Origin of the sequence: Falsiroseomonas oryzae (assembly GCF_027856955.1) — a bacterium.
GTDB lineage: Bacteria > Pseudomonadota > Alphaproteobacteria > Acetobacterales > Acetobacteraceae > Falsiroseomonas > Falsiroseomonas oryzae.
Genome location: NZ_JAPSMD010000007.1, coordinates 1 through 51,635, shown reverse-complemented (window position 1 = coordinate 51,635; position 51,635 = coordinate 1). Strand labels below are relative to the sequence as shown.

Sequence of the window (51,635 nt, the reverse complement as noted above, 5' to 3'; positions counted from 1 at the left end):
GTTCGACCCGGACGGCACCGGCGCCGCGCCCCGCGTGCTGGTCGCCTTCCTCACCGGCGTGCCGGCGGTGCTGGAGAGCGACATCTGGGTCCTGTCGTGATGGGGCGAGGCTGACGCGGCCGGGGGCTCAGCGCCCCCGGGCGCGAGTGCCAGCGCGGCGGCCTCGACCTGCTGGTTGGCGGCGGCGGGGCAGACAGGGTTGACGGCGGAAGCGGCGGCTGAAACTGGGCCGAGCGCCGGGTTGGTGGAGGTCGAGCATGACTTTGATCGTTGCAGGCGGAAACCTGTCGGGCTTAGCCGCCGGTGGTTCGGGCGCCGAGACGCTGCTGGGCGCTGCCGGCGCCGACACCAATCCGGGCGCGAACAACATCGCCGACGCCGACTCGCTGAGCGGGGGCGGCGGCAACGACGTGATCTTCGGCGGCACCGGCCGCGACAGTCTTTTCGGCAATGCGGGCGACGATACGGTCTCCGGCGGCAACGAGGACGACGCGATTTCCCGCGGCACCGGCGGCGACAGTCTGGTCGGCGGAGACGGAATCGACCTGCTAACCTACCGTTCCGACGGCACCGGCGTCTCGGTCAACCTCGGGCTCGGCACCGCATCGGGCGGCCACGCGCAGGGCGACAGCATCTCGGGCTTCGAGGCGCTGTTCGGCGGCTCTGGCAACGACACCCTGATCGGCGACGGCGGAGCCAACGCCCTCGAACAGCTGTCAATCGGCACGCAAACGGGACCCTGGATCGGCGTGCGGAAGGCCCCCTCGGTTTCTACTGCACGGCCGCGGGCGCGGTCGGCGCGAACGTCAGTTGGCGCTTGAGAGCCACGCCGCTCGGGCACCGCGGACCAGAGACTGTTCGATCCCAGTAGCACCCCATCCAGCTTCAAGTCTTGTAAGCCGGATCCTCGCGGTCGAGCTTGCGCAATACGGCTTGGAAGCCGACATCCCCGAAGCTGCGGTCGCCCACGCCCTGCGCCGTGGCGACCGTGGTGTCGATGACGGCCTGTGTCGGCATCGCAAGCGCAGCGCCACCGGATTGCGCCGCGACTTGGATCTCGCAGGTCCGCTCCAGGTAGTGCATCAAGGTGAACGCTTCGGCGATGCTGCGGCCTTGTGTCAGCGTACCGTGATTGCGTAGGAACATCATCGGCCGGCCGCCGAGGTCGGCGATGAACTGCTTCTGCTCCTCCGGCCGCAGGCCGGGGCCATCATAGTCGTGATAGCCGATCTTGCCGCTGTAGGTGACGGCGAACTGGTTGATCGGCAGAAGGCCGGCGGCCTGCGCCGATACCGCCGTGCCGCAAATGGTGTGCAGGTGCATCACCGATTGCGCCGAAGGAACGGCTTCATACACGACGCGGTGCACGATCCAACCGGCCGGGTTCACCGCGCGTCCGCTGTTCGCGACGTCACGACCTTCGATATCCACCTCCATCAGGTTCGACGCCGTGACCTCTTCGAACAGCATCCCGAACGGGATGAACAGGAAACGGCCCTCGCGGCCCGGGATGCGGGCGGAGAGATGGGTGTAGATCAGGTCGTCCATGTTGCGCCGCCCGAAGATCCGGTAGCAGGCCGCCAGCTGGCGACGTGCTTCCAGCTCAGCTGGATCGGCGCAAGTGAAGACGGCATCGGTCTGCGTGCTGGCGACATCCATGGTCATCACCCTGGCGATTGCGGTTCGAACCTTGCCACGCCGGCCGCCCTGACCGGCTGGTCAAGAGAAAGAATGGTCGGCATAGCGTCACACTGCGAGCCGGCGGCGCGCAAGCCGCGACGCCGCGGCGTTGCGCGGCCACCACCTCATCCCTGGGCGGACAGGTCCAACCCGGCGGGCCATGGCGGCGTCCGTCCGGCTTCGAGGCAGGCGGCAAGGTCCAGCAGGGCGTCCTCGCCATGCCAGGGGCCGATGAGCTGCAGCCCGACCGGCAACCGACTGGCTGTGAAGCCGGCTGGGACCGAGATGGCGGGATGCCCCGTCAGGTTGAACGGATAGAGGCAGGCGGCCCATTCGGCATACATCTCGCTGGCCACCGAGCCCCCGGCATCGACCAAGGGCGGGGGAGCCGTCATGGTCGGGGTCGCAAGGACGTCGAACCGGGCGAACAGTCGCTGCACGGCACGAAACAGCGCCGTCCGCCGGTCGGCGGCACGCTGCCAGTCCACCGCGGACCAGCGCGCGGCGCGGGCGATGCTGGTACGGAGCGAGTCGGTGATCTCGGCGGGGAAGCGCTCCGCCAGGGCGCCGATGCGCGTAGCATGGGCGGTGCTCGCGATGACTGCGTAGGTGTCGTAGACGTCGTCGAAGCACGGATCCTGCAGCGGCTCGACGATCGCTCCCCGCTCCGCCAGCAGGCCGACCGCTGCAGTGGTGATGCGGGCGACCTCGGGGTCGGTGCGGTAACGCCCGAAATGCTCGATCCAGCCGATCCGCACACCCCTGGCTGTCGGGTCTGGCGCCCGCACGGCGGGCTTCGGGAGCGCCAGCGACCAGGGATCCACCTGAAGCGGCCCGGCCAGGACTGAGAGCAGCAGCGCGGTGTCCGCCGCATTGCGCGCCATCGGCCCGGTGAACGAGTAGTTCGAGAAGCCGTCGGGCGTTGAATCGTTCGGCACCCGGCCGAGCGTTGCCTTGAGGCCCACGATACCGGTGCAGGAGGCCGGGCAGCGGATGGAGCCGCCGCCATCGGTCCCGATTGCGAGCGGCGCGACGCCGGCCGCGAGCGCCGCGCTCGCTCCGCCGCTCGACCCGCCCGGCGTGTGCGCGGGTCTCCACGGATTGCGGGTGACCCCGTGCAGCGGCGAATCGGTCAGCACCTTGTGCGCGAATTCTGGCAGTGTCGTCTTGCCGATGACGATTGCGCCGGCCGCCTTCGCGCGCGCAACGGTAACGGCGTCGGCCCCCGCCACCACCCCCTCCGTCATCAGCGAGCCCTGCCGGAGCGGCTTGCCGCCAAGTGCCAAATTGTCCTTGACCGTTATGGGCACGCCGTGCAGCGGTCCGAGCGCCGCGCCCTGCATGACTGCCGCCTCCGCCGCCTTGGCGTCGCGCCGCGCATCCTCCTCGGTCAGCAACTGGAACATGTTGAGCCGCGGCTGCAGCCGCCAGGCGCGGTCGAGCACGGCCTCGGTCAGCTCCACGGGCGAGAGCCTGCGGCTTGCGATCAGCCGCGCCGCTTCGGTCGCGGACAGGTGGCAGAGCTCGTCGTTGGACATGGCGCTTCGATCCCTGTGTGGAGGCTTCAGGACGGCAAAGCGCCGGACCCGGTGGCGGACCGCCGCGGGGCCGCCGCAGTCCGCCCCCGCTGACCCGTTCCTGTCACGCCTATTCCTTCCGGACGTTCCAGAAGTAGGCGACCGACCCGTCCAGTACGCCCCTCACCTGATCGCGGAAGGCGGTGCGCACGAAGAACTGCCCGAGCGGTATCGTCGGGACCTGGTCCAGTGCCCGACGATGGACGGCGTCGAACAACGCCTGCTGCTGCGCGGGCGCCTCCGCGAAGAGCCATTCCGCGGTGAGCCGCTCGGTCTCGGCATCGGTGAAGAAGCCGGGCCAGGCGCCGTCACCGCGGATCGCCGTGTTCAGCGCGGGGTTGGCGATTGCTACGCCCGGCAGGTTGGTGTGATAGAAGCTCCAGCCGTTGCGCTCGACCGGCTCGCGCGAGATCCGGCGCTGCAGCACGCTGCCCCAATCCATCTCCTGCAGATCCACGTTGAGGCCCAGCGAGCGGAAGAGCTGGGCGGTCACGTGCCCGTGCGGCCCGATCACCGGAAGGTCCGTGGGGTTGATGATCACGACTCTCTCGCCGGCGTAGCCGGAGGCCCGCACCGCCTCGCGCGCCCTGTTCAGGTCGCGCGGCCCGCGCATGATCGGGGCCGCTTCCTCATTCACTCCCGGCATGCCGCACGTGAACATCGCGAAGCAGCGCCGCCAGGCGTCGGGAGCCTCAGGCCCCACGGTCGCCTGCATGTAGTCCTCCTGCCTGATGGCGGAGAGGACGGCGCGGCGTAGCTGCACGTTGTTGAACGGCGGGTGAAGGACGTTGAAGCGGCCTAGGCCGACGAAGCCGTACTGGTCCTTAGGCTGCACGCGGACGCCACCCCGGCGCAGCAGGACCGGGATCAGATCCGGCATCGCCTGTTCCCACCAGTCGATCTCGCCGCGCTGCAGGGCCGCCGCCGCAGTCGCCGGGTCCGGCATCACCCGCCATTCCACCCGGTCCACATGCGCACGCTTGCCGCCGGAGGTCCACTCGGCCGGCTCCTCGCGCGGCACGTAGCCCTCGAACCGCTCGTACACCATGCGAGAGCCGGAGACGTACTCCGATGCCCTGAACCGGAAGGGGCCGGAGCCGATCATCTCCGTCACCTGCCGCATCGGATCGGTGCGCGCCAGGTGTTCCGGCATGATGAAGGCCGGCGAGGAATGAGGTTTGCCGATCGCGTCGAGAAAGCGCGGGAAGGGACGCTTCAGCGTCACGCGCACGGTGCGGTCGTCGGCGGCGCCGAAGCTGTCCACCACCGCGCCGAGCGTCTGCCCGAACGTGTCGCGCTTACTCCAGCGGTCCAGGCTAGCGGCGCAGTCCTGTGCTCGCACCGGCTCGCCGTTGTGGAAGCGCAGGTCGTCCCGCAACGTGACCAGCCAGGTGCGACCATCGTCCGACACGGTCGCGCCCGCTGCCATCTGCGGCCGCGGCCGGAGCTGCGCATCCACGCCGTACAGCGTGTCGAAAACGCAGTAGCCATGGGCGATGGTGACGGCGGCAGTGTTCCAGACCGGGTCGAACACCGAGAGGTTAGCCTGCGGGACGAAGCGGAGGATGCGCGCCTCGTTGGCCCGGCCGATGGACGGCGCGGCGAAGGGGAGCAGCGCGGTCCCGGAGGTTTTCAGCAGGGTGCGACGCGATACCGCCATGCTCATCCGCTCCGTTCCTGCTCGCCTGTCGAGTGGGCGCTGTTCGTGAGAGAAATCAAGCTCTGCCACTAGTCCCAACCGCGGAGAAATGCGCATCCCGACGGCTGCGGTGCACGGCCATGACGATCCAACTTGGCGTTGGATCTTCAGCGGACACTGAAACGCTATGCTAACCAGCAACCAGCATCAAGCGACAAAGGACGGCGATCGACACGTGCGGCCACGACACCTCGCCGCGGAACGGCTGCACCGGCCACGCAATGCTACGGCCTAGAATCTGGCCGCGCGTCCCCGACGGATCCTCACTGCGTGGACGAATCCGTGATGCAGGACTGTCAGGCGGAACGCGCCGCGGCGCCGCTCAGTCGACCTTGCCGATCTTCCTCACGGTCGCGATGAGGCGAGCGTTGTCGGCTTCCAGGAAGCGGCTGAACTCCGGCGTGTCGAGATAGGCGGGAAGGCTGCCCGCCCGCTGGAACACCTGCAGGACCTCGGGGCTGGTCATGGCTGTCCGCATCGCCTCGCGCAGGCGCGACAGGACCGGCGCGGGTACGCCGCGCGGCGCGAAGAGGCCGGCCCAGCCGAGGAACTCCACGTCGCTCCAGCCTAGCTCCTTCAGTGTCGGCACGTCAGGATGCTCGGCCAGGCGCTCAGCGCCCCAACTCGCCAGCGCGCGAACGCGGCCGGCCTCCATATGCTGCCTGACGATGCCGGGCGAGGTGGCGAGGGCGGCAACGGTCCCCGACAGTAGCGCGGTCATGGCCGGCGCTCCGCCCCGGAAAGGCACGTGCAGCAGCTGGACGCCCGCGGCGGCGGTCAGCATCTCCATCGCCACGTGCACGACGCCGTAGGAGCCAGACGAGCCGTAGCTAATGGCCCCAGGACGCCGGCGCGCATCCTCAATGAAGTCGTGCGCGCTGCGCCAGGGCGAGCCCGCCGCCACGGCGAGGAAGAAGGGATCGCCGATGATCCGTGCGATCGGCTCCAGCTGCGTGACCTCGTAGCTCGGCTGCCGCTCGAACAGCCGGTCCGCCTCGGGCAGGACCGCGAGCGAGGCCAGCGTCACGAGCAGCGTGTAGCCGTCGGGCGCGGCCCGGGCCGCCGCGGCATTGCCGACCGAACCGCCGCCGGCGCCGCCGCGGTTGTCGATGACCACCGGACGGCCAAGGGTCTGCTCTAGCGAGGCCGAGATGCCGCGCGCCGCGATGTCGGCCTGGCCGCCTGGCGGGAAGGGCACGATCAGCGTGATCGGACGGGTGGGCCATTGGCTCTGCGCGAGCGTGGGCCGGGCGAGAGGCGGCAGGCCTGCAAGGGTCGCGATGCCGCTTACGAGGTGTCGACGACGCATCGGGCTGCTCCGGCGCAGGTTGCGCGACGGATCGGCCGTGCCGGACCTGCCGTGCCGTGTCCATCGCGCCGATGATGACCAGGAACGCCATTCGGCGCAACGAAACGATCGCCCGCCGCGCCGCCTTGCGGGTGCTGATCACTCTCCACTACGGTTCGTCGGCATGGCGCGTCGGCCGGATCGCGCGGCGCGCCGGACGACGCGTGGAGAGGCGGATGGACCGGTTTGCCGTTGGACGCGCAGTGCCGCGCGTCGAGGACCCGCGGCTACTGCGCGGCGGCGGCCGATACCTCGACGACATCCTGCTTCCCGGCATGGCCTTCGCGCATGTCCTGCGCTCGCCGCACGCCCATGCGCGCGTCGTCTCCGTGGATGCGCGCCGCGCGCGTGCGATGCCTGGCGTGCTGCTGGTGCTGACGGACACGGATTGGGCGGCCTCGGGCTGGGGCGACCTGCCGGTCCCGCGGGACCAGAAGCTGCGGGATGGCCGGCCCGGCCATGTCGCGCCTTATCCCTCGCTGCCCTCGGATCGTGTCCGCTGGGTGGGCGATTACGTCGCGATGGTCGTCGCGGAGAGCGCAGCCCTGGCCGCCGACGCCGCCGAAGCGATCGAGGTCGGCTACGAGCCGGTGCCGGCCGTCACCTCGGCCCGGCTGGCGCTGCAGCCCGGCGCGCCGCGCGTCTGGGACGATTGCGAGGACAATATCTGCTTCGTCCGCGCGGCGGGCGACGCGGCGGCGGTGGAGGCGGCCTTCGCGCGGGCCGCGCATGTCGTCTGTGGCGCCTTCGCGATCAACCGCGTCACGGCAGCGCCGATGGAGACGCGGGCCTGCATAGGGCAGTTCGACCCCGGCTCGGGCCGCTACACAATCCATGCGCAGACGCAGGGAGTGCACGTCTTCAGGGCCGAGCTGGCGCAGGTCATGCGCGTACCGGAGCACCGCGTGCACGTGATTACCGGCGACCAAGGCGGCAGCTTCGGCCAGAAGACGGCCGTCTTCAACGAGAGCCCGCTCGTCCTGCTCGCAGCGAAGCTGACGGGGCGGCCCGTGAAGTGGGTCGAGACGCGATCCGAGGCGTTCCTCGGCGATCCCGACGCGCGCGACAACGTCACCGAAGCCGAGCTGGCGCTGGACGCGGACGGCATCTTCCTCGGGATGCGGGTACGCACCATCGCCAATATCGGCGCGCACCTGCAGCAGGGCGGGGCGAACTTCCTGAACAATCTCGGCACGCTGGCCGGCGTCTACCGCACGCCTGCCATCCATGCGGAGGTGACCGCTGTCTACACGCACACGAATCCGGTGCGCGCATACCGCGGGAACGGCCGGCCGGAAGCGGCCTATGTGATCGAGCGCCTGGTGGACCTCGCCGCGCGGCGGACCGGCATCGACGGCGTGGAGCTGCGCCGACGGAACATGATCCCGCCGGAGGCGATGCCGTTCCGGACCGGCCTGACCTTCACCTACGACAGCGGCGACTTTCCGGCCGTCCTGCAGGCCTGCCTCGACTTGGCTCGCGTGGATGGCTTTGCAAGCCGGCGGGAGGAGTCGGAACGACGGGGCAGGCTGCGCGGCATGGGAGTTTCCTATTCGATCGAACGGGCCGGCACGCTCGGCTTCGAGGGCGCCGAGGTGCGCTTCGACCGCTCCGGCGCGGCGACGCTGCTCTCGGGCAGCATCTCGCATGGCCAGGGGCACGAGACTGTCTTCAAGCAGCTGGCCTGCAGCCGGCTCGGCCTGGAGCCGGAGGACGTGGACTACGTGCAGGGCGACAGCGACAAGGTCTTCTTCGGGCAGGGGACCGGCGGGTCGCGCTCCGCCACGCTCTCGGGCTCCGCCTTCAACGGCGCGCTTGAGAAGGTGATCGCGAAGGCCCGGCTGCTCGCGGCGCACCAGTTCGGCGTCCCGGCGGAGGAGGTGAGCTTCACCGACGGCGTCTTCGCTGCGCCCGGCACGAACCGCACGCTGACGATCAAGGACGTCGCACGCGACAGCATGAACCCGGGGAAAGTTCCGCGCGAGATGGAGGGCGGCCTGGCCGCCACCTCGGTCTATCGCGCCGAGGTGGAGAACTATCCGAATGGCTGCCATGTCTGCGAAGTGGAGATCGACCCGGAGACCGGTGAGACGCGCGTGGTCCGCTACACGGTCGTAGACGATGTCGGGACCGTGCTCAACCCGCTGCTGTTGCACGGGCAGATCCATGGTGGCGTCGCCCAGGGGATCGGCCAGGTCCTGCTCGAGGACATCCGGTTCGACGAGGCGACCGGTCAGCGGCTGACCGGATCCTTCATGGACTACGCCATGCCGCGGGCCGACCAGATCTGCGATATCGAGGTCGATGCCCATCCGGTGCCGACGCCGACGAACCCGCTCGGCGTGAAGGGAGCGGGGGAAGCCGGCTGTGTCGGCGCGCTGCCCGCGGTGGCGAATGCGATCGCCGATGCACTGGCGCCATTCGGAGCAACGAGTATTCCCATGCCGGCCAAGCCTGAATGGATCTGGAGGGCAATCCAGACCGGCCGTGCCGCCGCGAGCGGAAGCCACTGACCACTGCGCACCGGCAGACGCTTAGAACGTGCGGCCGAACGTCAATCGAACCGATGGCGGCTGTTGCCCCGGATAGCCGCCATGACGAAGGGGGCAGTGTCCCTGCCGTGGATGCACCCTCTGGCAAGAGACTTTCGTTTCCCGGTTTCCTTTCCTGCAGGGGCGGGGCGGGAATTCGAACCTTCAGCCCCAACCCTCCAAATTGGCTTAATCGCCGAGGTCAGATGGCCACCGTGATGTATTGGCATCGTTGGTTGCGCGTCCCCGCATCTCCAAATTTCCGAACAAAAGAACACATCAAGCCCGCTGGCCGGCGCCAGCGGGCTTGCTGCGTTGTTGCGGCCGCCGACACCGGCCGCCCGCAGCATCGACGCCAAGTGCCCGATCAGCTCGATCCGGTGACCCTCGCCGGGCGCCGACGGGAGATGCACCTCGACGCGCTCCATCAGGGCCCGCATGGTCTCGAGGGCTTCAATCGTCGTTGCTTTCGTCCGGTCAGCAAGTTGGGCGCGCAGGTCGCCAACTCGCTCCCGATACACCACCGTGGATCTGAGGTTGCTCCGGTTCCGTGGACGGTTAGCGGGTAGGGACCATACCCAGCGGACTATGGATTGACGTGTCGGGCCTAATCGGAATCGGTCAGGAACGGATGCGGCCAATCTCGGCGGTGAGGTTGTTGCAGGCGGCGCAGCAGGCATCGACGATGGCGCGCGTGCCGGCGAACAGCCGCCCCGACAGGTAGCGGTCGTGCAGATACAGCCAGACCTTCTCGATGGCGTTCAACTCGGGCGAATCGGGCGGCAGATGGACGAGGGTGATGTTCGGCGGGACGCACAGGTCGTTCGCCGTGTGCCAGCCGGCGTTGTCGATCAGCATGGCGGCATGCGTGCCGGGCGGCAGTTGCGACGAGACCTCCTCGAGAAGCAGGTTCATCGCCACGACCGAGACGTGGGTCAATACCAGGGCGGTGCGGGTGTCGCGGGCGGGACAGACGGCACCTAAGATGTAGACCGATCGGTAGCTCTGGTCCTTGAGCATCCTCGGCCGCATGCCGCGCTGGAATCAGCGGCGGACAATGCGCCCCTTCTGGCCTACGCGGGCCTCGTCCTGGAACCAGACCTCGATCCGCTCGGCCTCCGGATGGTCGGCCGTGATCTGCGCGAGGGCAGCGGCGAAGCCCCTTTTTGAACCGCTCCTGGGCAGCGAGGTCCGTCTCGGCGTGCCGTGGCCGCGGCGTCTGGCAGGACAAGTCGAGCCGATGCAGCAGCTTGCCCAACCCGCTCTCGTCACAACCGACCCCAAAGCGCTCGCGCACGATCCGGCAGAGATCGGTCAGCCGCCAGGTAGAGACCCCATCAACCTCGGGATTCGGGCCCGGTCAGCACGATCGCCTTCAACGTCGCCTGCTGGCCCTCCGTCAGCCGGCACGGCCGGCCGTCGCCCCGGTGATCGGACAGCGCGGCAGGCCCACCGCGGTTGTAGCGGATCACCCGGTCACGCAGCGTCTGCCGGTCCATCCCAGCAATCTGTGCCGCCGCCTCCCGGCTCATCTCCTCCAGTGCCGCTGCGATCGCCAACAGCCGCCGCGACACCCGCGAATCGTCCCCGGCTCGCGCCAGCCGCCGCAGTTCAGCAGGTGGCACATCCTCCCGGATGATCAGCGCCGGCATGCTCCGCTCCCCGAAGCCATGCACGCTGATGAATCACGACCGACGGCATCGCCTCAAGCCAAAAAGTCAGCCCTTCGGCCGCCGGGTATCGAGCCTCGGGGTGTCCACGAAACCGGTTCAACCCCAACTTCCAACTTCAACTTCAGTCAGGAGGCCACGCACATGCTGATCCTGCTCGCGAACCCGAACACCTCGGCGGGCATCACCGACGGGATGGCGAAGGCCGCGTGCGCCGCCGCGTCACCGGGAACCGAGATCAAGCCCGTGACCGCGGGCTTCGGGGCGAAGGTCATCGGCAGCCGGATGGAGATGGTCATCGGCGACTACGCGAGCCTGGACCTGGTAGCGCGGGAGGGGGCGGGTTGTGATGCGGTGATCGTCGCGGCCGCGATCGACAGCGGCCTGCGCGCCGTGAAGCAGATGATGTCCTGCCCGGTGCTCGGCCTCACGGAGGCCGCGTTGCACGCTGCCTGCCTTGTTGGCGGAAGCTTCGGGCTGGTCGTGTCATCCGGTCGCACGGGCATTGTCATGCGTGAAATGGTGGCGGGCTACGGGCTCTCCAGCCGCCTCGCAGGCGTGCGCTCGGTCGGGATCGACCCGGCCGCGCTCTACGCAGAGCCGGAGGCTGCGTTGGACAGGCTGGCGACGACAGCGCTGGCGCTCGTCGAGCACGACGGTGCGGATGCCGTGGTGCTGATCGGTGCCGTGATGGCCGGCCTGCCGCCGCTCCTGCAGACACGCGTCCCGGTGCCGGTGCTGGAGGGGGTTGCCTGCGCCGTCCCGCTGGCGGAGGCGATGGTCAGGATCGCCCCGGCCAAGGCGACGGCGGGAAGTTTCGCCCGTCCGCATGGCCGCGAGGTGTCGGGCGTCGGCGATGCCCTTGCGGCGCGCTTCTGACAGGCGATGGCCGTCGGCGGCGTGGCAGGCCGCCTGTGCCGTCAACGGATCCTGGCTGCCACCGGTGCCCAGCGCGCCACCTCTGCCCGCAGATGGGCCAGCGCCGCCTCGGGCGACGTGTCCGGCCAGGTTTCCACGCCGATGCGGCGCAGCCGGTCCACCGTGACCGGATCCGCCAGCGCGGTTCGGGCCGCCGCCCGCAGGGTCGCCAACGCTTCCGCGGGAATGTCCGGACGGGCGAGGAGGACCTGCCAGGCAGTGACCTCGTAACCCGGCACGCCGGCCTCCTGCAGGGTCGGCAGGTCGGGCCAATCCGGCGACCGCACGGCGGCGCTGACGGCCAGCGCGCGAACGCGGCCCGCCTCGACCAGCGGCCGGAGCATGGTGGGAGTCTCGATCGTCATCTGCAGGCGACCCGCCGCGAGATCCTGCACGGCCGCCGCGGAAGCGCGATACGGCACGATCGTGAAGTCCAGGCCCATGGCGATCTTGAGCAGCTCGCCGGCCATGGCGTTCGTCGTCCCGGGCGTTCCCGCGCCATAGTTCACCGAGCTGCCCTGCCGGCGCAGCCAGGCCAGCAGCTCGGGCACGTCCCGTGCCGGCACGTCGGTGTGGACGGCGAGCAGGAAGGACTGCCGCGCGGCGAGCGCGATGGGTGCGAAGGCCGTCACCGGGTCGTGCGGGAAGTTGGGATACAGCTCGTGCATGACCGGATGGTTGTTGGTCGCGACCATGAGCGTGTAGCCGTCCGCCGGCGCGCGCAGCAGCGCGAGGGCGCCGATCGTGCTGCCGGCTCCGACGACGTTCTCCGGCACGACAACGCGGCCCAGCGTGCCTCCGAGCTGTTCTGCGAGGATGCGGCCCACCGCGTCCGTCAGGCCGCCCACGCTGACCGGAAGGATCATCCGCAGCGGGCGCGACGGAAACCGTTCCTGGCCCGTTGCCGTCTGGGCGAGGCCGGCCGCGGCAGTCGAGAGCAGCAGGCGCCGTGACAGCATGGCTGAGCGCTCCTTCGGCGTGTTGTCGGTTCCGGCGGAACGAGCCTGTCCGCGTGGAGAAGCCTATTGTGCGGTGCGCAACGCCGCAACGGCAGTCTTGCTCGGCGCCTCGATGTCCCGCGACAGCAGTGATCGCGGCACTGCCCTGACAGGCACCTTCCTGCGTGGCTCGGGCCGGCAGCACCGGGCTGACCGGATCCCGCACCGGATGTCACGAGAGAAAGCTCACCGCGCTTTCCCCTCCATTCCCAGCGCACCGCTGCTGGCGGCGGCGGTCGGGCCAGGCTTCGGGATGGTGGTGCTGGTGCTGGCTCTGATCCTGTGGCCGCGCTTCGCCCCGCTGGTGCGCGCTCGGGCGATGGCAGCCTGCTGGCGCGACTTTGTGACGGCTTCGCGCATCCTACGTGGCGTCTGAGTTCGGTCAGTAGATTGCGAGCTCTCGCGGGGCGTGTGTGAGCAACTCCGTGCCCGTCTCCGTCACCAGCACCATGTCGCCGAGCGCGGCGCCACCGAATTCGGGGTCGAACATGATCGGGTGCAACTCCAGCACCATGCCGGGACGCGCCTCGATACGCGGGCGCGCGCCGGGGGGCGGGACCTGCTCGGTATAGGAGACCGGGAAGGCAGTCGTCGCGACGGGGTCGTAGTAGGAAAGGCCGAGGCCGTGCCCGGCGCGGGAGAATGTCATGCCCCGCGCGCGCCAGTCGGGCCAGGCGCGCTCGAGCGTCGCGACCGCGGCGTCGTGCACCTCCCACAGGTCGCAGCCGGGCTGCAGCGCGGCGAGGCTTGCGGCGTGGATCTCCCGCGCCAGGTCGTGGAAGGCGCGCTGCGCTGCCGGGGGCTCGCCGAGATGGCCGCTGCGCACGGCATGGGCCCAGTGGCCGTGCAGCGTGACCGCGACGCCCGCCAGAAGCTGGTCGCCCTCCCGCGGGACATGGCCGCATTCGGCGGCGAAGTAGCGGCAGTAGTCGGCACGCCGCCCGCCCGATATCCAGGTGTTGACGAAGTCGCAGCCGGCCTCCCGCGCCACCTGCTCCATGCGCGCCTTCAGCACGAACATTGGCACGCCGGCGCGGGCGTGGCGGGCCAGCTCGGCGAACATCGCGTCGCAGATCGCCGCCCCGGCGCGATGGATGGCGAGCTGCTCGGCATCCTTCGCGACGCGGAACCCGTCGAGCAGGCCCTCGACATCCACCCAACCGGCGCCGGGCAGCCCTTCGGCGAGCGGCATCCAGACGCCGAGCGGCATCTCGGCGCGGCCGACGATGCCGATGCGCTTCGCCCCGCGCCCGGCGAGCCAGCCGGCGGCCAGCGCGCCGTAGCGCGCGGGGCCCACGGCGCGAATGTCGGCGATGTCCGTCATCTGCTGCGCCTTGCGCATCAGCGTGTGGTAGGCGACGAGCAGCACTGGCGCGGCGTTCGGCGCGGCCAGCAGCAGCGAGGGCGTCGGCCCGCCATCCCAGTCGCAGAGATAGCGCGCATAGCCGAGCGCCGTCGTGTCGGCGCCGAGACCGAGGCCGTGGCTGGCGACCACGAGCGCGTCGATCCCGTGACTGCGTAGATGGGCGAGTGCCGCTGCGCGGCGGGCGGCGAAGGTTGCCGGGGGGAGGGGCGGATGGCCGAGCGCCAAGGCGGGGCGTGCTGCGGGATGCGGCGTCACTGCAGGTCGGGATGCGTGACGCGCTGGCCGAAGGGATCGTAGCCCGAGGGAAAGCGGCCGGCCGGCCGCAGCCAGTCATACGCCGCGCGGGGCAGCCACTGCCCTTGCCCTTCGCGGCCGAGATAGCGGCCCTTGTGGTGCACGACCTCGCCACGCAGCAGCGTCGTCTCCGCCCAGCCGGTCAGCACCATGCCCTCATAGGGGGTGTAGTCCACGGCGTGGTGCAGCGCTGCATTGGTCACGCGATCGGTGCGTCCCGGATCCCAGACGACGAGGTCGGCATCCGAGCCGATCGCGATGGTGCCCTTGCGCGGATAGAGCCCGAAGGTGCGCGCGGCGTTGGTGGAGGAGAGCGCCACGAACTCGCATGGCGTGATGCGCCCCGGCGCGACGCCCTCCGACCACAGGATCGACAGCCGCGTCTCGACGCCCGGGATGCCGTTCGGGATCTGGTCCAGGGGCGCATCCTCGCCCCAGCGCTTCTTGCCGTCGGCCGCGTCAAAGTTGACGGGCGCATGGTCGGAGGTGACGACGTCCAGCACGCCGCGCTTCAGGTAGTCCCACAGCGCGTGGCGATCCGCGCTGCCGCGCGGGGCGGGGCCGAAGACCCATTTCGCCGCCTCGAAGCCCGGCCGGTTCAGGTCGGCGGCGGACAGCGCGAGATACTGCACGCAGGTCTCGCCGTGCACCCGCGCGCCACGGCGCTGCGCGGCCTCGATCTCCGCCGCCGCCTCGGGCGCGCTGACGTGGAAGACCTGGATGGGCGTGTCGAGCAGCTCGGCAAAGGACGCGATGCGGTGCACTGCCTCGCGCTCGCCGATCGCGGGCTTCAGCACGGCATGGAACTTCGGGTGGCGGAAGCCGCCGGCGGCAAGGCGCTCCGCCATGAACTGGTGGATGCCCCAGTTCTCGGCATGCACCGTCACCAGCGCGCCATGCTCGCGTGCGACCGCGAGGACCCGCAGCAGCGCCAGGTCGTCGAGCCAGTTCGCCTTGCCCGTCATGAACACCTTGACGGAGCGATGACCTGCCGCGATCAGGGCCGGCAGCTCCTCGGCCAGCACCTGCTCGCTCGGGTTCCGCAGCCACAGGTGGAAGGCGTAGTCCACCGCGCAGCGCGTCGCGCGCTGCGCGTATTCCGGCACGATGTCGGCGAAGCGCCCCTCCCGCGGCTGCAGCGCGAAGCAGATGACGGTGGTGGTGCCGCCGCAGGCCGCGGAGCGCGTAGCGGTGAAGAGGTCGTCGGCGTTTACAACGCCCCCGCTCATCCGCTGCTCGGCATGGCAATGGCTGTCCACGCCACCGGGAATGACGAGCCTCCCGCGGGCCTCGATCTCGGTCCGGCCCGACAGGCGTGGGGCGAGCGCGGTGACGATCCCGCCATCCACGCCGATGTCGGCGGCAAAGATGTCGGCGGCCGTCACCACCGTGCCGTTGCGGATCACCAGGTCGTGCATGGCGCGGCTCAGCCCTTCGGGACCAGGCGGGTGACGCGGTTGTCGCGGATCTCGGCCAGGTAGATGCGCCCCGCCGCGTCGCGTGCCAGGCCGTGGCCCGCATTCAGCACCGCGCGGCAGCGCCCGACCAGGCGGCCATCCGGCGCGATGCGCGAGAGGCGCGGGATCTGGTCGCTGACCAGGATGCAGCCATCCGGCTCCACCACGATGCCCATGGGATGGAACAGGTCGGCGACCTGCCACAGAAAGCGGCCTTCGGTGTCGAAGGCCTGGATGCGGTTGTTCTCGCGGTCACAGACGATGACCTCGCCCGACAGACCAAAGGCGAGGTCGTGCGGCGTGGTGAACTCGCCCGGACTGGCGCCGGGCGTGCCCCAGCTGCGCAGATGCGTGCCATCCGCGGCGAAACGATGGACCTGGGAATGTCCGTAGCCGTCGGTGACGAAGATGTCGCCGGAGGGGTGGATCGCCGCATTGGTCGGGTGGCTGAACGGGCGGCCCGGCCGGTTGCGCTCGCCCAGCACCAGCCGCGTGCGTCCTTCCGCATCCAGCACGCGGATCTCGTGGCGGTCGCGGTCGGCCAGCAGGATCTCGCCGCGGGGACCGATGGTCACGCCGTGCCCATCGCTCACCTCCGGCACGACCAGGCTGCGTAGCACCTCGCCCGCCGGCGACAGCACCACCAACACCGGCAGGCCCGGCGGATCGACGTAGCGGTCGTAGCGCACCAGCACATGCACGCGATCGGCGTCGTCCACCGCGACGTCGGTCACGCGGCCGCCGCGGAAGGCGGCGCCGTCCACCCCCCAAGGACGCTCCACCTCGTAGAGCGCCGCGCCCAGCGCGACGACCAGCTTGTCCTGGAGCATGTCTTCCCCCGCCCTAACCGCCGCCGAGCCGGCGCAGGATGCCGGCGCGCGTGTTCTCCAGATGCGCGGCCATTGCCGCGCGCGCCGCGCCGGCCTGGTCCGCACCGAGCGCATCCAGGATCGCCAGGTGCTCGGCGCATACCGGTTCCAGCCGCTCCGGCAGGCGGCGCGTGGCGAACAGAACGCTGCGCCGGCGCAGCTCCGCGATGGCGGCGGCGAGCACGCGGTTGCCGCACGCCTCGCCGATGGCGCGGTGCAGCGCCTGGTCGATCGCGGCGCGTTCCGGGCTTAGCGGATCGCCCGAAGCGAGCAGCCGCTTCACGCGATCGCACAGCGCATCCAGCACCGTCGCCGGCACGCGGCCGGCGGCGGCGGCCGCCGCCTCCGGCTCCAGCAGGCGGCGCACCTGCAGCACCTCCAGCATCTCCTCGACGTCCAGGCGCCGCACCGCGAGCGTGCCGTCGCTGCGGCGGCCGAGCCAGCCTTCGCCCTCCAGCCGGCGCAGCGCCTCGCGCAGCGGCGTGCGCGAGACGCCGAGTTCGAGCGCGAGCCGCCGCTCCGCGATCGTGGCGTCGGCGGGCAGCCGCCGGCTCTCCAGCATCTCGAGGAGCTGGGCGTGGACCGTCTCGGCCAAGCCCTTCGGGCCGGATGCGGTGTCGTCGAGGGCGGGCGTGGTGGGCGGGATCGGCCTGGGCCCCTGGTCGGGAGATTGGATGGACAGAGTCGGCGTGCCGGTGGTATGCCACAGACATGCCGCCGCGGCACTGGAATTCCGCAGACCCGCCCTAGCGGGACGCGGGGCCGGTGCTGTCCCACCCGCCGGCAGAGCGGATGCGGCAGGGAACGCTCGGCAGCACGGCCGGACACCAGGGACGAGGAACGCCTTCATGCGACGATCCTGCCTCGCGGCGCTGGCCGCCATCGCTTCCCTCGTGCTGCTTCCCGCGGCGACGGCCCGTGCGGCCTGGCCCGAACGCCCCGTGCAGATCGTGGTGCCCTTCGCCGCGGGTGGCGGCACCGATGTCACCGCGCGCCTGCTCGGCCGTTTTCTCGAGCGCCACACCAGTGGTCGCCCTGTCGTGGTGCAGAACCGCGCCGGCGCGGGCGGCGAGATCGGCATGGCCGCGGTGGCGGAAGCCCCGCCGGACGGCCATACGCTGGTCATCCTGAACACGCCGAACGTGCTGACCATCCCGATCGAGCGCCAGGCGCGCTTCCGCCTCGACAGCTTCGCGCTGATCGCGAACCTGGTGGACGATCCCGGCACGCTCTCGGTCCACGCCTCCAACCCCATCCGCAGCATCGCGGAGCTGACGGAGGCGATGCGCCGCCAGCCCGGCCGCGTCACCTACGGCACCGCCGGCGTCGGCTCGGCAGGCCACATCGCCATGCTGCTCGTCGGCCGCAGCGCCGGCGTCGAGGGCACGCATGTGCCCTTCGGCGGCTCGGCGCAGGTGGCGAACGCGCTGCTCGGCCGGCAGATCGAGGTGGCAACGGCGAATTTCGGCGAGGCGATCGGCTTCGCCCAGGGCGGCGGGCAATGGCGCATCCTCGGCGTGATGGCGCCCGCCCGGCTCGAGGCGGCGCCTGAGCTGCCGACCTTCGCGGAAGCTGGCATTCCCGTGCAGACCGGATCGCTGCGCGGTCTCGGCGCGCCGCGAGGCACGCCGCCGGAGACGATCGCGGAGATCACCCGCGCGCTCGACGCGGTGATGGCCGATCCCGAGTATCGCGCCGCCATGGCGCAGGCGACGCAGGCTATCCGCTACGTCAAGGGCGCCGAATACGAGGCGCTGCTGCGCGGCATGGAGGCGGAGCTCCGTGCGCTCTGGGCCGCCACGCCGTGGAACCGCTGAGGATGACCGGACCGATGACCGCCACCCGTCGCGCCCTTCTCGGCGCCGCCCTCGCGACGCTTGCCGCGCCCCGCCTCGCCCGCGCCGCCTGGCCGGAACGGCCCGTCACGCTGATCGTGCCCTTCGCCGCCGGCGGCGGGACCGACATCTCCGCCCGCGTCATGGCGCAGTATCTGGAACGCGAGCTGGGCCAGCCCTTCGTCGTGCAGAACCGCGCTGGCGCTGGCGGCGCGATCGGCCTTGCCGCCGTCGCCGGCAGCGCGCCGGACGGCTACACACTCGGCATCATCAACACGCCCGGCATCGTCACCATCCCGATTGAGCGCAACCCGGGCTGGACGATGGACAGCTTCACCTTCATCGCCGGCGTGGTGGAGGATCCTGGCACCTTCTCGGTCCACCCCGACAGCCCGATCCGGTCCATCGCCGACCTGGTCGCGGCGGCGCGGCGCGAGCCGGGGCGCGTCACCGTCGGCACACAGGGCGTCGGCTCCGCCGGCCACATCTCCATGCTGCTGCTTGAGGAGGCGGCGGGCGTGCGCTTCGAGCCGGTGGTCTATGCCGGCGCCGCGCCCTCGGCCGTCGCGCTGCTGCGCCGCGAGATCGCGGTGAGCACGGCCAATCTCGGCGAGGCGCTGACCTTCGCGCGGCAACAGCCCTGGCGCACGCTCGGCGTGATGTCGGCGGAGCGCCACCCGATGGCGCCCGATGTCCCGACGCTGAAGGAGGCCGGCTACGACCTGCGCGGCGGCAGCCTGCGCGGCGTCGGCGGGCCGCGCAACCTGCCGGCCGAGGTCGTCGCGCGGCTGTCCGCCGCGGTGGAGCGCGTGGTCGCCAACCCCGAGTTCCGCACCACCAGCGAACGCGCCTTCCAGCCGCTGCGCTACCTCAACTCCGCCGACTACGTTGCCTTCCTGCGCGAGGCGGATGCGACCCACCGGGCGCTCTGGCGCGTCCGGCCCTGGAACCAGTGAGACACAGACCATGCGTATCGACCAAGTCCCCTATGCCGACGTCGCCGCCTATCTGAAGGAGAAGGACACCATCCTGGTGCCGGTCGGCGCGCAGGAATGCTACGGGCCGCACCTCGCCATGGGCACGGAGCTGCGCATGTGCGAGCAGTACGCGACCGAGCTCGGCAAGCGCGCGGGCTTCGCCGTGACGCCGATCATCCCGTTCAACTACTCGCACATGTTCCTCGACTATCCCGGCACCTGCTCGGCCGAGATGGCGACCATCGAGGACTACATCGCGCAGGTCTGCGACGGACTGGCCGGGCAGGGCTTCAGGCACTTCTTCTTCGTCAACATCCATGCCGGCAGCCTCGGGCCGCTCGAGAGCGTCTGCCGCTTCCTGCGCACCGAGCACGGCGCGGCCGGCGCGGTCATCGACATCTTCTCCGTCATGCGCGACGTCGGCGGCGTGGAGTGGACCGCGAAGCAGGCGCCGACCGGCCATGGCGGGGAGATGGTGACCTCCGTCGCGCTGCACATCTCGCCGGAACTGGTCTTCATGGACCGCGCGAAGGCACCCGGCCCGCTGAAGGACTTCACCGAGGGGATGCGCACCATGTCCTCAGGCAAGGTCGGCATCGGCAAGTCGTCGATCATGCTGTTCTCGGACATCTCCGACTACTCGCCCTCCGGCATCCAGGGCGACCCGACGGCGGCAACGGCCGACAAGGGCCGGGTGGTGTGGGAGAACGCGCTGGCCTTCGGCGTGGACGCGGCGACACGCTTCGCCCGCGTGCAGCTCGGCGGCTGAGCCGATGCGCCCCAATCCGCTGAAGGCGCTCTGGGCCGAGGGCAAGCCCGCCTTCGGCACGTGGTGCACGCTGGTCAACCACCCGCGCTTCATGAAGCTGCTGGCCGCCTGCGGCCTCGATTTCGTGATCCTTGAGATGGAGCACACCGACTTCACCATCCGCGACGTCTCGACACTGGCGCTGATGGCGCGGGAGGCCGGGATCGCGCCGATCGTGCGCCCGCCCGGCGTGCTTTCGCCGCACGATCTCACCCGCGCGCTGGATGCCGGCGCGCAGGGGCTGCTGCTGCCGAACGTGACGGGGCCGGAGGTGCTGGAGCGGGTGATCGTCGCCACCAAGTACCATCCGCGCGGCGAGCGCATCCTCAATCTGCGCGGCCCGCACACCGACTACCTCCGGCTGCCCGACCCGGCGGAGCAGATCGCGCGGATCAACGCGGGCAGCGTCACCGTGGCGATGATCGAGACCCAGCGCGGCCTGGACGCGCTGCCGGAGATCTGCGCGGTGGACGGGCTGGACGCGGTGATGATCGGGCCGGACGACCTCAGCCAGGACCTCGGCGTGCCGGGGCTGCTGGCCGACCCGAAGATGCAGGCGGCGACCGAGCGGGTGATCGCCGTCTGCACCGAGAAGGGGATCCCCTGGGGGTTCTCCTGCCAGGACATGCAGTCGGCGGAGAAGTGGCTGGCGCGCGGCATCCGCTGGATGCCCTTCGCCAACGACGCCGCCGTGCTGTTCAACACCTTCAGCGGCGCGGCGTCCGGGCTGAAGAAGCTCGCGCAGCGCGCCTGAACCCAGAGAGGAGACGCAAGCGATGAAAGCCGTCGCCGACTACCGCCCCTATGGCTGGCGGGCGAAGATCGGGCTGATCGTGCCCTCCACCAACACGATCAACGAGCCGGAATTCTGGCGCCTGGCGCCGAAGGGCGTGACCATCCACACCGGCCGCGCCACGCTGCTCGGCAAGGCGACCGAGGAGAGCTACTTCAGGATGGCGGAGGCGGTGAAGGTCGCCGCCGACGACCTGGCGACGGCCGAGGTGGACGTCGTCGCCTATGGCTGCACCTCCGGCTCCATCGTCTGCTCGCTGCAGGACATCGTGCAGGACCTGCAGCAGCGCACCAAGGTGCCGGCGGTCGCCACGGCCGGCGCGGTCGTGGCCGCGCTGCGCGCGCTGGGCAGCAAATGCGTGGCGGTCGCGACGCCCTATGTGGACTTCGTGAACGAGAGCGAGCGGCGCTTCCTGCAGGACTACGGCTTCCAGGTCGCGTCCCTGCACGGGCTGCGGCTGGGCGAGACGCAGGAGGAGCGGCGTGGCATCGGCCGTGTGCCGCCCGAGCACATCTACCGCATGGCCATGGCCTGCAACCGGCCGGAGGCGGACACGATCTTCGTCTCCTGCACCAACCTCGCGACCATCGACGTCATCGCGCAGATCGAGGCGGACACGGGCAAGCCGGTGGTCACCAGCAACCAGGCCTGCTTCTGGGCCTGCCTGCGGCTGCTCGGCCTGCCCGACCGGATCGAAGGGCATGGCCGACTGCTGAGCGAGTGCCTGTCGCCCATTACCATGGACAGCTTCGCGCTGCCGGCCACGGCGAAGGCGGCCTGAGGCTGAACCCCGCCTCTCCTTCCCCCGCCTGCGGGGGAGGGTCGGGGTGGAGGCCGGGCGGGTCGGACTGCCGACGGCGCGGCTACAGCGCCCGCAACCGCTTCGCCCGCTCCGTCGCCGCCGCCTGCAGCAGCGTCGCGTCATGCGCCGCCGAGATCCACCGCATGCCGAGCGCCCTGGCACGCGCGAAATGGGCGTCCTCCACGATGCCGCCCATGCCGGGCACCTTGCCGGCCGCGCGGCAGGCTGCGGCGACGGCCGCTGCAGCGTCCCACAGCGCCGGGTCGTCCTTGGCGCCCGGCCGGCCGAGATCGGCGCTGAGGTCGGACGCGCCGAGGAACAGCACGTCCACGCCCTCCACCGCGGCGATCGCGGCGGCGTTCGCGACGGCCTGCCGCGTCTCGATGATGACGACGACCAGCGTCTCTGCCGCCAGCGAAGCGACGGCCTCGGCCTGCGCGGTCGGGACGCGGCGGAAATGCGGGAAGACCGGCGGCAGGGGGCGGCGGCCCCGGGGCGCGAAGGCGGCGGCACGCGCCACGGCCTCGGCAAGGTCCGCCGTCTCCACGCGCGGAATCACCACGCCGAGCGCGCCGGCCGAGAGCGCCTGGCCGATGGGACCAGGTGCGGCATCCGGCAGCCGCACCAGCGGCGCAATCCCGGCATCCAGCGCGGCGAGCAGGATCTCGCCCATCGCATCCGGTCCGATGAGGTTGTGCTCGGCATCGAGCACCAGCGCGTCGTACCCCGCCCGCGCGAAGACCCGGGCGGAGTCGCCGCTGCGGGCCAGTTGCAAGGTCGCGACCAGCGCCGTATCGCCGGCCGCGAGGCGTGACTTCAGACCGTTCACCTGCATGGGACCCGCACACTGATGCCCGAATGCTTCATCGTCCAGCCCATCCATCCCGCCGGCCTCGACAGGCTGCGCGAGGGCGGCGTGACCCCGCGCATCGCAAGCGCGCACGACATGGCGACCGTGGCGCGGGAGATGCCGGGCTGCGTCGCGGTCATCACCCGCAATGCCGGGCTGGACGCGGCGGCGATGGATGCGACGCCGTCGCTGCAGGTCATCGCGAACCACGGCGTGGGCACCAACAAGATCGACCTGAAGCACGCCGCCGCGCTGGGCATCCCGACCGTCTTCACCCCCACCGCCAATGCGCGCAGCGTGGCGGAGCACGCCATCGCCCTGACGCTCGCCCTGGCCCGCAAGGTGATCCCGGCCGACGCCGCGGTGCGCGGCTGCGACTGGTCGCTGCGCTACGACGCGCGGATGACGGAGCTGCACGGCAAGGTCATGGGCCTGGCGGGCTTCGGCACCATCGGCCGGATGACGGGGGCGATCGCGCGGCACGGCTTCGGCATGCGCCTTCTGGTCTTCTCGCCCGGCACGCCGGATGCCGCGCTGGCCGAGGCGGGGGCCGAACGTGCGCAGACGCTGGATGCGCTGTTGGCGGAGGCGGACGTCGTCTCCCTGCATCGGCCGCTGCGGCCGGATACGCGGAACATGATCGACGGCACGGCGCTGTCGCGTATGAAGCCGACGGCCTTCCTGGTGAACACGGCGCGCGGCGAGCTGGTGGACACCGAGGCGCTGGCCGAGGCGCTGCACCGGGGCACCATCGCCGGCGCCGCGCAGGACGTGTTCAAGGTGGAGCCCGCGCCGGCCAATGAGCCACTGATCAACGCCCCCAACTCCGTCCTGGCCCCGCATATCGGCGGCGTGACGGAGGAGGCGATGCGCGAGACGGCGCTGCAATGCGCGGAGCAGATCCTGGATGTGCTGGCAGGACGCCGGCCGCCACATCTGGTTCAGCCCGATGTCTGGGAGAATCGTCGCGGCGTCCGGCCGCCTGCTGACGCCTGACCCGGTGGCTCGGCGGCGGCCCGGCCGAAGCGTCGAGTTCGCGCGCCACCGGCAGTGTGCAAGCAGCAGCAGTATGAGCGCGAGCATCGCTGGCGGCAACGCAAGCGGTGCTGTCTCTCTCGACGATAGCGACGTTCGCGCAGCAGATTGCTCGGCGAAGGCTGGTTCACCACCTGCACGCTGCCAATGTCGCGGCGATACAGGATCATCCCTGGCTCGGACATCTCGACCGCACGGCGCCGGGCGGCGGGCCAGCCGCGCCGCACGCGCCGGGAGAAGTCCCGCAGGTGGCAGGGACGGTGTCTGCGGTGGGAGTGCAGCACGTCGAGGCCGAGCCGACCCTCGGCGCCGCAGGCCGGACTCTCGGCCCAGCGCCGCCAAGCATCGGCATGGCGCTGGCCCGGCCAGCGCTTCGTGAAGCCGGCGCCCACCGCGTTGCCGGTCAAGAGATCGACGATGCGGCTGGCGTTAGAATCGGTCCGAACCGCGTCGCGGGCGCGGCGCGCGACTGTCGCCGCCGCCATGCCGACCTCGGCCTCCGCACTGCCGCCGGACGGCGCCCGTGCGGAGGCACCGCCGTCCTGCGCCGCGTCATAGTCGCGCAGCACCTGCCAGGCATCGCGAAGGCGTCGGGTCACCCGCTTCTCTCCCGCGAGAAGCTGGCCAGCGTGACGGACTGACGGCGCGCGCGGCCGCAGTCTCCGCACCGCGTAGCACGGCCAGCGCACGGCCCAGCTCATGCAGGCCGCGGTATGCCACGGTGCGCCCGTCGAAGGTCACGCGCGTGACGCCGCCGGTATAGGCCGCAGCAAGCGCAGCGGCGCGGCTGCCACTGGGCTGCGCAAGTGCCCAGGCGAGGATGGTCGGCTCCATGCACCTCGCCCATTCGGGACAGATCGTCGCCCGGCGCCGGCAAGGGCTGACCATCGCCTCGTGGGCACGCCGTTGGCGGCGGGCAGCCGCGTCGCTGGACAGTTCAAGGGCGGCGGGGGACAGCAACATTGCGCACCGCGAAGCCCGGCCATTGAGGGAGGACGACGAGCATGCCGGACGCCCGACCGACGCGACGGATCCAGGGCAGCTGCCCCTGCGGAAATCTCTGCTTCACAGTCGACTGGCCGGGCTCACCCGGGGCCATCCCGGTCCGCGCCTGCGGCTGCACCATGTGCAGGAAGCACGGTGCAATCTGGACCTCTCACCCAGAAGGCCCGGTGGCGATCGAGGTCGCGGACGAAGTCCGCCTGCTGCGCTACCGCTTCGGCACAAGGACCGCCGACTTCCACGTCTGCCTCGGCTGCGTCGCCATGCCGGCGGTCATCTGCAGCATCGACGGCAGCCGCTACGCGGTGGTCAACGCGAGCACGTTCGACGGCGTCGAGCGGTCTGATCTGATCGAGGCGGCGACCGACTTCGAGGGAGAGACTACCGAGGCGCGCCTCGAAAGACGGCAGCGAAACTGGTCGCCGTCGGTCAGCGGCAGCGACGAAGCATAGTGCGAGCGCGGCGGTGCCGCGTCGCACGAGTTGGCGTGTCCGGGGACGCCCTCATCGCAGCCAGCTGCTGCGTCGTGTGCGCAATAGGAGCGCCGATCACCCGGGCATAAAGGATTCCATCGAGGGGGAGCTTGCGCATGGCGCGCGCCATAGGCGACGAGCCGGTGTTGAACACCAGGGCCACGCCAAGCAGCTCAGCCACCAGCAGCGCGACTGCCTGCGGCGGGCTCGCTGCGCCGATCCCGGTCGACCCGCTCTGCTTGCAGGTCGTCGAGGGTGAGCGAGAATAGCGGCCGTGGTCCTGCGGATGCGGGCTCCACCCATCGCCCGCCCTGAAGGCTGCGCGCATCATTGGTCCCCATCGACTGCGTTCCTCTCGCTGTCGGTTGGATCGCGCTGTCCGCTGGACTCCTGGACCTCCATCACCTCTAGCCGACCGGTCGTTCGTTGTCCGCACGACGCTATCGCACCCGTTGGACCACACCACTCCAGCACGCCCTTCATCCCGCTCCCCAAGGGAACATGGGGTCAGTGCCGGAGGTGGCCTGTGCCCTCGACGAACTCCTACAACGCAGTTCGCGCAGCCTAGATCGGGCCGAGGCCGATTGTGACGTGGATCACTCCCAGCATGATCGCGAGTGCCAAGAGGCATAGAGCCATGACCAGGCGGAAGCGATTCCCCGACACAAAGTCGTTGAAGTGCGTCAGATATGGACGTCTTGTGTGGATCTGCATTGTCATCTCCATGCGGAGGCAGCGTGACCGGCCTTCGGGCGTCATCGAACCGCCATGCGCTCCATGACCTCGCTGGCGGGGCGGGGGGGCGCCCGTCTGCGTTCGCGTCGCGGGGACAGGGTTGATGCGGCAGTTGGTTCAGTTCTGCGCTCTCCCAGAGCCGACGATCCAACCCGTGCGGGTGCGGCTATCCCTTCTTCGGAGGTCCAGGCGCAGCCTGCATCCGAGCCGCCGCGAACGGTGATACGACTGCGACGGGCTTGGCCTTCGGTTGCTTTGGCTTCTTCGCCTCTCGGTTCTTCCGCTTCTGGCCCTTGGCCATCGCTGTCTCCTGTCTCAAGAGGGGGGCGGTATGGTCGGCTGTCCACCGGCCCGCGTACCGGACCGGCGCGGGCTCACTCGCGCCTGGCGATCCGCGGCTAATCGGACCGAGTCACGTGCTTGGCCGTGTGCTCAGGCATGCCCTCGTCGTCGCTCCGCTCCTCGGCGGCAGCGGTCGGCAATCCCGTCAGCGTTGTTGGGCTTGATAAGACGAGTGTTCCACGATCATTCAGCCGCGAGGATCGCGGCTCAGCGCGTGACCGCGGCGTTTGTGGGGCGAGGTGCACCGCATGCTCCTGTCTGCAGGACATCGTGATGCACCGACGGCATTAACAGCGTGCGCCGGAGCACCATCGCGTGCACCGAGCGCGCTCGACTGTCCGGCGGCCTGAAACCGTGGCGGTTCTGGGCCAAGCGAGAGCGAGGCATCCTGGGCGGCAGGCGCCGTCACCGCTCTCGTCCTCCTGCTGCTGGCGGTTGGCCACCGCCTTTTCCGCCGTTCCTCAGGGCGTCTAGGCGGGCTGCGCTCCATCCTTGGCAGATCGGCAACCGTGCTGACCGCGCCTGGACTTGACCGCCGCTTCGACGTTGCCGCACGGTCAGCCCTGCGATTTTGGGGAAGATCGCGTGATGGTTGCGGAGAGTGACAGGACCTCCGGGGCGGAGCGCTTGCGGGGGGCGTCCCGGGAAGGTGCGGATGGGCACCTGATCAGGCTTTGCGCCGAGTTCTTCAGATGCGCTGACGCGCGCACGAGGGAGGGTGACCGCCTCGACGGGCTTGACTGGTCCAGGGACGTAGATGCCGGCTACCTGGAGCTGAGCCGTGGGGCGCAAGACTATCGGGCGATGCTGGACGCGATCCTGGCCACGACACCGACGACCATTCAGGGCCTGGTCGCCAAGGCGCGCGTCGTCAGCAGGCATCAGCAGGACAGGGAGGCGGAGCCGATCCCCTCCATCATCCTGGCGGCCGACGTGATCCGCCTGCTGGGCTCGTCGTCCCTATGCGACACGGCGTGCACCACGCAGGATCCGGCTGGCGGTCAGGACGCGGCGTGGCGTGACGGAGCACGCTGGTAGGCTTCCGGCGCCGCGCGGCAAATGCACGAGCAGCGCTGGCCAGAATCCGATCACGAAGCTGTCGGCATCCTTTCCGGGGTCGCTGTGCCATCCATATGCCATCCAGGCGGATGGTATTGGAGTTTGCAGGATGGCCGCGAGTGTGCACGAACTCCGGCCGAAGGGCGGGGACAGCGAAAAGATCACCATCAACCTGGGCTACGTGGACCTTGGCCACATCGACCTGCTGGTGCAGGAGGGCTTCTACGGGAACCGGACGGACTTCATCCGGACGGCCATCCGCAACCAGGTCGAGCGCCACGCCGACGCGGCGCGGCAATCCATGACGCGCAAGAGCCTCGATGTCGGCCTGCGGCACTACAGCCGCGGGGATCTCGAGGCCGTGCGTGCAAGCGGAAGGATGCTCGACATTAGGGTGCTCGGCCTCGCGAGCATCGCCTCGGATGTCGCGCCCGAGCTCGCCCGGGCGACGATCGCCTCGATCACAGTGCTTGGGGCACTCCAGGCGAGTGCCGCAGTGAAGGCCGCCCTCGCTGACCGCACGCGCTGACAGACTGCACCCTGCACAGCCGCCCTCCCGCCTGGGGCGACGACGAATCCCAGCCGATCCGATTTCCTCTCCGTCCGCGCGGCCGCCCGGTCTGCCGAGCGCTTCACGACCTGTTCCTGCATTGAAAGGCCACTCCATGAAGCCGTTTTCCGCCGCTGCCATGACGGAGGCCACGCGCCTCACCCGGGAGGGCCGGCTGGCGGAGGCGACGGCCCTGCTCCAGCGTGCGCTCCAGGGCAGGTCTGCGCCGCCGCCGCCCGAAGCAACGCATGCAGCGGCGCCCGGTCGGCGGGTCATTGATGTTGATCCAGCGACAGGCGCGCCGGTGGCGTCCCGCGCCGCGCCGGAGGAGGCGGGCACCACGGCCACGCCGAGGGAAAGCGTGAAGGAGCGGCTGCGCAGCCTGGTGGGCCGCCTGGGTAAGAAGACGGCGCGGCCCGCGCCGGGCGGCAGGACGCGCCACGATCCGGCATCCGCACCGGAGCCTCTGCCGGAAGGTGCGCGCTTCGTGCCGGAAAGCTTCGCCGGCGAGGCAGGGCGCCGCAGCTACAAGCTCTACATCCCGGCGCGCCTGGCCGCCGGTGCGGCGCCACCGCTGGTCGTGATGCTGCATGGCTGCACGCAGTCGCCGGACGACTTCGCCGCAGGCACGCGGATGAACGCGCTGGCCGAGGAGCATGGGCTGCTGGTCGCCTATCCTGCACAGTCGCAATCGGCCAACGCGCAGCGGTGCTGGAACTGGTTCAACCCGACCGACCAGCAGCGCGATGCGGGCGAGCCCTCATTGATCGCGGGCATCACGCGGCAGGTCATCCGGGCGCATGGCGCGGATCCGCGGCGCGTCTATGTCGCCGGGCTGTCGGCGGGCGGCGCGAAGGCAGCGATCATGGGGATGGCCTATCCGGAGCTCTACGCGGCGGTCGGCGTCCATTCGGGCCTGGCCTGTGGCGTGGCGCGCGATATGCCCTCGGCCTTCGCTGCGATGCGCCAGGGCGGTCCGGCCCCTGGCTTGCGCGACGGGCGGATCGTGCCGACGATCGTCTTCCATGCCGACCGCGACACCACCGTGCATCCGGTCAACGGCGACCAGGTCATCGCCCAGTCGGGCGCAGGCAGCCTGAAGAGCGAGCAGCAGCGCGGCCAGGAGCCGGGCGGCCACGCCTGGAGCCGCACGCTGCACAAGGATAATGAGGGACGCGTTCTGCTCGAGCAATGGCTCGTCCATGGCGGAGGCCATGCCTGGTCGGGCGGCAGCGCGAGCGGGTCCTACACCGACCCGCGCGGGCCCGACGCGTCCCGCGCCATGCTGCGGTTCTTCCTGGAGCACCGGCGCGGATAGCGCGCGCCCTCCGTCGGAGCGTCGCCCCGGCGCCCTGCTGCGGATCAGCTCTGCTCCGAAGCCACGATAGTCCACGGCGGATCATCGCACCCTGCGAGGACATGAGGGGTCAGAACGATCCCGAACTGCTGGGCCATCTGGCGGACCCAGAACGGTATGGCGCAACTTTCGGCGTTGGACGCCAGCAGTTCGGCGGTTCGGAGGCGCCTGTCGCTGCCCTCCGCGCACCCGCTGCCATGCGCCGCCGCGTCACCCCGACGACGTCGCTGTCGAACCGGCATGGCCGCTCGCACCGTCATGATGCCCGAACGCGTGACGGGGTCGCGCTCCCGCGAACGCACCGCCCGATCTGCCGCCATCGGCGCGGATCACGGCGACCCGCACGGGCGAGCCTTCAGTCGCCTGGCTTGCGCGCCGTACGCGCTGCGAGGAACTGCTCCATCATCCGAGCGTGCTCGCCGGTTGCATAGCTTTCCCGCTGGCTGCGGAAGCCGGCCGCGAGGCAATCGCGGAACCCTGCTTGCGTCACCTCGCGGAACCGCGCCTTGTTGAGCCGCACGGCGACTGGCGGCCTGGCAGCGAGCTCCTGCGCCAGCACCAGCGCGGCGGGCATGACCTGCTCCTTCGGCACGATGCGGGTGATCAGCCCGATGCGCTAGGCTTCCGCCGCGTCCGTAGAGGCTTGGAAAGCGACCGGATGCGGTCATAACGCCGCTCCCACGCCGCGATCCAGAACTCGGCGCGATCGGGATCGAAGGCCTTCGTCTCGGTCAGGTCCTGGCCGGCAACGAAGGCGCGCTCGCCGGCGCCGGTGATGACGATGGCGCAGATCGCCTCGTCCGCTTCGGCCGCGTCAAGCGCCGCGACCCGCGCGTCGCGCATCGGGGCATGCCAGGCGTTCAGCACCTCCAGCCGGTTCAGCGCGATGGCGGCGACTGCGAAGCGCGTCTCGCTGAGGATGAAGTCTGGCATGGCGCGCTCTTCCCGCCGCATGGTGCGGCGCGCGTCGGCGGTCCCGCGGCGTGATGTCGAATGCCTGTCGACGCAGGCGCAAACTATCCAATTCGGGTCTCGCCGCTGTCAATGTATGGCCGCGGCTGCGCGTGACCACGCTTGACGCCGCCGACACCCTGCTCGCAGCGTCCGTCGAAGATGGATGCGTGCAGAGGAGAGCACCGGCGATGTCGGAGACCGCTGACGAGTGGCACGTGGCGCCCTCGCCGAACGGGTTCACGGACCGCTTCGGACCACTCCAGCGGCGTTGGGCGGGCGACCGCTGGCTCTATGCGCTGCGCGTCGATGACGGGCATCGCAACGAGGCCGGCCTGATGCATGGCGGGGCGATGACGGCCCTGATCGACGAGGTGATTGGCACCTTCGTCACCGAGACCGTCGGCCGGCGCCATGTCACCGTCCAGCTGGCGACGACCTTCCTGAAGCCGGTCCAGGTCGGCGAACTCGTGGAGGTCAGCGGCGAGATCGTCAAGGTCACGGGCTCCATGACCTTCGTCGAGGCGAAACTGCGGGTCAGCGGCAGCGTCGTCGCGACCGCCACCCTGATCTTCAAGGCGATCCGCCCCCGGGCGCCGGCCGGCGACACGCAGGGCGGATAGGGCCGGTCTCAGTCGTCGAGAAGCGCGAAGACCGCGCCCTCGGCAGGTGTCACGCGAACCGTCATCCCGTCGCCATGCCGCTCCTCTGAGAAGGACTCGATCGTGATGGTGGTCCCGGCGACGTCGATCATGTGGATCGTGCTCGTGCCCTGGAATACGCTGCGGATCACGCGCCCGAGCGGCGCTCCCGCGCCGATGTCGGGCGAGCAGGCGAGCAGCGTCGGGCGCAGCGCGACGGTGCAGCTCTCGCCGACGGTCCGGCCGGTGCGCCAGCCGCGCGCGCGCAGCGGCCCGAGCACCGTGTCCACGACGAAGCCATCCGGCCCGGTCGCGCGCAGGCGTCCCTCGATGAGGTTGGGGATGCCCATGAAATCCGCGGCGAAGCGCGTCCGCGGCCGCTTGTAGACATCCTCGGGCGAGCCGACCTGCTCGATCTTCCCCGCGCGCATGACGACCACCCGGTCACCGAGCGTCATCGCCTCGAGCTGGTCATGCGTGACGTAGATCGAGGTGAAGGGCCGCCGCTGGCGCAGGCCCAGCAGCTCGAGGCGCATGCGTTCCCGAAGCCGCGCATCGAGGTTCGACAGCGGCTCGTCGAACAGTATCGCGCGGGGATTGCCGACCACGGCACGGGCGAGCGACACCCGCTGCTGCTGGCCGCCGGAGAGCTCGTGCACATAGCGGCCGCCCATGCCACCGAGGCTGACCCATTCGAGCATCGACTCCACCAGCGGACGGATCTCCGCCTTCGGCATCCCCGACGCAGCGAGGGGATAGCCGACATTGTCGGCCACGCTGAGATGCGGCCACAGCGCATAGCTCTGGAACACCATCCCGAGCCGGCGCTTCTCCGGCGGGTCGCAGGTGCCGAACGCCGCGTCGAAGACCGCGGTCCCCCCGATGGCGATGCGCCCACTGTCAGGGGTGATCAGCCCGGCGATCGAGCGGAGCACCGTCGTCTTGCCGCACCCGCTCGGGCCGAGCAGCACCGTGCACTGCCCGGCACCGAACTCGAGCGTGAAGTCGTCGAGCGCGCGAAGGGACCCCGCTCCGCCATAGGACTTGCTCAGGCCGGTGACAGACACGCTGCTCGTCTCGCCGGCCTTCGCATCGCCGGCGGATCGTCTCTGTTGCGGGTCAGCCATCGGGTCGCTCAATCTCCATCAGTCCGCCGTGAACCTTGCGAACCGGCCGAACAGCAGGACCGGGACCAGGCCAAGCACGAGCAGCAGAAGGGAATAGACGGCCAGCTCGGGGTAGAATCCGCTGCCCCAGATGTCCATCAGCCCGACAGGGAGCACGATCGTGCTCGGGTTGTAGAGCAGGATCACCAGCGAGACCTCCCGCAGGATGACCACATAGATCAGCAGCCAGGACCCGATCAGCGCCGGGCGCATCAGCGGCAGATTGATGCGGCGAAGCGTCCCCACCAGCGTGCGGCCGGAGATCCGCGATGCATCCTCGAGATCGGTGTGGACGCGGTGCAGCGCGCTGCCGACGAACTGCAGCGCCACCGGAATATGCGCGGTGATGTATGCGAGCAGCAGGATCCACAACGTCCCGTAGATGCCACCGGGCACGAGGATCCAAAGACTCAGGATGCCGACGCCGAGCGCGATGCCCGGCACGCCGAGCGGCACCACCATCGCGTACTCGACCAGGCCCGCGAAGCGGCCCCGCATGCGGACGATGTACCAGCCCAGGACGATGGCGAGCAGGACGCAGAGCGTCGCGCCGAGCACGGCCAGGAACAGGCTGTTCTGCGCCGACGGCCAGACCTGGGGATACTCGAACAGGACGTAGCGGAAGTTGCGAAGCGTGAGGTTCTCCAGGTTCATCGCATAGGGCGCCCAGAAGCGCATGAACGCCATCGCGCTCACCGACAATATGGGCAGGAGCGACGAGCAAAGGGCGAAGACGAAGGCCAGCCCCGCCAGCGGATAGCGCAGCCGGCCGAGCGGGAAGGTCGTGAGGCCGGCGCCCTTGCCGCCGAGCAGCGTGTACCGGCCGCCGCGCTGCAGCGCCCGGCGCTGGAAGAAGATGCAGACGAGCCCGATGACGACGAGCAGCATCGACTGCGCCGCGGCAAGGCCGGGCTGCGGGGGAAAGGTGCTGGAGTTCTGCCAGATGAGGCTCGGCAGCATGTAGATGCGCGCCTTGAGGCCGACCGTGGAGGGGATGACGAAGTCGCCCGCGCTCATGACCACGACAAGCAGCAGCGCCGCCAGCAGGGCAGGGCGTTGCAGGGGCAGGATGACGGTACGCAGCAGACCGATCCGGCTCGCGCCCGCGACGCGCGCGGCTTCCTCCATCGCGGGGTCGCAGTTCCGGAAGCCCGCGGCGACGAGGAGATAGACATAAGGCGACAGGAACAGTCCCGTCATCCAGATCAGGCCGGACATGGTGTTGATGTCGACCAGCACCGTGCGTCCGCCGAACAGCATCGACGCGGCGATGTTGATGAGGCCGGCATTGGGGTCGGCGAGCGCCACCCAGCCCACGACCATGATGAAAGGCGGCACCAGGATCGGCAGGATCGCGAGGAGCCCGAGCAGCCGCGCCCCGGGCATGTCCGTGCGTGTCGACAGGAACGACAGGCCGACCCCGAGCGTCATCGCCAGCGCCGAGGAGCCGGCGGTGTAGATGGCCGTGTTGACGAGCGCCTCGCGGCTTCGCCGCGAATCGACCAGCGCGCGGATCCAGTCGAGCGTCAGCGGGCTGCCGATGTCCTCGGTCGAGATGCTCCGCAGCAGGACAAGCACGGCGGGATAGCTGACCATGATCGCCGTCGCGACGGCGATCATGGCAAAGGCCGCATGGTCCAGGCCGAGCGAGATGCGAAAGGGTCGCCCCTTCGCCTCCGCCGGCCGGACCATGCTCATCGGACGTGCCGCTCCCATTCCGCGAGGAGCCGGGGCGTGTCGGCGATGAGCTGCGCGTAGTTCGGCTGGACGAAGGTGTGGACGCGGCCCATCTCAGCCAGGTTGCCGGCCTGCGGCGCAGAGGCCTGGGGATGGGTGGGTATGGTGGCGCCGGCGACGTTGATGACCGTCTGGCCTTCCGCCGAGCAGGCGAAGTCGCAGAACAGCCGCGCCGCATTCGGCCGCGGCGCCCTGGCGAAGACGGCCACGTTGCCGCCGAAGAGCACCGTGTGCCTCGGGATGACGCCGGCCATGGGCGCGCCGGTCTCCGCCATCTGGATGACGCCGAAGGAATTCGTCAGGCCGAGGTCGATCTCGCCGGAGACGATGGCCTGCGTCATGGCGTTGGTGCTCGCGTAGAGCTTGGGCCGGTTGGCGCCGAAGCGCTGCAGGAAGGTCGGCCCGTAAAGATTGTTGACCATCACCTGCCAGGCGAGCGTCGTGGCCGTGACGCGGGGATCGAGCGAGCCGAATCGCCCCCTCCATCGCGGCTCGAGCAGGTCGGTCCAGTCCTTGGGGGCGTTGGCCGCGGTCACCGCCCTGGTGTTCCAGCCGATCTGCGCCACGTACATCCGGATCAGCGTCGACATCGGCTCCTTGTAGTCGGCCGGGATGGCGGCGCGCTCAGGCGAGTCGTAGGTGGCGAGGAAGGGGCGGAGCAGGCTGAGCGCCGGCTCCTCGATGATGAGGGCGTCCGCCTGCGGCCGGTTGGCGGATTCCTCGGTCTGCACACGCGTGGCGATGTCGGCGGAGCCCGCGCGGTAGACCGTGACGGCGATCCCGTATTTCCGCCGGAACGCCTCGGCGATCGCGTTGGAAGGACCGGTGGAGGCGGACGTGTAGAGGCTCACGCTGCCTTCCCGCCTTGCGGCGGCGACCACGGCCGGGTCGCTCTGGGCGCTCGCCGGCGAGGCCCTGAGCAGCGGCGCCGCCGCGGCCAGGGCCGCTCCCGCCAGCAGCGACCTGCGTCGCAGTGACGCGTGTGCAGGAAATCCGGTCTTCATCGGTCTTGTCCTCTCCCGTGACGTGACGCGTTTCGGTCCTCACTCAGGCGTGCGTGGCCCCGCACCGTCATCGGCCCTTGAACGGGCCTAGTTTCCGTTTTTCGGCGAAGGCGCGCGCGCTCTCCTTGAAGTCCTCGGTCAGGTGCAGCTGCAGCGGATTGGTCTGCAGATACGCCTCGCGCTCGGCCTGCTCCATGTACCAGCGCCGCGCACGCACAGTGGCGCGGACGCTCAGCGGCGGGTTCCCGGCGATCGCGCGGGCCATGGCATAGGCCTGCTCCAGGTGCTCGCCCGGCGGCGCGACACGGTCGACCACGCCGGCGGCCGCAGCCTCCTCGGCCGTGAAGAAGCGGCCGGTGATCGTGACCTCGGTCGCGAAGGACCGCAGGCCGCGATAGGCCAGCAGCGCCCAGTGGCGCACGCCGGAGAGGCCGCGCACGGTCTCCGCGACCTGGAACTTCGTGCCGGCCTCGGCGACGATGATGTCGCTCTCCAGCACCATCGCGAGGCCGAGCCCGACGGCGAAGCCGTGCGGTGCGGTGATGACCGGCTTCCAGTTGATGGAGCGGACGAAGAGTTCGGCGCTGTGCGCGCCCCATCCCTGCGGGCCGCCATGCTTCTTCATCTCGGCTTCCGGCCGAAGCTGGCGCTGGTGGACGTCCGCACCGCTGCAGAAGGCACGCCCCTCGCCGCGCAGCACGGCCACGTCGGCGTCGGGATCGATGTCGAAGCCGTGCAGCACCTCCGCCATCCGCATCACCATGCCGTCGTCGAAGGCGTTAAGCTTCTCCGGACGGTTGAAGGTGATGGTCGCGATCCGATCCTGGCATTCGTACCGAATGAGGTCGGTGCGGGCGCTGTCGGACACGGTGCCTCCCACGGAGATGGTGAAACAGTCTCAACCCGTCGATCGACCCCCAGCCCTTCTACCAGCTATCGAGCGTCGGTATCGGCATGGAATACTTGGACCCGAAGGGTGCTGGAACCGCCGGGCCATTGTCAATCGGAACTCATCCGCCGGACGGTCGCAACGCCGGAGCTATGCCGCGGCCAGCAATCGCGCCCGCACCGCCGCCATCGCGCTATAGGCCGCGTCGAAGGACGACATCGAGAAGCCCGCGGCGAGGTCGGGGCTGACGGCGCGCAGCGCAGCCTCCACGCGTCCGACGTAGCGCACAACGCCGTCGGATCCGACGATGATCCCGTTCTCCGCTTCGAAGCGCCGGTTCCAGGCGATCGCCTCCTCCTCGGTCACGCCCGGCGGGAGGTCGAGCGAGATCCGCCTTCCGACCAGCCGAACCGGATATCCGCCCGTCAACCCGTTCGGCCCGGGCACATGGCCCGACCACTCCGCGCCGGCTGCGAGCGCGAGGAAGAGCGGCACGCCGGAGGCGCCGGACACGTCGATCACCGGCTCGGGCGCCAGCTTCACGGCGGCGAAGCGCTCGAAGACATCCCCGATCTCGATACCGTCGATCCAGAGGCGCAGCGGCGCGACGCCGCTCCGCTGCGCGGCCGGGCGCCGGAAGGCCGACAGCGCGGCATGCTGGGCCAGGAGGTGAAGGCGTGGATGGCCCGGCCCGAGCAGGCCGGCGAAGGCATGCGCGAGGATCGCGACGTTCCCGATCCCGCAGGCGATCGGCAGCCCGGCGCCCTTCAGCATCGGGTTGACGACATCCGGATAGCAGCAGTTGACGAAGGTCGCCGTTGGCGCGAGTTGCGCGACCGCGCGCGCGATGTCGTGGGAGATGCGCGCCTGGAGCAGGGCGGTGCAGGCCAACCCCGCCTCCTGCACCAGCCTCGTCCAGGCATCGGGACGATCGATCGCGACGCGGCCGCCCTGCACCGAGGCGGTGTTCGCAACCACGGAAGGACGCAGCTCGGCCAGCAGCGGCCCGACGGACTCGGTCGTGAGGTCCGGCAGGCAGTACTCGGCGACCCGCGCGCCGGAGCCGAACAGGGCGGCGCGCGCATTGGCCGCGGTCCGCAGCCAGGCGAGACGGTCGCGGTTCCGCCCGACCACCGCGACCGACACCGGCCGGGGCGCCGTGGCGGCGAGATCGAACAGGATGCGTGCGGCGAAGCTGCCCGTGCCGCAGATGACGATGTCGACCGCCGCCATGTTGCTCTGTCTCCGTTCCATGGCTCCCGCGGGCATGGTGGCAGGCTGGGTAGCGGCGTGCGACAGGGAAGTTGACATGGCACACTCGTCCCGCATCATGCGGATCGGCTGTGGCGCGCCTGTCGGCGCCAGCGCACCGGAAGGTGGCAATGGTGGGCACGACGTTCGATTGGCTGGCTCCCGCCCGAGCGCGCTACCGCCAGATCGAAGCCGAGCCGCTTCCGCCCAGCGTCATCGCCCTTCTGGAGTCCGCCGCGGCGGCCACGCCCGACGCGCTCGCCCTGCACTTCATCGAAAGCGGCGAGCGGTTCTCCTATGCGCACCTGCTCGATCGCGTACGCCGTTTGGCCAGCGGACTGTCCGCCTTAGGCGTCAACCGCGGGAGCCATGTCGGCGTGATGCTGGCGAACGTGCCGGAGATGCCCGTCACCTGGCTGGCGCTGGCGAGCCTCGGCGCGGTGATGGTGCCGGTCAACATCCGCTACACCGCGCATGAGCTCCGCTACGTCCTGTCGGACAGCGGTGCGCGGCATCTCGTGATCCACCAGGATTTCCTGCCGCTGCTCGACGGGATGGAGCCGCTGGAGACGCCGCTCGCGAACACCATCGTCGTCGGCCCGTCGAGACCGGCGGGCCACCAGGGCTGGCAGAAGCTGGTGGACCGCTCCCCGCGGGCGTTCCGCCCCGTCACGCCGCCCAGCCTCGATGACGTGCTGAACATCCAGTACACCTCGGGCACGACAGGCTGGCCGAAAGGCTGCCTGCTGACGCACCGCTACTGGCTGACCTGCGCGAAGGCCTATGCCGCCAGCGACGGCATGCGGTACGGGCGCATCCTCTCGCCGAACCCGTTCTTCTACATGACGCCGCAATGGCTGATGCTGATGGCCTTCTTCCACGGCGCGGCGATGTATGTCGCGCCCTATCTCAGCCTGACGCGCTTCTGCGACTGGCTGCGGGATTATCAGATCGATTTCTGCTGGTTCCCGATGGACGTGATGACGCAGATGCCGGAGCGCGCCGACGAGGCCTTGCCCTGTCTCAGGCGCGGCAACCTGGCCATCCACCGCCGCGAGCTGCACGCCGAGCTCGAGCGCCGCTTCCGCTTCCCCGCCCGCGCCGCCTTCGGGATGACCGAGATCGGGGTCGGCCTCATCATGCCGATCGAGGCCGCGGAGATGGTCGGGTCGGGTTCCTGCGGCATCGCCGGTCCGTTCCGGGAGGTCCGCATCGCCGGGCCGGACGGGCAGACCCTGCCACCCGGCGCGAGCGGCGAACTGCTCATCCGGGGGCCGGGCATCCTCCTCGGCTACCACAACAAGCCGGACGCGACGGCGGCCGCCTTCCACGGCGACTGGTTCCGCACGGGCGACCTGGCCGTCCAGGACGCCGATGGCTTCGTCACCATCCAGGGCCGCATCAAGGAAATGATCCGGCGCGCGGGCGAGAACATCTCGGCCACCGAGGTCGAGGCCGCGCTGCTGGCGATCCCCGGCATCGCGGAGGCCGCGGCGATCCCCGTGCCGGACGACCTGCGCGGCGAGGAGGTCAAGGCCTGTGTCGTCCTGCACGACGGCCGCGGCATCGAGGACCTCCCGCCCGAGCGGATCATCGCGCAGTGCAGCCAGCGCCTGGCGCCCTTCAAGGTGCCGCGCTTCATCGAGTACCGGACGGGGCCCCTGCCGCGCTCGACGAGCGGCAAGGTGCGCAAGCCGGATCTCGTCGCAGGGAAGACGGATCTGCGCGCCGGCAGCTGGGACCGCGTGACCGGCGGCTGGGTGTAGGGTCGCGGTCCGCTCACGATGATGGCCGCGCGCGGGACGGCGGCGCGGCCTGGGCCAGGACGTCGGGCTGGAACTCCTCCGCCAGCGACAGCGTGCGCGGCTGCCCCGACACATAGAACCGCCGGATGTCGAAGGGGGCGATGGGCATCGTCGTGGTCCCCTCGACGATCAGCTCGGCGATCGCGGCCGCGGCCGCGGGGCCGAGCTGAAGCCCGTGCCCGCTGAAGGCGCAGGCATGGAACAGCCCCGGCGTCGAGATGCTCGGCCCGAGGACAGGCATCATGTCCTCGACATAGCCCTCGATGCCCGTCCAGCTGCGGATCACCTGATGGGCGCGCAGCCGCGGCACCAGCGCGACCAGCCGGGCCAGGTTCGTCAGGATCTTGTCCGGCGGCACGCGCGCCGTCCGCGTCGCGGCATCGACTCGCATCCGCGGATGCCCGCCGATCACGACGTTGCCGCGCTCCGTCTGACGGAACAGGATGCTGCCGTCCACGACATGCATGACCGGCGCGACGAAGGCCGGGATCGGCTCCGTCACCAGTTCGGCCGGGCCGGCGGGGAAGAGCGGGATCGTCTCGCCGAACCATGCGGCCAGCGTGCCGGCCCAGGCACCGGCGGCATTGACCAGGGTCTCGGCGGTCACGCTCCGGACCGCGCCGTCGGCCGTCCTGCCGTGCAAGCGGAAGCGGACGCCGTCATGCTCGGCGGCGATGATCTCGACGCCTTCCTGGATCGTGGCGCCGAGACGCCGCGCCGCGCGGGCGACAGCGGGGGCGACGAGCCGCGGGTTCACCACGGCATCCCGCGTCGAGAAGGACGCGCCGACCACCTGGCCGCCCAGGAACGGCCAACGGCCGAGCGCCTCGTCGCGATCGAGGAGCGTGACGTCCAGCCCGTGGGCGCGGGCGTTGCGCGCATTGCGCTCGAGCCGGGCCTGCTGCTCGGCATCGAGCGCGAGATGGACATGCCCGTGCCGGCGGAACTCGACGCTCTCGCCGGTCTCGGCCTCGATCGTCTCCCACAGCGCCTGCGCGCGCAGCGCGAGCGGCAGCTCGGCCTCGTGCTGGCCCTGCAGGCGCAGGCTGCCGAAGCTCACGCCGCTCGACTCGCCGCCGACATGCCCGCGCTCCAGCACGATGACGCTGCGGCGGCGCTGGCGGAGCGCGTAGGCGATCATGCAGCCGACGAGCCCGCCGCCGACGATCGCGACCCCGGCATCGGTGCCGCTCATGGGGACAGGTCGCCGGCGAGGGCCATGGGAAGCGGCTTGATCGGCGTCTGGACGCGCAGCCGGTCGCGCCCGTGGTCGTGCCCTCCGACGCAGGCGGCCGCGACCTCCGCCAGGCCGGCGCCGCAGAAACGGCCCTGGCAGCGGCCCATGCCGCAGCGGGTGGCAGCCTTGGCGCGGTTCACATCCGCGACGCCATCCTGAAGCGCGATGGCGGCCCGTACCTCACCGACGGTGACGTTCTCGCAGCGGCAGAGGATGACGGCGTCGTCCAGCGCCGCGGCCCGCTCGCCCGGCCAGCGGAACGCCGCCGCCACGCCTTTCTGGAAGCGCCGCAGCCGCGCCAGCGAGGCCCGACTGGCCGCGACGTCGACATCGGCGGCGAGGCCGAGATCGTGCAGCGCGGCAGCGGCGGCCAGGCGGCCCGACACGGCGGCCGCCTGGCCGCCGCCGATGGAGCCGCCATCGCCGGCGACATAGATCGCATGTCCCGCACGGCCATCCGGGTCGGTCTCCGGCACATGGACGCGCTGCACGGGGTCGAAGCGCAGCGTGCAGCCGGCGAGCTCCGCCAGCTGCGTCTCGGGCCTCAGGCCATGGCCGTAGGCCACCGCGTCGCACGCGACCCGCAGCGGCGCCGAGTCCGGAGACGTGCAGCGGACCGCGCTCACCCGCGCCTTCCCTTCGAAGGCGTCGATGGTCGCGCCGTGCAGGATCGGCACGCCACGCCGCTTCAGCGCGGCCATGTGCCGCAGCCCCTGGCCCAGCACGCCCGGCGCGGCAAGCATGTCGGGCAGGGCGCGCAGCTTCTCCGCGAAGCGCGTGGTGTCGATCACCGCCGCGACCTTGCCGCCGGCGCGCAGGTACTGGACGGCCGCAAGGTAGAGCAGCGGTGAACTGCCGCAGAAGACGACGCGCCGCCCGATTAGGCAGCCCTGGTCCTTCAGCACCGCCTGCGCACCGCCGAGGGTGAAGACGCCCGGCAGCGTCCAGCCGGGGAGCGGCATGACGCGGTCGGTCGCACCCGTGGCGAGGACCAGCGCGTCGTATCCGACCGACTGGGCGAAGCCGCGCGCGGCGAGGTGGACGGCACGCCCGTGCACACCCCAGACAAGGGTGGCTGGCCGGTAGTCCACCCTGGCGCAGACGCTCGCCGCCTGCGCGTGGAACGCCGCGTAGGACGCATGCGCCGCGTCCAGCAGCCGGCGCATGTCGAGCTGCAGGCCCGAGGCGGGCGCCCGATGATACTGGCCGCCGGGCCGCTCTGCCTCGTCGATCAGCGTGACCTCGACCGCGGCGCGGGACAGCACATCGGCCGCGGCGATCCCCGCGGGCCCCGCCCCGACGACGACGACCCTGGTCAAGCCGGGGGATCGGGCGAGGTCGAGACCTGCATCCCGTCCGCCACCGGTGTCGTGCAGGCGCGGCCACGTTCCCCGGGCCCGAACCAGACCCAACAATCCTGGCAAGCGCCCATGAGGCAGAAGCCGGCGCGCGGCTCGCCGCTGCATTCATGCCGGCGCAGATGGCCGGCGTGACACAGGATCGCGGCCAGCACGCTCTCGCCCTGACGCGCCTGCATCGGCCTGCCGTCGAGGGTGAAGCGCAGGAGCGGCGTGTCGAAGGCCGCGACACGGTGCAGGATCGCAGAGGGCGTTCCCTCCGGCGCGGCGGCGGGTGGCCCCGACGGCCCGGTCATGCCGCGGCGCGCCGTAAGGCCCGCCTGACTGCGGAGGCGACCTCCGTCACGCGCCCGACGGCCTCGTAGCCGGCCGCGCGGAAGGCCGCGAGCTTGGCGCTCGCCGAGGTGTCGGCGCCGTCGTAGATCGCCCCTGCATGGCCCATCCGCTTCTCGGGCGGGGCATTCTGCGCGGCGATATAGGCGACGACGGGCTTTGTCATGCCTGGCAGCGCGGCAACGGCATCGTATTCCAGGCGCCCACCGGGCTCGCCGATCAGCACCACCAGGTCGGTCTCGGCATCAGCCTCGAACAGCGGCAGGACATCCGCATAGGTCGTGCCGATCACGGGGTCTCCGCCGATGCAGACGACGCTGCTTTGGCCGTGGCCACAGGCCAGCAGGTCGTCGATCACCTCATAGGTCAGCGTGCCGCTCTTGGACACGATGCCGATCCGTCCAGGGCGCAGGTTGTTGGCGTTCAGGTCGGCGAGGTTGGCCTTGCCCGGGCTTATCACCCCCGCCGAGTTGGGGCCGAGCAGGCGCGCGCCACGCGCCCTTGCATAGGCGCGCATCCGGATCGCGTCGTGCAGCGGCACGTTCTCGGTGTAGACCACCAGCGTCCCGATCCCCGCAGAAAGCGCCTCGAGCGCGGCGCCCATCGCGAGTGAGCTGCGTACCGCGCTGAGCGCGGCATTTGCGCCGGTCGCGGCGACCGCGTCCTCGACGCTGTCGAAGACGGGAACGCCCGCGACCGTCTGGCCCTGCCGGCCCGGCGCGACGCCGCCGACGAGCGGCGTGCCGTCCCGGATCATGCGCTCCGCATAGCTGCGGCCCGTGGGGCCGGTGATGCCCTGGATCAGGATGCGGGACGTCTCGTCGACGATGATGGCCAAGGCGCTCGTCCTCAGGCAGCGGTCGCCGGGCGCGCCCGTCCGACCGCCTCGACGCAGGCGGGCCCGAACTCGCGGATGATGGTCAGGCCGCGGCCGGCGAGCCGGGCGCGGGCCTCGGCCTCCTTCTCGCCGCGCAGGCGCAGCACGAGCCGGTCGGGCGTGAGGTCCGGCAGCCGCTCCATCGCCAGGGCGACCCCTTCGGCGATCGTCTCCAGGCTGCGGAACTGGTAGTGGATGTTCACCAGGATCACCGCCGGCTTCAGATGATCGAGGACGCAGGCCAGCAGGTCCGCGATGCGACCCGGGCCGTTCATGGCCGCGCCGTGCAGCTCGATCACGCCCGATACCCGGCCGCCGAGGGCGATGATCTCGTCGAGCGTCGCCATGGTCAGTCCGGCGCCGTTCATGATGGCCGCCACGCCGGCGGGCGGGCCCATCTCGACGCCGATCACCTCGAGGTCCCGGGCCGCGTGCTCGAAGGCGGTGCCGTTGGGCCGCGCGCGGCGGCCGGGATGGCGGAAGGCCGCGTCCTCGTCGAGCACGACCTTCGCGTCCGCGGCAACGAAGCTGCCATCCCTGGTCAGCACGAGCGGGTTGATCTCGATCAGTTCGGCGTCGTTTGCGATCAGGCCGGCATGGATCCGCTCGACGAGGCGCGCGAAGGCGGCCGCCTGGTCGCCGGACAGGCCGAGCCGGCGCACCAGCCGCTCGACCATGAAGGGCTCGAGGCCGAGCAGGGGATCGACCTTCTGTCGCACGAGGCGGTCCTGCGGGACCGCCTCGATGTCCACGCCGCCCTCGGCGGAGGCCACCAGGACCGGTGTGCCGAGATCCCGGTCCACCAGCGCCGCGAGGTAGTATTCGCGTTCGATCCCAAGCCTGCGCTCGATGTAGACGTCCTCGACCGGCGCGCCGGACAGCTGGCCGGCGGCGAGCTCCGCTGCGATGCGCAGCGCCTCGTCCCGGCCGCTCGCGAAGCGGATCCCGCCCGCCTTGCCGCGGCCGCCGGCGAAGACCTGCGACTTGATGACGAGGTCGCCGTCCAGCGTCAAAGGCAGGTCGCGCCAGAGGCTGCCCTCGGGCACAGGGATGCCGCAGGAGGCGAGGATCCGCTTCCCCTCATGCTCCAGCAGCATGATCATGCCGCGTCGTGTCCGTCGCGCATCCAGGCCGCCGAGACGAACCCGTCAGCGGTAATTCGCATCGAAGTCGTCGTACTGGAGGTCGATCCACTCGGCGGTGAAGTTGGGCTCGCGCTTCTGCAGGAAGGCGCGCGGGCCCTCGCGCGCGTCGCGGTGGAACATCAGCTCGACGTTGCAGAGGATCTGCGCCTCCAGCCCCTTCACCGGGTCGAGCCCGAGCCCCTGGTTGCGGGCGTTCTTGATGGCGCCGATCGCCTGCGTCGGCCCTTTGGCCAGCTTGGCGGCAAGCGCGTAGGTCTCGGCCTCCAGCTGCTCCTCGGGCACCACGCGCGTCAGCAGATGCAGGCGCAGCGCCTCCTCGGCGTCGATCCAGTTGCCGAGGAGCAGCAGCTCGGTCGCCTTGCCGAGGCCCACGAAGCGCGGCAGGAGATAGGTCGCACCGCCGCCGAGCCCGCGCCGCACATAGATCGCGGCCATGCGCGTGTCAGGGGCCGCGATGCGGAAGTCGCAGGCGAGGGCAAGGTCGAACCCCGCACCGGCCGCATAGCCGCGCATCATGGCGACGACCGGCTTGCGCAGCTGCAGGATGTCGTTCACCAGGCGGGGGTAGCCCATCTTGAGCCGGGTGTGCATGTCGGGCGGCCCGTACTTGAAGCGGTCCTCCGGATGGAGGTCGTCGCCCGCGCAGAAGCTGCTGCCGTCGCCCCGCAGCACCACCGCCCTGACCTTCGGATCGCGCCGCGCGGTCTCAATCAGGTCAGCCATGACCAGGATCATCTCGGGCAGCAGCGCATTCAGCTTCTCGGCGCGCCGGATGGTGATGGTGGCGATGCCCTCCGCCACCTCGTATCCCAGGCGTTCATCCGAGGAGTGCGTGATCTGCGCGCCGGCGTTGCCGGTCAATGACGGCGGGGGTGTCTGGCTCACGTTGTGTCCCCTCCAGAGCGCCTGCAGGCCGTTATTGCAAGCCTCGTTATCGCTATCCAATATCACTCGTGCCTTAGCGGTGATGTCAAGCGCGCAGATCGGCAGACGGCGAGGTTCGTGCGGGCCCTCAGCGCAACGAGAAGGTTCCAGGCTCCCATGGAGGACATGCTCAAGGCGAAGGCTCAGGCGGACGAGCCGGCGTGGTTCGTCTCATCGGTGGAAAAGGCCTTCCGGATCCTGCGCGCCTTCGAGCTCGGCGGGCGCAGCCTGAGCCTGACCGAGATCGCCGAGCTGACCGGGCTCGACAAGAGCGCGGCGCAGCGCTTCACCTACACGCTCGCGGCGCTCGGCTACCTGCACAAGGACAGCAAGGTGCGGCGCTACACGATCTCGCCCAAGGTGATGAGCCTCGGGATGATCTATCTCCGCACCGACCCGATCGTCGCGCGGGCTCGGCACCAGCTTTACGAGCTCAACAAGTCGCTCGACGCCACCGTCAACATGACGGTGCTGGACGACACGGACATCATCTACGTCGTCCGCTACCCCGGACGACGGACGGTGACCGTGGACGTCGTGCTCGGCATGCGCCGCCCTGCCTTCTGCTCGGCGAGCGGCCGGGCGATCCTGTCGACCCTGCCCGACGAGCAGGTAGCGACCCTGCTCCAACGCTCGAAGCTCGTCGCCTACACGCAGTACACCAAGACCTCGCCCGACGCGATCATGGCGGAGATCCGCAAGGCTCGCGCGGAGGGCTTCGCGCTGACCGAGCAGGAGACAGCGATCGGGGACATCTCGCTCGCCGCGCCCGTGCGGAATCCGGACGGCCGGGCCACCGCGGCGATCAACATCTCGGTCTCGGTGGCCGACTGGACCGGAGCGGAGCTGGCGCTCCGACTGGGTCCGACGGTCGTTGAAGCCGCGCGCGCGATCTCGGGAACCAGCGAATTCCGCCCGATGCCGCCAGCATAGCGGCGTCCGCAGACGCCGAGGCGCTCGTTCAGCGCAGACGCGCATCCGATGGTGGTCGGCGAATCGGAGTGTGAGCGCCCGCAGCCTGAATCATCGCAGAGAGTCGGGGTTGGACGGAAAGCCGAGAACCGTCAGTCGCACGCCGCCAGAGGGCGGTCGCCGCGGTCGTGCTATCGGACCGTTCGCACTCGGGCGTGGTCGCGGAGAGCGCTCGGCGGGAAGAGGACGACGGACTCGCCAGGCGTGAGGCCGGCGGAGCTCATGGCGACGCGTGCGGCGCGGCGGGCGACCTCGACCGGCCGCTCGCGCGCGACGCCGTCCCGCACCACGAACACCGCCCACCCGCCGCCACGCCGGAACAGTGCGCTGACCGGGACCAGCACCGCGTCCTCGATCGCCTCGACCGTGATGCGCGCATCCACGCGGAAGCCGTCCCCGAGCGCAGCCCAGCCCTCGCGCGGGCCGACGAGGTCGATCACCACCCAGACCCGCTGCTCCTCGACGCCGAGCGCCGAGACGCGGGTGAAGGCGCCGGGCTCGACGCGGCGGACGCGCCCCTGCAGTGGCCGTGGGCCGCCCCAGCGCTCGATCGTCACCGGGGCATCCGGTGCGATGCCGACCGCCTCCGTGGTGAGGACGTCCACCACCACCTCCAGCTCCGACGGATCGCCGAGTTCCAGCAGAGGCGCACCGGAGGCGACCACCGCCTCGCTCTCCTGCATCACTCGCAGCACGCGCCCGGCGACCGGGGCGCGCACCTCGTGGCGCTCTGACCCGTTCTCCGGCGCCTCGGTGGCAGCGAGCAGCGATCGCGCCTGGTCCAGCTCGTGCTCGGCGGCATGGCGTCGCCGCTCGGCGGCCAGCATGTCGCGTGCGGCGGTGCGCTCGGCAAGTTCGGCCCGCTCGAGCTGCTGGAGCGGCGCCGCGCCCCGCGCGTGCAGGGCGCGCACCCTGGCCGCATCCGCCTCGGCCTGGACCTGCTGCGCTGCGGCACGTTCCACCAGAACGCCAGCCTGCTGCAGCATTGCTTCCGCCGCGCCCACGCGCTCCTCGGCCTCGCGCCGCGCGCGCGGGTTGAGCAGGGCGGACGGCGCAGCCAGGATCAGCGCAACCGGGTCGCCCTGGCCGACCGTGTCGCCCGGGCGCACACCGAGCCGCAGCACCCGCCCGGCGACCAGCGCGGAGACCACGTAGCGGTCCCGCACCCGCGTGCGCCCGTCCTCCTCCACCACCGCCTCGAAGCGGCCCCGTGCGACCTGCTCGGTCTCGACGAGCACCGGCCGCGGGCGGAAGGCGAGGAACGCGCCCACCAGCAGCAGCAGGACGGAACCGGCGATCAGCGCGCGGCGGAGATGCCGGCCCATCCCTCAATCCCTCGCCTTCAGGGCAGCGACAAGGTCGAGCCGGTCGATCCGCCGCCGCACCACCACCGCGCTGGCAAGCGCCGCGCCCAGCACGACAAGCGCCGCCGTCGCGAAGGTCGCCGTGCTGATCACCGCCGGGACGTCGAAGCTTTCGTTATCCCGCGCGCCGAGGATCAGCCCGACGATCCACTGCGCCAGCACCAGCCCGAGCGGCACCGCGACGACGACCGCCAGCGCCAGTTCCGCCAGTAGGATGCGCGACACCTCCGGCCGCGTGAAGCCGAGGACCCGGAGGCTCGCCATTTCCCAGCCCCGCTCCTGCAACGCGACGCGTGCGCTGTTGTAGACCACGCCGACCGCGATGATCACGCCGAAGCCGGTCAGCGTCACGGCGCTGGTCAGCACGAGGCCGGCGATCACCTCGTCGAAGACGCGGAGCCACACCGCCTTCACGTTGGTCGCCGCGACGCGCGGCCGCTCCGCGAGGCGCTGCCACAGCCCTTCGGCCGCCAGCGGGTCCACGCGCAGCGCGACATGGGAGACCAGGTCGTCCTCGCGCAGCAGCCGGTTCAGCGCGCCGATCTCGATCAGCACGGTGAAGCCGATGATGTCCTCGACCAGCGCGGCCACCGGCAGGTCGTGCACGCGGCGTGCGCCTTCCAGCACCTCGACCTGCACGGTGTCGCCCTCGCGCACGCCGATCCGCTCGGCCAGTCGCCGGCTGATCGCCAAGCCGTCGCCGGGGATCGGAACCGGGCGGAGATCGGCATCGCGCGGCACGCGCAGCTCCGCGCCTGCCGGCAGACCTGTCAAGGCGAGGAGGCGGCTGCGCTGCACGGCCCGCAGCCGCACCGGTACGATGCGCTGCCCCTCGGCCGCCAGCACGCCGGGCAGGCGCGCCATCTCGCGGACGGCGCGCGCTGGGCGCGGGTCGGTAAGGGCGACGAAGGCGTCGCCGCGCTCGATGCGGTCGAACTGCAACTCGACCATGCTGTCCATCGCGTCCCACCAGAACAGGCCGAGCACGACCATCGGCACCGCCAGCGCGATGCCGAGCACGGTGAGCAGCGTGCGCAGCGGGCGGCCGAGGACGCCGCGCACCGGGATCTTCGCCCTTGCGTGGAGCCGTCGCCCGAGAGGGCCGAGCGCCCCCCCACCGAAGGCGACTGGCCGCGCCGGCCGCAGCCCCTCCGCGGCGGGCAGGCGCAAAATCCGCCGCAGCGCTGCAAGCACCCCGAGAAGCGCCACCGCGAAGCTCGCCGCCGCCGCGAGCAGCGGCAGCCAGGCTGGCAGCAGATAGGGCATCTCCGGGAAGCGGAAGAAGGGCCGGTAGTTGCCGAGCATGCCCGCCCCCATCCACGCGCCCGCCGCGATGCCGAGGGCCGAGCCGAGGACGCAGACCACGGCGACAAACTTCGCGTAGTGGGCGGCGATCGGGAAGGACGGGTAGCCGAGGGCCTTCAGCGCCGCGACCTGCTCGCGCTGCGCCTCGACCATCCGGCCCAGCACGACGTTCAGCAGGAAGGCGGCGATGCCGAAGAAGACGAGCGGCACCGTGACCGCGAGCGTGCGCTGCTCGGCGAGCTCGTCTTCCAGGAAGCGGTGGGAAGGCTGGTCGCGCCGGCCAAAGGCGCCGCGCCCGCCCCAGGGCAGCAACAGCCGGTCCAGCTCCGCGATCACCGCGGCCTCGGAGGCGCCCGGGGCGAGGGTCAGCACCGCCTCGCCGAAGGCGCCCTGCATGTCGAAGGCACGCGCCACGGCCTCCTCATTCGCCCAGAGCACGACGAAGCCGCGGTCGTCCGGCAGCGGATTGCCGGGGCGGGAGGTGAAGACGAATTCCGGCGAATGCGCGATGCCGGCGATACGGAAGCGCTCGCGCCGTCCGTTCAGTATGGCCGCGATCTCGTCGCCCGGGCGCACCCGCCAGGCTTCGGCGAAGGCGACATGGATCACCGCCTCGTCGTGCCGGGTCGGTTCTGGCAGGCGGCCGGCGATCAGCCGCAGCCGGTTCAGCACCGGCTGCTCCCCGCCGGCCGGCAGTGACAGGACGCGACCGGCAACCGGCACCTCGGCGCCCGGCCAGTCCACGCGCGCCTCGCCGCCGACGCGGCCTTCCACCGCCGCGATGCCCGGGATCCCGGCGATCCGTGTCAGCAGCGTGCGCGGCGCCCGCTTCACCTCCGCGAAGACCTCCGCGAAGCGGCTTTCGGCGTAGAAGGCCTGCTGCGCACCGCGCAGCGAGAGGAAGCTGCTGACCGACATCACCAGCACGGCGACGCCGGCGCCGATCAGCAGCGCGATGGTGAGCACCTGGCCGCGCAACGCCCAGAGGTCGCGGAGCAGCTTGCGGTCCAGCACGCTCACCACACGAGTTCCTCGGGCGCGAGGCGGCGTGGATGACGTTCGATCGCTACGATGCGTCCGCCGCCCATGCGGAGCACCCGGTCCGCCATGCCCGCGATCGCGGCGTTGTGGGTGATGACGACCGTCGTCGCGCCGACCTCCCGGTTTGCCCGCGCGATGGCCGACAGCACCACCTTCCCCGTCTCGACGTCGAGCGCGCCGGTGGGCTCGTCGCAGAGCAGCGCGTCGGGACGCTTGACGATGGCGCGCGCGACCGCGACGCGCTGCTGCTCGCCGCCGGAAAGCTGGCCCGGGAAATGGTCGAGCCGGTGCGACAGCCCGACGAGAGCGAGCGCCTCCTCCGCCGGCATCGGGTCGCGCGCGATCTCGGCGACGAGTTCGACATTCTCGCGCGCGGTGAGGCTCGGGATCAGGTTGTAGAATTGGAACACGAAGCCGACATGGTCGCGGCGATAGGCGGTCAGCGCCGCCTCGTCCGCGCCGGTCAGCTCATGGTCTCGCCAGGCGGCGCGGCCGGAGGTCGGGGCGTCGAGGCCGCCCAGGATGTTCAGCAGGGTGGACTTGCCGGAGCCCGAGGGGCCGAGCAGCACGACGAACTCGCCCTGCAGGATGTCGAGGTCGAGGTCGCGCAGCGCATGCACGGCCGCGTCGCCGCTGCCGTAGGTCTTGCACAACCCGCGCGCGACAAAGACCGGGGTCGCACCGGTCGCCGCGAAGTCGCCGGGAGGGGGCGCTGGGTCCGTCGCCATCGTCCTTGGGTTCCGGCCCAGCGTGGCATGGTCCCCATGCTTCGGCGAGAATCTTCCTCGGCCGCGCTGCTGCTGCACCGCGCCAGGTCATGGCCCTCGCGTTTCAACTGCCGCCGCTCAGGCCGCCCCGAAGCCGTGCTTCCGCATGGTCCAACGGCTCGGCTCCCCGCCCTACTCGCCGCCGAACCGGTATCCCACGCCCGGCTCGGTGCGTATGAGGCCCGCAGCCGGCCCGAGCTTCTGGCGGAGATGACCGATATAGACGCGCAGATACTGCGCGTCCTCGACATGCGCCGGACCCCAGACCGCCGTGAGGAGCTGGCGCTGCGTCATTACGCGCCCCTCTCCCCCACGCACCAGCGCCGCGAGCAGATCCCACTCCCGCGGCGTCAGCTTCAACGGCTCGCCCTGCTCCACCCGCGCCGTCCGGCGGCCGAAATCCACCTCCAGCGCGCCGGTTCGGACGACGGCCTCCGCCGGCTGCCGGGACGCCGCGCCCGCGCGTCGCAGCGCGGCGCGGATGCGGGCCAGCAGCTCGCCGAGCGCGAAGGGCTTCTCGACGTAGTCGTCCGCCCCGGCATCGAGGGCGGCGACCTTCTCCGCTTCCTGGTCGCGGGCGGAGAGCACCACGACAGGCACGGTGCTGAAGCCCCGCAGCCGGGGGATCGCCAGCTTGCCGTCGCCGTCCGGCAGGCCGAGGTCGAGCAATATCAGCGCCGGTGCCCGCTCGGCCGCCAGGCGCAGCCCCTCGGCCGCCGTCATCGCGCGCAGCGGCGCATAGCCGGCGGCCTCGAGCGCGGGCGCGAGGAAGCGGTGGATCTGCGGCTCGTCATCCACGACGAGAATGCGGGGTCGGGTCGCATCGAGGCCGCGCGGAGACATCCTGTCGGTCATGCTCCGGGGAACCTCACCACCATCCGCGTCCCGCGCCCATCGGCCCGTGTCGGGCTCTCGGCCGCGATTCGCCCGCCCATGGCACCTACGAGGCCGCGGCAGATGGCGAGGCCGAGGCCGCTGCCGGCCGCCACCCGGTCCGTGCGGGTGGCGCGGAAGAAGGGGTCGAAGACCCGGTGCAGGTCCTCCCGCGGGATGCCTGGCCCGTCATCCTCAACGGCGATCGCCACCTCCGGCCCCTCCCGGCTGATCCGCACCGCGACATGGCCATCCGGCCCCGAGAACTTCAGCGCGTTGTCGAGCAGGTTGGCGAGCACCTGGTCGAGCAGCGCGGGGTCGAGGCGTGGCGCCGCTGGGCGCGCGCCGGGGTCCAGCGCGATCTCCCGCCCATGCGCGCGGGCGGCCCGCGCGGCGGCGGTCTCGGCGGCCTCGGCGAGGTCGACTGTCTCCCGCCGCGGTTCCACCTGGCGGTTCTCGATGCGGACGATGTCGAGGATGTTGGCGATCCAGCGGGAGAGCCGCTCGGTCTCCTCCTCGGCGGTGGCCAGCAGGTCGGCGCGCGTCGCCTCGGAGAGGGCGGGGCCGGCGGTGCGCAGCGTCGCGACCGCGCCGCGGATCGAGGTCAGCGGCGTCTTCAGGTCGTGACCGAGCGAGGTCAGCAGTGCGGTGCGCAGCGCCTCGGTCTCCGCGCGGGCTTCGCCGCGGGCCCGCTCCTCCATCAGCTCCGCCCGCTCCAGCGCGACGGCCGCCTGATCGAGAAGGGCGTCGAGCGCGCGGTCGGCCTCGCCGTCAAGGCCAGGACCGTCCTCCGACTGGCGCAGCCCGACCAGCCCGGCCAGGCCGCGCGCCGTGCGCATCGGCCGGAACTGCCAGGCCGCTGAGGGCAGGGTGTCGGTGCCGCGCCCCGCCGGGCGCCGGTTGGCGGCGGCCCAGCGCGCTGCCGCCATGCTGGCGTCGTCGGGCTCGGCGTCGATGGGCACACTCGCCC

At 70.9% G+C, this 51,635-nt stretch carries 47 protein-coding genes and 1 pseudogene; 17 read left to right on the top strand and 31 right to left on the bottom strand.

Features of this window, described 5'->3' with window-relative positions; all coding sequences use genetic code 11:
- Nucleotides 1-257 precede the first annotated feature (257 nt).
- Nucleotides 258-821, top strand: a complete 564-nt coding sequence (locus OZN99_RS02190) for a calcium-binding protein (protein WP_270933527.1) — start codon at nt 258-260, stop codon at nt 819-821.
- Between the two features lie 64 nt (nt 822-885).
- On the opposite strand, the gene OZN99_RS02185 is transcribed toward OZN99_RS02190, so the two are convergent.
- The 4 genes from OZN99_RS02185 to OZN99_RS02170 all read right to left on the bottom strand — a co-directional run bounded on the left by OZN99_RS02185 (nt 886) and on the right by OZN99_RS02170 (nt 6,265).
- Entirely contained in the window at nt 886-1,659 is a 774-nt protein-coding gene (locus OZN99_RS02185; RefSeq protein ID WP_270933526.1) for a class II aldolase/adducin family protein, read from the bottom strand.
- A 146-nt stretch (nt 1,660-1,805) separates the two neighbouring features.
- Nucleotides 1,806-3,143 carry an amidase gene (locus tag OZN99_RS02180; RefSeq protein WP_270933525.1) on the bottom strand — a complete coding sequence of 446 codons (1,338 nt, stop codon included), beginning with the start codon at nt 3,141-3,143 and terminating at the stop codon, nt 1,806-1,808.
- 184 nt (nt 3,144-3,327) lie between these two features.
- A complete protein-coding gene (locus OZN99_RS02175) occupies nt 3,328-5,013 on the bottom strand; it encodes an ABC transporter substrate-binding protein (protein WP_270933524.1) in 1,686 nt (561 codons plus the stop codon).
- A gap of 265 nt (nt 5,014-5,278) precedes the next feature.
- Entirely contained in the window at nt 5,279-6,265 is a 987-nt protein-coding gene (locus OZN99_RS02170) for a tripartite tricarboxylate transporter substrate binding protein (protein WP_270933523.1), read from the bottom strand.
- 215 nt (nt 6,266-6,480) lie between these two features.
- Here OZN99_RS02170 and OZN99_RS02165 point away from each other — a divergent pair, with 215 nt between their 5' ends.
- Entirely contained in the window at nt 6,481-8,817 is a 2,337-nt protein-coding gene (locus OZN99_RS02165) for a xanthine dehydrogenase family protein molybdopterin-binding subunit (protein ID WP_270933522.1), read from the top strand.
- Between the two features lie 639 nt (nt 8,818-9,456).
- Here OZN99_RS02165 and OZN99_RS02160 read toward each other — a convergent pair.
- Nucleotides 9,457-10,487: pseudogene (locus tag OZN99_RS02160) on the bottom strand (IS630 family transposase).
- Nucleotides 10,488-10,649: 162 nt separating this feature from the next.
- On the opposite strand from OZN99_RS02160, the gene OZN99_RS02155 reads away from it, so the two are divergent.
- Complete coding sequence (locus tag OZN99_RS02155; protein ID WP_270933521.1) at nt 10,650-11,384, top strand: aspartate/glutamate racemase family protein; 735 nt, start codon at nt 10,650-10,652, stop codon at nt 11,382-11,384.
- Nucleotides 11,385-11,425: 41 nt separating this feature from the next.
- Here OZN99_RS02155 and OZN99_RS02150 read toward each other — a convergent pair whose 3' ends face one another.
- Nucleotides 11,426-12,382: a Bug family tripartite tricarboxylate transporter substrate binding protein gene (locus OZN99_RS02150; protein WP_270933520.1), complete on the bottom strand. Its 957-nt coding sequence runs from the start codon at nt 12,380-12,382 to the stop codon at nt 11,426-11,428.
- On the opposite strand from OZN99_RS02150, the gene OZN99_RS02145 reads away from it, so the two are divergent.
- Nucleotides 12,381-12,797 (top strand): hypothetical protein, encoded by a 417-nt coding sequence (locus tag OZN99_RS02145; RefSeq protein ID WP_270933519.1) that lies wholly within the window; start codon nt 12,381-12,383, stop codon nt 12,795-12,797. The genes OZN99_RS02150 and OZN99_RS02145 overlap by 2 nt on opposite strands.
- 6 nt (nt 12,798-12,803) lie before the next feature.
- Here the strand turns inward: OZN99_RS02145 and OZN99_RS02140 are convergent, their stop codons facing one another.
- Genes OZN99_RS02140 through OZN99_RS02125 form a run of 4 tightly spaced genes read right to left on the bottom strand, consistent with a single transcriptional unit; the run spans nt 12,804 to nt 17,002 of the window.
- Nucleotides 12,804-14,042: a M24 family metallopeptidase gene (locus OZN99_RS02140; RefSeq protein WP_270933518.1), complete on the bottom strand. Its 1,239-nt coding sequence runs from the start codon at nt 14,040-14,042 to the stop codon at nt 12,804-12,806.
- Nucleotides 14,039-15,499, bottom strand: coding sequence for a dihydropyrimidinase (gene hydA / locus OZN99_RS02135; RefSeq protein ID WP_270933517.1), 1,461 nt, complete (start codon nt 15,497-15,499; stop codon nt 14,039-14,041). Before hydA ends, OZN99_RS02140 begins: the two co-directional genes overlap by 4 nt.
- A gap of 8 nt (nt 15,500-15,507) precedes the next feature.
- Nucleotides 15,508-16,368 (bottom strand): NHL repeat-containing protein, encoded by an 861-nt coding sequence (locus OZN99_RS02130; protein ID WP_270933516.1) that lies wholly within the window; start codon nt 16,366-16,368, stop codon nt 15,508-15,510.
- 13 nt (nt 16,369-16,381) lie between these two features.
- Complete coding sequence (locus tag OZN99_RS02125) at nt 16,382-17,002, bottom strand: GntR family transcriptional regulator (RefSeq protein ID WP_270933515.1); 621 nt, start codon at nt 17,000-17,002, stop codon at nt 16,382-16,384.
- A gap of 253 nt (nt 17,003-17,255) precedes the next feature.
- Between OZN99_RS02125 and OZN99_RS02120 the strand changes: the two genes are divergently transcribed.
- Genes OZN99_RS02120 through OZN99_RS02100 form a run of 5 tightly spaced genes read left to right on the top strand, consistent with a single transcriptional unit; the run spans nt 17,256 to nt 21,601 of the window.
- Nucleotides 17,256-18,224, top strand: a complete 969-nt coding sequence (locus tag OZN99_RS02120) for a tripartite tricarboxylate transporter substrate binding protein (RefSeq protein ID WP_270933514.1) — start codon at nt 17,256-17,258, stop codon at nt 18,222-18,224.
- A gap of 14 nt (nt 18,225-18,238) precedes the next feature.
- Nucleotides 18,239-19,198: a tripartite tricarboxylate transporter substrate binding protein gene (locus OZN99_RS02115; protein ID WP_270933513.1), complete on the top strand. Its 960-nt coding sequence runs from the start codon at nt 18,239-18,241 to the stop codon at nt 19,196-19,198.
- 10 nt (nt 19,199-19,208) lie between these two features.
- Nucleotides 19,209-19,988 (top strand): creatininase family protein, encoded by a 780-nt coding sequence (locus tag OZN99_RS02110; RefSeq protein WP_270933512.1) that lies wholly within the window; start codon nt 19,209-19,211, stop codon nt 19,986-19,988.
- Between the two features lie 4 nt (nt 19,989-19,992).
- Nucleotides 19,993-20,781 (top strand): HpcH/HpaI aldolase family protein, encoded by a 789-nt coding sequence (locus OZN99_RS02105; RefSeq protein ID WP_270933511.1) that lies wholly within the window; start codon nt 19,993-19,995, stop codon nt 20,779-20,781.
- Between the two features lie 22 nt (nt 20,782-20,803).
- Nucleotides 20,804-21,601, top strand: coding sequence for a maleate cis-trans isomerase family protein (locus OZN99_RS02100; protein WP_270933510.1), 798 nt, complete (start codon nt 20,804-20,806; stop codon nt 21,599-21,601).
- Between the two features lie 82 nt (nt 21,602-21,683).
- Here the strand turns inward: OZN99_RS02100 and OZN99_RS02095 are convergent, their stop codons facing one another.
- Nucleotides 21,684-22,457 carry an aldolase/citrate lyase family protein gene (locus tag OZN99_RS02095; protein WP_270933509.1) on the bottom strand — a complete coding sequence of 258 codons (774 nt, stop codon included), beginning with the start codon at nt 22,455-22,457 and terminating at the stop codon, nt 21,684-21,686.
- A 15-nt stretch (nt 22,458-22,472) separates the two neighbouring features.
- On the opposite strand from OZN99_RS02095, the gene OZN99_RS02090 reads away from it, so the two are divergent.
- Nucleotides 22,473-23,468: a hydroxyacid dehydrogenase gene (locus OZN99_RS02090; protein WP_270933508.1), complete on the top strand. Its 996-nt coding sequence runs from the start codon at nt 22,473-22,475 to the stop codon at nt 23,466-23,468.
- Here the strand turns inward: OZN99_RS02090 and OZN99_RS02085 are convergent.
- Nucleotides 23,414-24,106 carry a phage portal protein gene (locus OZN99_RS02085; protein WP_270933507.1) on the bottom strand — a complete coding sequence of 231 codons (693 nt, stop codon included), beginning with the start codon at nt 24,104-24,106 and terminating at the stop codon, nt 23,414-23,416. The two genes, OZN99_RS02090 and OZN99_RS02085, sit on opposite strands and share 55 nt — an antisense overlap.
- Entirely contained in the window at nt 24,060-24,341 is a 282-nt protein-coding gene (locus OZN99_RS33480; protein ID WP_408611801.1) for a phage head-tail joining protein, read from the bottom strand. The genes OZN99_RS02085 and OZN99_RS33480 overlap by 47 nt, the downstream gene beginning before the upstream one ends.
- A 338-nt stretch (nt 24,342-24,679) precedes the next feature.
- Between OZN99_RS33480 and OZN99_RS02080 the strand changes: the two genes are divergently transcribed.
- From OZN99_RS02080 to OZN99_RS02065, 4 genes are all read left to right on the top strand, one after another.
- On the top strand, nt 24,680-24,961 hold the full coding sequence (locus OZN99_RS02080) for a hypothetical protein (protein ID WP_270933506.1): 282 nt from the start codon (nt 24,680-24,682) through the stop codon (nt 24,959-24,961).
- A gap of 1,902 nt (nt 24,962-26,863) precedes the next feature.
- Nucleotides 26,864-27,097, top strand: a complete 234-nt coding sequence (locus tag OZN99_RS02075; protein ID WP_270933505.1) for a hypothetical protein — start codon at nt 26,864-26,866, stop codon at nt 27,095-27,097.
- 130 nt (nt 27,098-27,227) lie between these two features.
- A complete protein-coding gene (locus OZN99_RS02070; RefSeq protein ID WP_270933504.1) occupies nt 27,228-27,647 on the top strand; it encodes a CopG family transcriptional regulator in 420 nt (139 codons plus the stop codon).
- A 325-nt stretch (nt 27,648-27,972) separates the two neighbouring features.
- Nucleotides 27,973-28,986 (top strand): extracellular catalytic domain type 1 short-chain-length polyhydroxyalkanoate depolymerase, encoded by a 1,014-nt coding sequence (locus tag OZN99_RS02065; protein WP_408611800.1) that lies wholly within the window; start codon nt 27,973-27,975, stop codon nt 28,984-28,986.
- Nucleotides 28,987-29,380: 394 nt separating this feature from the next.
- Here OZN99_RS02065 and OZN99_RS02060 read toward each other — a convergent pair whose 3' ends face one another.
- Together OZN99_RS02060 and OZN99_RS02055 are read right to left on the bottom strand one after the other, a co-directional pair.
- Nucleotides 29,381-29,599, bottom strand: a complete 219-nt coding sequence (locus OZN99_RS02060; protein WP_270933502.1) for a Clp protease/crotonase-like domain-containing protein — start codon at nt 29,597-29,599, stop codon at nt 29,381-29,383.
- Between the two features lie 29 nt (nt 29,600-29,628).
- Complete coding sequence (locus OZN99_RS02055) at nt 29,629-29,958, bottom strand: enoyl-CoA hydratase/isomerase family protein (RefSeq protein ID WP_270933501.1); 330 nt, start codon at nt 29,956-29,958, stop codon at nt 29,629-29,631.
- A 209-nt stretch (nt 29,959-30,167) separates the two neighbouring features.
- Here OZN99_RS02055 and OZN99_RS02050 point away from each other — a divergent pair, with 209 nt between their 5' ends.
- On the top strand, nt 30,168-30,599 hold the full coding sequence (locus tag OZN99_RS02050; protein WP_270933500.1) for a PaaI family thioesterase: 432 nt from the start codon (nt 30,168-30,170) through the stop codon (nt 30,597-30,599).
- Nucleotides 30,600-30,607: 8 nt separating this feature from the next.
- On the opposite strand, the gene OZN99_RS02045 is transcribed toward OZN99_RS02050, so the two are convergent.
- The 5 genes from OZN99_RS02045 to OZN99_RS02025 all read right to left on the bottom strand — a co-directional run bounded on the left by OZN99_RS02045 (nt 30,608) and on the right by OZN99_RS02025 (nt 36,646).
- On the bottom strand, nt 30,608-31,684 hold the full coding sequence (locus OZN99_RS02045) for an ABC transporter ATP-binding protein (RefSeq protein ID WP_270933499.1): 1,077 nt from the start codon (nt 31,682-31,684) through the stop codon (nt 30,608-30,610).
- Nucleotides 31,685-31,762: 78 nt separating this feature from the next.
- Entirely contained in the window at nt 31,763-33,481 is a 1,719-nt protein-coding gene (locus tag OZN99_RS02040; RefSeq protein WP_270933498.1) for an ABC transporter permease, read from the bottom strand.
- On the bottom strand, nt 33,478-34,371 hold the full coding sequence (locus OZN99_RS02035) for an ABC transporter substrate-binding protein (RefSeq protein ID WP_270933497.1): 894 nt from the start codon (nt 34,369-34,371) through the stop codon (nt 33,478-33,480). The genes OZN99_RS02040 and OZN99_RS02035 overlap by 4 nt, the downstream gene beginning before the upstream one ends.
- 220 nt (nt 34,372-34,591) lie before the next feature.
- Nucleotides 34,592-35,392 (bottom strand): enoyl-CoA hydratase/isomerase family protein, encoded by an 801-nt coding sequence (locus tag OZN99_RS02030; RefSeq protein WP_270933496.1) that lies wholly within the window; start codon nt 35,390-35,392, stop codon nt 34,592-34,594.
- 171 nt (nt 35,393-35,563) lie between these two features.
- A complete protein-coding gene (locus tag OZN99_RS02025; protein WP_270933495.1) occupies nt 35,564-36,646 on the bottom strand; it encodes a hypothetical protein in 1,083 nt (360 codons plus the stop codon).
- A 149-nt stretch (nt 36,647-36,795) separates the two neighbouring features.
- On the opposite strand from OZN99_RS02025, the gene OZN99_RS02020 reads away from it, so the two are divergent.
- The gene (locus tag OZN99_RS02020) at nt 36,796-38,430 is read left to right on the top strand and encodes a class I adenylate-forming enzyme family protein (protein ID WP_270933494.1); all 1,635 of its coding nucleotides are present in this window, start codon (nt 36,796-36,798) and stop codon (nt 38,428-38,430) included.
- A 13-nt stretch (nt 38,431-38,443) separates the two neighbouring features.
- Here OZN99_RS02020 and OZN99_RS02015 read toward each other — a convergent pair whose 3' ends face one another.
- The 6 genes from OZN99_RS02015 to OZN99_RS01990 are packed head-to-tail and all read right to left on the bottom strand — an operon-like array spanning nt 38,444 to nt 44,304.
- Nucleotides 38,444-39,664 carry an NAD(P)/FAD-dependent oxidoreductase gene (locus OZN99_RS02015; protein WP_270933493.1) on the bottom strand — a complete coding sequence of 407 codons (1,221 nt, stop codon included), beginning with the start codon at nt 39,662-39,664 and terminating at the stop codon, nt 38,444-38,446.
- A complete protein-coding gene (locus OZN99_RS02010; RefSeq protein WP_270933492.1) occupies nt 39,661-41,025 on the bottom strand; it encodes an FAD/NAD(P)-dependent oxidoreductase in 1,365 nt (454 codons plus the stop codon). Before OZN99_RS02010 ends, OZN99_RS02015 begins: the two co-directional genes overlap by 4 nt.
- The gene (locus OZN99_RS02005) at nt 41,022-41,360 is read right to left on the bottom strand and encodes a (2Fe-2S)-binding protein (RefSeq protein ID WP_270933491.1); all 339 of its coding nucleotides are present in this window, start codon (nt 41,358-41,360) and stop codon (nt 41,022-41,024) included. Before OZN99_RS02005 ends, OZN99_RS02010 begins: the two co-directional genes overlap by 4 nt.
- On the bottom strand, nt 41,357-42,235 hold the full coding sequence (locus OZN99_RS02000) for a succinate--CoA ligase subunit alpha (protein ID WP_270933490.1): 879 nt from the start codon (nt 42,233-42,235) through the stop codon (nt 41,357-41,359). Before OZN99_RS02000 ends, OZN99_RS02005 begins: the two co-directional genes overlap by 4 nt.
- A gap of 11 nt (nt 42,236-42,246) precedes the next feature.
- On the bottom strand, nt 42,247-43,377 hold the full coding sequence (locus OZN99_RS01995) for an ATP-grasp domain-containing protein (protein WP_270933489.1): 1,131 nt from the start codon (nt 43,375-43,377) through the stop codon (nt 42,247-42,249).
- Nucleotides 43,378-43,422: 45 nt separating this feature from the next.
- Nucleotides 43,423-44,304, bottom strand: coding sequence for an enoyl-CoA hydratase/isomerase family protein (locus OZN99_RS01990; protein ID WP_270933488.1), 882 nt, complete (start codon nt 44,302-44,304; stop codon nt 43,423-43,425).
- 156 nt (nt 44,305-44,460) lie between these two features.
- Between OZN99_RS01990 and OZN99_RS01985 the strand changes: the two genes are divergently transcribed.
- Nucleotides 44,461-45,276 carry an IclR family transcriptional regulator gene (locus OZN99_RS01985; RefSeq protein WP_270933487.1) on the top strand — a complete coding sequence of 272 codons (816 nt, stop codon included), beginning with the start codon at nt 44,461-44,463 and terminating at the stop codon, nt 45,274-45,276.
- Between the two features lie 170 nt (nt 45,277-45,446).
- Here the strand turns inward: OZN99_RS01985 and OZN99_RS01980 are convergent, their stop codons facing one another.
- The 5 genes from OZN99_RS01980 to OZN99_RS01960 all read right to left on the bottom strand — a co-directional run.
- Nucleotides 45,447-46,640 carry an efflux RND transporter periplasmic adaptor subunit gene (locus OZN99_RS01980; RefSeq protein WP_270933486.1) on the bottom strand — a complete coding sequence of 398 codons (1,194 nt, stop codon included), beginning with the start codon at nt 46,638-46,640 and terminating at the stop codon, nt 45,447-45,449.
- 3 nt (nt 46,641-46,643) lie between these two features.
- Nucleotides 46,644-49,004, bottom strand: coding sequence for an ABC transporter permease (locus OZN99_RS01975; protein ID WP_270933485.1), 2,361 nt, complete (start codon nt 49,002-49,004; stop codon nt 46,644-46,646).
- Entirely contained in the window at nt 49,001-49,753 is a 753-nt protein-coding gene (locus OZN99_RS01970) for an ABC transporter ATP-binding protein (protein ID WP_270933484.1), read from the bottom strand. The genes OZN99_RS01975 and OZN99_RS01970 overlap by 4 nt, the downstream gene beginning before the upstream one ends.
- Nucleotides 49,754-49,924: 171 nt before the next feature.
- On the bottom strand, nt 49,925-50,647 hold the full coding sequence (locus OZN99_RS01965; protein WP_270933483.1) for a response regulator: 723 nt from the start codon (nt 50,645-50,647) through the stop codon (nt 49,925-49,927).
- Nucleotides 50,644-51,635, bottom strand: a 992-nt coding sequence (locus OZN99_RS01960) for a sensor histidine kinase (RefSeq protein WP_270933482.1), incomplete at its 5' end; no start/stop codon positions are given. The genes OZN99_RS01965 and OZN99_RS01960, both read right to left, overlap by 4 nt.

What these genes read in the sequence shown, in the direction of transcription:
- OZN99_RS02190 (WP_270933527.1), top strand. Translation starts at nt 258, where the DNA reads ATGACTTTGATCGTTGCAGGCGGAAACCTGTCGGGCTTAGCCGCCGGT.
- OZN99_RS02185 (WP_270933526.1), bottom strand. Translation starts at nt 1,659, where the DNA reads ATGGATGTCGCCAGCACGCAGACCGATGCCGTCTTCACTTGCGCCGAT.
- OZN99_RS02175 (WP_270933524.1), bottom strand. Translation starts at nt 5,013, where the DNA reads ATGCGCATTTCTCCGCGGTTGGGACTAGTGGCAGAGCTTGATTTCTCT.
- OZN99_RS02170 (WP_270933523.1), bottom strand. Translation starts at nt 6,265, where the DNA reads ATGCGTCGTCGACACCTCGTAAGCGGCATCGCGACCCTTGCAGGCCTG.
- OZN99_RS02165 (WP_270933522.1), top strand. Translation starts at nt 6,481, where the DNA reads ATGGACCGGTTTGCCGTTGGACGCGCAGTGCCGCGCGTCGAGGACCCG.
- OZN99_RS02155 (WP_270933521.1), top strand. Translation starts at nt 10,650, where the DNA reads ATGCTGATCCTGCTCGCGAACCCGAACACCTCGGCGGGCATCACCGAC.
- OZN99_RS02145 (WP_270933519.1), top strand. Translation starts at nt 12,381, where the DNA reads ATGGCTGAGCGCTCCTTCGGCGTGTTGTCGGTTCCGGCGGAACGAGCC.
- OZN99_RS02150 (WP_270933520.1), bottom strand. Translation starts at nt 12,382, where the DNA reads ATGCTGTCACGGCGCCTGCTGCTCTCGACTGCCGCGGCCGGCCTCGCC.
- hydA (WP_270933517.1), bottom strand. Translation starts at nt 15,499, where the DNA reads ATGCACGACCTGGTGATCCGCAACGGCACGGTGGTGACGGCCGCCGAC.
- OZN99_RS02130 (WP_270933516.1), bottom strand. Translation starts at nt 16,368, where the DNA reads ATGCTCCAGGACAAGCTGGTCGTCGCGCTGGGCGCGGCGCTCTACGAG.
- OZN99_RS02120 (WP_270933514.1), top strand. Translation starts at nt 17,256, where the DNA reads ATGCGACGATCCTGCCTCGCGGCGCTGGCCGCCATCGCTTCCCTCGTG.
- OZN99_RS02115 (WP_270933513.1), top strand. Translation starts at nt 18,239, where the DNA reads ATGACCGCCACCCGTCGCGCCCTTCTCGGCGCCGCCCTCGCGACGCTT.
- OZN99_RS02110 (WP_270933512.1), top strand. Translation starts at nt 19,209, where the DNA reads ATGCGTATCGACCAAGTCCCCTATGCCGACGTCGCCGCCTATCTGAAG.
- OZN99_RS02105 (WP_270933511.1), top strand. Translation starts at nt 19,993, where the DNA reads ATGCGCCCCAATCCGCTGAAGGCGCTCTGGGCCGAGGGCAAGCCCGCC.
- OZN99_RS02100 (WP_270933510.1), top strand. Translation starts at nt 20,804, where the DNA reads ATGAAAGCCGTCGCCGACTACCGCCCCTATGGCTGGCGGGCGAAGATC.
- OZN99_RS02095 (WP_270933509.1), bottom strand. Translation starts at nt 22,457, where the DNA reads ATGCAGGTGAACGGTCTGAAGTCACGCCTCGCGGCCGGCGATACGGCG.
- OZN99_RS02090 (WP_270933508.1), top strand. Translation starts at nt 22,473, where the DNA reads ATGCCCGAATGCTTCATCGTCCAGCCCATCCATCCCGCCGGCCTCGAC.
- OZN99_RS33480 (WP_408611801.1), bottom strand. Translation starts at nt 24,341, where the DNA reads ATGGAGCCGACCATCCTCGCCTGGGCACTTGCGCAGCCCAGTGGCAGC.
- OZN99_RS02075 (WP_270933505.1), top strand. Translation starts at nt 26,864, where the DNA reads ATGCTGGACGCGATCCTGGCCACGACACCGACGACCATTCAGGGCCTG.
- OZN99_RS02070 (WP_270933504.1), top strand. Translation starts at nt 27,228, where the DNA reads ATGGCCGCGAGTGTGCACGAACTCCGGCCGAAGGGCGGGGACAGCGAA.
- OZN99_RS02060 (WP_270933502.1), bottom strand. Translation starts at nt 29,599, where the DNA reads ATGCCCGCCGCGCTGGTGCTGGCGCAGGAGCTCGCTGCCAGGCCGCCA.
- OZN99_RS02055 (WP_270933501.1), bottom strand. Translation starts at nt 29,958, where the DNA reads ATGCCAGACTTCATCCTCAGCGAGACGCGCTTCGCAGTCGCCGCCATC.
- OZN99_RS02050 (WP_270933500.1), top strand. Translation starts at nt 30,168, where the DNA reads ATGTCGGAGACCGCTGACGAGTGGCACGTGGCGCCCTCGCCGAACGGG.
- OZN99_RS02040 (WP_270933498.1), bottom strand. Translation starts at nt 33,481, where the DNA reads ATGAGCATGGTCCGGCCGGCGGAGGCGAAGGGGCGACCCTTTCGCATC.
- OZN99_RS02025 (WP_270933495.1), bottom strand. Translation starts at nt 36,646, where the DNA reads ATGGCGGCGGTCGACATCGTCATCTGCGGCACGGGCAGCTTCGCCGCA.
- OZN99_RS02020 (WP_270933494.1), top strand. Translation starts at nt 36,796, where the DNA reads ATGGTGGGCACGACGTTCGATTGGCTGGCTCCCGCCCGAGCGCGCTAC.
- OZN99_RS02015 (WP_270933493.1), bottom strand. Translation starts at nt 39,664, where the DNA reads ATGAGCGGCACCGATGCCGGGGTCGCGATCGTCGGCGGCGGGCTCGTC.
- OZN99_RS02005 (WP_270933491.1), bottom strand. Translation starts at nt 41,360, where the DNA reads ATGACCGGGCCGTCGGGGCCACCCGCCGCCGCGCCGGAGGGAACGCCC.
- OZN99_RS01995 (WP_270933489.1), bottom strand. Translation starts at nt 43,377, where the DNA reads ATGATCATGCTGCTGGAGCATGAGGGGAAGCGGATCCTCGCCTCCTGC.
- OZN99_RS01985 (WP_270933487.1), top strand. Translation starts at nt 44,461, where the DNA reads ATGGAGGACATGCTCAAGGCGAAGGCTCAGGCGGACGAGCCGGCGTGG.
- OZN99_RS01980 (WP_270933486.1), bottom strand. Translation starts at nt 46,640, where the DNA reads ATGGGCCGGCATCTCCGCCGCGCGCTGATCGCCGGTTCCGTCCTGCTG.
- OZN99_RS01970 (WP_270933484.1), bottom strand. Translation starts at nt 49,753, where the DNA reads ATGGCGACGGACCCAGCGCCCCCTCCCGGCGACTTCGCGGCGACCGGT.
- OZN99_RS01965 (WP_270933483.1), bottom strand. Translation starts at nt 50,647, where the DNA reads ATGACCGACAGGATGTCTCCGCGCGGCCTCGATGCGACCCGACCCCGC.